At 53.7% G+C, this 57,671-nt stretch carries 51 protein-coding genes and 3 tRNA genes (2 of these 54 only partly in view); 35 read left to right on the forward strand and 19 right to left on the reverse strand.

The window, feature by feature from the left end; all coding sequences use genetic code 11:
• From acnA to IXC47_RS06225, 4 genes are all read right to left on the reverse strand, one after another.
• Window positions 1-1,305, reverse strand: partial view of an aconitate hydratase AcnA gene (gene acnA / locus IXC47_RS06210; protein WP_195875021.1) — the 5' end (the start) only. It extends 1,419 nt beyond the left edge of the window; only the first 1,305 of its 2,724 coding nucleotides appear in the window; the start codon lies at window positions 1,303-1,305; its stop codon lies beyond the left edge, outside the window.
• Window positions 1,306-1,409: 104 nt separating this feature from the next.
• Entirely contained in the window at window positions 1,410-1,913 is a 504-nt protein-coding gene (locus tag IXC47_RS06215) for a hypothetical protein (protein ID WP_175626740.1), read from the reverse strand.
• Between the two features lie 61 nt (window positions 1,914-1,974).
• Window positions 1,975-2,946 carry an HpcH/HpaI aldolase/citrate lyase family protein gene (locus tag IXC47_RS06220; RefSeq protein WP_195875022.1) on the reverse strand — a complete coding sequence of 324 codons (972 nt, stop codon included), beginning with the start codon at window positions 2,944-2,946 and terminating at the stop codon, window positions 1,975-1,977.
• Between the two features lie 79 nt (window positions 2,947-3,025).
• Window positions 3,026-4,015 (reverse strand): malate dehydrogenase, encoded by a 990-nt coding sequence (locus IXC47_RS06225; protein ID WP_012079360.1) that lies wholly within the window; start codon window positions 4,013-4,015, stop codon window positions 3,026-3,028.
• Between the two features lie 301 nt (window positions 4,016-4,316).
• Between IXC47_RS06225 and IXC47_RS06230 the strand changes: the two genes are divergently transcribed.
• From IXC47_RS06230 to IXC47_RS06295, 14 genes are all read left to right on the forward strand, one after another.
• Complete coding sequence (locus IXC47_RS06230; RefSeq protein ID WP_175626742.1) at window positions 4,317-5,099, forward strand: GntR family transcriptional regulator; 783 nt, start codon at window positions 4,317-4,319, stop codon at window positions 5,097-5,099.
• 140 nt (window positions 5,100-5,239) lie between these two features.
• The gene (sdhC, locus tag IXC47_RS06235) at window positions 5,240-5,650 is read left to right on the forward strand and encodes a succinate dehydrogenase, cytochrome b556 subunit (RefSeq protein WP_175626743.1); all 411 of its coding nucleotides are present in this window, start codon (window positions 5,240-5,242) and stop codon (window positions 5,648-5,650) included.
• Window positions 5,650-6,015, forward strand: coding sequence for a succinate dehydrogenase, hydrophobic membrane anchor protein (gene sdhD / locus IXC47_RS06240; protein ID WP_175626744.1), 366 nt, complete (start codon window positions 5,650-5,652; stop codon window positions 6,013-6,015). Before sdhC ends, sdhD begins: the two co-directional genes overlap by 1 nt.
• Window position 6,016: 1 nt before the next feature.
• Entirely contained in the window at window positions 6,017-7,795 is a 1,779-nt protein-coding gene (gene sdhA, locus IXC47_RS06245; protein ID WP_124572518.1) for a succinate dehydrogenase flavoprotein subunit, read from the forward strand.
• Between the two features lie 11 nt (window positions 7,796-7,806).
• Window positions 7,807-8,517, forward strand: a complete 711-nt coding sequence (locus tag IXC47_RS06250; RefSeq protein ID WP_124572517.1) for a succinate dehydrogenase iron-sulfur subunit — start codon at window positions 7,807-7,809, stop codon at window positions 8,515-8,517.
• A gap of 94 nt (window positions 8,518-8,611) precedes the next feature.
• The gene (locus IXC47_RS06255; RefSeq protein WP_175626745.1) at window positions 8,612-8,881 is read left to right on the forward strand and encodes an FAD assembly factor SdhE; all 270 of its coding nucleotides are present in this window, start codon (window positions 8,612-8,614) and stop codon (window positions 8,879-8,881) included.
• Window positions 8,882-8,958: 77 nt separating this feature from the next.
• Window positions 8,959-10,269: a citrate synthase gene (gene gltA / locus IXC47_RS06260; RefSeq protein ID WP_175626746.1), complete on the forward strand. Its 1,311-nt coding sequence runs from the start codon at window positions 8,959-8,961 to the stop codon at window positions 10,267-10,269.
• A gap of 212 nt (window positions 10,270-10,481) precedes the next feature.
• Complete coding sequence (locus IXC47_RS06265; protein ID WP_175626747.1) at window positions 10,482-13,340, forward strand: 2-oxoglutarate dehydrogenase E1 component; 2,859 nt, start codon at window positions 10,482-10,484, stop codon at window positions 13,338-13,340.
• Window positions 13,341-13,400: 60 nt separating this feature from the next.
• The gene (gene odhB, locus IXC47_RS06270; RefSeq protein WP_195875023.1) at window positions 13,401-14,672 is read left to right on the forward strand and encodes a 2-oxoglutarate dehydrogenase complex dihydrolipoyllysine-residue succinyltransferase; all 1,272 of its coding nucleotides are present in this window, start codon (window positions 13,401-13,403) and stop codon (window positions 14,670-14,672) included.
• Between the two features lie 77 nt (window positions 14,673-14,749).
• Complete coding sequence (gene lpdA / locus IXC47_RS06275) at window positions 14,750-16,177, forward strand: dihydrolipoyl dehydrogenase (RefSeq protein ID WP_195875024.1); 1,428 nt, start codon at window positions 14,750-14,752, stop codon at window positions 16,175-16,177.
• Window positions 16,178-16,189: 12 nt separating this feature from the next.
• Window positions 16,190-16,597: a hypothetical protein gene (locus tag IXC47_RS06280; RefSeq protein WP_175626750.1), complete on the forward strand. Its 408-nt coding sequence runs from the start codon at window positions 16,190-16,192 to the stop codon at window positions 16,595-16,597.
• 116 nt (window positions 16,598-16,713) lie between these two features.
• Window positions 16,714-17,811: a cell division protein ZapE gene (zapE, locus tag IXC47_RS06285; RefSeq protein ID WP_195875025.1), complete on the forward strand. Its 1,098-nt coding sequence runs from the start codon at window positions 16,714-16,716 to the stop codon at window positions 17,809-17,811.
• Window positions 17,812-17,857: 46 nt separating this feature from the next.
• Window positions 17,858-18,556, forward strand: a complete 699-nt coding sequence (locus IXC47_RS06290; protein ID WP_195875026.1) for a hypothetical protein — start codon at window positions 17,858-17,860, stop codon at window positions 18,554-18,556.
• Between the two features lie 303 nt (window positions 18,557-18,859).
• A complete protein-coding gene (locus IXC47_RS06295) occupies window positions 18,860-19,063 on the forward strand; it encodes a cold-shock protein (protein ID WP_009665193.1) in 204 nt (67 codons plus the stop codon).
• 90 nt (window positions 19,064-19,153) lie between these two features.
• On the opposite strand, the gene IXC47_RS06300 is transcribed toward IXC47_RS06295, so the two are convergent.
• Window positions 19,154-19,576: a thioredoxin family protein gene (locus IXC47_RS06300; RefSeq protein ID WP_195875027.1), complete on the reverse strand. Its 423-nt coding sequence runs from the start codon at window positions 19,574-19,576 to the stop codon at window positions 19,154-19,156.
• A 117-nt stretch (window positions 19,577-19,693) separates the two neighbouring features.
• Here IXC47_RS06300 and tsaB point away from each other — a divergent pair, with 117 nt between their 5' ends.
• From tsaB to IXC47_RS06320, 4 genes are read left to right on the forward strand one after another with little or no spacing between them, the layout of a single operon-like run.
• Complete coding sequence (gene tsaB, locus IXC47_RS06305; protein ID WP_195875028.1) at window positions 19,694-20,392, forward strand: tRNA (adenosine(37)-N6)-threonylcarbamoyltransferase complex dimerization subunit type 1 TsaB; 699 nt, start codon at window positions 19,694-19,696, stop codon at window positions 20,390-20,392.
• On the forward strand, window positions 20,389-20,892 hold the full coding sequence (gene rimI, locus IXC47_RS06310) for a ribosomal protein S18-alanine N-acetyltransferase (protein WP_175626755.1): 504 nt from the start codon (window positions 20,389-20,391) through the stop codon (window positions 20,890-20,892). Before tsaB ends, rimI begins: the two co-directional genes overlap by 4 nt.
• On the forward strand, window positions 20,889-21,749 hold the full coding sequence (locus IXC47_RS06315; RefSeq protein WP_195875029.1) for a uracil-DNA glycosylase: 861 nt from the start codon (window positions 20,889-20,891) through the stop codon (window positions 21,747-21,749). Before rimI ends, IXC47_RS06315 begins: the two co-directional genes overlap by 4 nt.
• Before the next feature lie 20 nt (window positions 21,750-21,769).
• Window positions 21,770-22,729, forward strand: a complete 960-nt coding sequence (locus IXC47_RS06320) for a DUF1853 family protein (protein ID WP_230089418.1) — start codon at window positions 21,770-21,772, stop codon at window positions 22,727-22,729.
• A 1-nt stretch (window position 22,730) separates the two neighbouring features.
• On the opposite strand, the gene lplT is transcribed toward IXC47_RS06320, so the two are convergent.
• Entirely contained in the window at window positions 22,731-23,993 is a 1,263-nt protein-coding gene (gene lplT, locus IXC47_RS06325) for a lysophospholipid transporter LplT (RefSeq protein WP_175626758.1), read from the reverse strand.
• A 169-nt stretch (window positions 23,994-24,162) separates the two neighbouring features.
• Between lplT and alr the strand changes: the two genes are divergently transcribed.
• Together alr and radA are read left to right on the forward strand one after the other, a co-directional pair.
• Complete coding sequence (gene alr, locus IXC47_RS06330) at window positions 24,163-25,242, forward strand: alanine racemase (protein WP_195875030.1); 1,080 nt, start codon at window positions 24,163-24,165, stop codon at window positions 25,240-25,242.
• Between the two features lie 287 nt (window positions 25,243-25,529).
• Entirely contained in the window at window positions 25,530-26,900 is a 1,371-nt protein-coding gene (gene radA / locus IXC47_RS06335; RefSeq protein ID WP_124572583.1) for a DNA repair protein RadA, read from the forward strand.
• Window positions 26,901-26,913: 13 nt separating this feature from the next.
• Here the strand turns inward: radA and hpnE are convergent, their stop codons facing one another.
• The 3 genes from hpnE to hpnC all read right to left on the reverse strand — a co-directional run bounded on the left by hpnE (window position 26,914) and on the right by hpnC (window position 30,075).
• Window positions 26,914-28,260, reverse strand: a complete 1,347-nt coding sequence (hpnE, locus tag IXC47_RS06340) for a hydroxysqualene dehydroxylase HpnE (protein WP_230089419.1) — start codon at window positions 28,258-28,260, stop codon at window positions 26,914-26,916.
• An 11-nt stretch (window positions 28,261-28,271) separates the two neighbouring features.
• Complete coding sequence (hpnD, locus tag IXC47_RS06345) at window positions 28,272-29,105, reverse strand: presqualene diphosphate synthase HpnD (protein ID WP_195875031.1); 834 nt, start codon at window positions 29,103-29,105, stop codon at window positions 28,272-28,274.
• Between the two features lie 151 nt (window positions 29,106-29,256).
• A complete protein-coding gene (gene hpnC, locus IXC47_RS06350) occupies window positions 29,257-30,075 on the reverse strand; it encodes a squalene synthase HpnC (protein ID WP_195875032.1) in 819 nt (272 codons plus the stop codon).
• A gap of 363 nt (window positions 30,076-30,438) precedes the next feature.
• Here hpnC and IXC47_RS06355 point away from each other — a divergent pair.
• The 9 genes from IXC47_RS06355 to IXC47_RS06395 all read left to right on the forward strand — a co-directional run bounded on the left by IXC47_RS06355 (window position 30,439) and on the right by IXC47_RS06395 (window position 39,508).
• Window positions 30,439-30,525 (forward strand) — tRNA-Leu (locus IXC47_RS06355).
• A 29-nt stretch (window positions 30,526-30,554) separates the two neighbouring features.
• The gene (gene tig, locus IXC47_RS06360) at window positions 30,555-31,904 is read left to right on the forward strand and encodes a trigger factor (protein ID WP_175626762.1); all 1,350 of its coding nucleotides are present in this window, start codon (window positions 30,555-30,557) and stop codon (window positions 31,902-31,904) included.
• A gap of 30 nt (window positions 31,905-31,934) precedes the next feature.
• On the forward strand, window positions 31,935-32,567 hold the full coding sequence (clpP, locus tag IXC47_RS06365) for an ATP-dependent Clp endopeptidase proteolytic subunit ClpP (protein ID WP_012079386.1): 633 nt from the start codon (window positions 31,935-31,937) through the stop codon (window positions 32,565-32,567).
• Between the two features lie 156 nt (window positions 32,568-32,723).
• On the forward strand, window positions 32,724-33,992 hold the full coding sequence (gene clpX / locus IXC47_RS06370; RefSeq protein WP_124572497.1) for an ATP-dependent Clp protease ATP-binding subunit ClpX: 1,269 nt from the start codon (window positions 32,724-32,726) through the stop codon (window positions 33,990-33,992).
• A 261-nt stretch (window positions 33,993-34,253) separates the two neighbouring features.
• Window positions 34,254-36,668, forward strand: a complete 2,415-nt coding sequence (gene lon / locus IXC47_RS06375; RefSeq protein ID WP_124572496.1) for an endopeptidase La — start codon at window positions 34,254-34,256, stop codon at window positions 36,666-36,668.
• Window positions 36,669-36,965: 297 nt separating this feature from the next.
• Window positions 36,966-37,238, forward strand: coding sequence for an HU family DNA-binding protein (locus IXC47_RS06380; RefSeq protein ID WP_012079389.1), 273 nt, complete (start codon window positions 36,966-36,968; stop codon window positions 37,236-37,238).
• 85 nt (window positions 37,239-37,323) lie between these two features.
• A tRNA-Val gene (locus tag IXC47_RS06385) sits at window positions 37,324-37,399 on the forward strand.
• Window positions 37,400-37,434: 35 nt separating this feature from the next.
• Window positions 37,435-37,511, forward strand: a tRNA-Asp gene (locus tag IXC47_RS06390).
• An 80-nt stretch (window positions 37,512-37,591) separates the two neighbouring features.
• Window positions 37,592-39,508 (forward strand): SurA N-terminal domain-containing protein, encoded by a 1,917-nt coding sequence (locus IXC47_RS06395; RefSeq protein WP_195875033.1) that lies wholly within the window; start codon window positions 37,592-37,594, stop codon window positions 39,506-39,508.
• Window positions 39,509-39,570: 62 nt separating this feature from the next.
• Here IXC47_RS06395 and mnmH read toward each other — a convergent pair whose 3' ends face one another.
• Complete coding sequence (gene mnmH / locus IXC47_RS06400) at window positions 39,571-40,641, reverse strand: tRNA 2-selenouridine(34) synthase MnmH (RefSeq protein WP_195875034.1); 1,071 nt, start codon at window positions 40,639-40,641, stop codon at window positions 39,571-39,573.
• 2 nt (window positions 40,642-40,643) lie between these two features.
• A complete protein-coding gene (locus IXC47_RS06405; RefSeq protein ID WP_195875035.1) occupies window positions 40,644-41,300 on the reverse strand; it encodes an arylesterase in 657 nt (218 codons plus the stop codon).
• Here IXC47_RS06405 and IXC47_RS06410 point away from each other — a divergent pair.
• Window positions 41,299-41,988 carry an ABC transporter ATP-binding protein gene (locus IXC47_RS06410; protein WP_175626766.1) on the forward strand — a complete coding sequence of 230 codons (690 nt, stop codon included), beginning with the start codon at window positions 41,299-41,301 and terminating at the stop codon, window positions 41,986-41,988. The genes IXC47_RS06405 and IXC47_RS06410 overlap by 2 nt on opposite strands.
• Window positions 41,989-41,992: 4 nt before the next feature.
• Here IXC47_RS06410 and IXC47_RS06415 read toward each other — a convergent pair whose 3' ends face one another.
• From IXC47_RS06415 to IXC47_RS06425, 3 genes are all read right to left on the reverse strand, one after another.
• The gene (locus tag IXC47_RS06415) at window positions 41,993-43,501 is read right to left on the reverse strand and encodes an NAD(P)H-hydrate dehydratase (protein ID WP_195875036.1); all 1,509 of its coding nucleotides are present in this window, start codon (window positions 43,499-43,501) and stop codon (window positions 41,993-41,995) included.
• Between the two features lie 88 nt (window positions 43,502-43,589).
• Window positions 43,590-44,834 (reverse strand): D-amino acid dehydrogenase, encoded by a 1,245-nt coding sequence (locus IXC47_RS06420; RefSeq protein ID WP_175626768.1) that lies wholly within the window; start codon window positions 44,832-44,834, stop codon window positions 43,590-43,592.
• A 268-nt stretch (window positions 44,835-45,102) separates the two neighbouring features.
• A complete protein-coding gene (locus IXC47_RS06425) occupies window positions 45,103-45,252 on the reverse strand; it encodes a lmo0937 family membrane protein (RefSeq protein ID WP_124572489.1) in 150 nt (49 codons plus the stop codon).
• Window positions 45,253-45,507: 255 nt separating this feature from the next.
• Between IXC47_RS06425 and IXC47_RS06430 the strand changes: the two genes are divergently transcribed.
• The 3 genes from IXC47_RS06430 (at window position 45,508) to purL (ending at window position 51,453) form a co-directional block, all read left to right on the forward strand.
• Window positions 45,508-46,680, forward strand: coding sequence for an AI-2E family transporter (locus tag IXC47_RS06430; RefSeq protein WP_195875037.1), 1,173 nt, complete (start codon window positions 45,508-45,510; stop codon window positions 46,678-46,680).
• Between the two features lie 154 nt (window positions 46,681-46,834).
• The gene (locus tag IXC47_RS06435) at window positions 46,835-47,239 is read left to right on the forward strand and encodes a DoxX family protein (RefSeq protein ID WP_175626770.1); all 405 of its coding nucleotides are present in this window, start codon (window positions 46,835-46,837) and stop codon (window positions 47,237-47,239) included.
• Between the two features lie 209 nt (window positions 47,240-47,448).
• Entirely contained in the window at window positions 47,449-51,453 is a 4,005-nt protein-coding gene (purL, locus tag IXC47_RS06440; RefSeq protein ID WP_195875038.1) for a phosphoribosylformylglycinamidine synthase, read from the forward strand.
• A gap of 732 nt (window positions 51,454-52,185) precedes the next feature.
• Here purL and IXC47_RS06445 read toward each other — a convergent pair.
• The 5 genes from IXC47_RS06445 to IXC47_RS06465 are packed head-to-tail and all read right to left on the reverse strand — an operon-like array spanning window position 52,186 to window position 55,833.
• On the reverse strand, window positions 52,186-52,965 hold the full coding sequence (locus IXC47_RS06445) for a peptidylprolyl isomerase (protein ID WP_175626772.1): 780 nt from the start codon (window positions 52,963-52,965) through the stop codon (window positions 52,186-52,188).
• Window positions 52,966-53,025: 60 nt separating this feature from the next.
• The gene (locus tag IXC47_RS06450; RefSeq protein ID WP_175626773.1) at window positions 53,026-53,295 is read right to left on the reverse strand and encodes a BolA family protein; all 270 of its coding nucleotides are present in this window, start codon (window positions 53,293-53,295) and stop codon (window positions 53,026-53,028) included.
• Entirely contained in the window at window positions 53,292-53,912 is a 621-nt protein-coding gene (locus IXC47_RS06455; protein WP_175626774.1) for a septation protein A, read from the reverse strand. Before IXC47_RS06455 ends, IXC47_RS06450 begins: the two co-directional genes overlap by 4 nt.
• An 11-nt stretch (window positions 53,913-53,923) precedes the next feature.
• On the reverse strand, window positions 53,924-54,331 hold the full coding sequence (msrB, locus tag IXC47_RS06460; protein WP_175626775.1) for a peptide-methionine (R)-S-oxide reductase MsrB: 408 nt from the start codon (window positions 54,329-54,331) through the stop codon (window positions 53,924-53,926).
• A complete protein-coding gene (locus tag IXC47_RS06465) occupies window positions 54,328-55,833 on the reverse strand; it encodes a protein adenylyltransferase SelO (protein ID WP_195875039.1) in 1,506 nt (501 codons plus the stop codon). Before IXC47_RS06465 ends, msrB begins: the two co-directional genes overlap by 4 nt.
• Window positions 55,834-56,091: 258 nt before the next feature.
• On the opposite strand from IXC47_RS06465, the gene IXC47_RS06470 reads away from it, so the two are divergent.
• Together IXC47_RS06470 and IXC47_RS06475 are read left to right on the forward strand one after the other, a co-directional pair.
• Entirely contained in the window at window positions 56,092-57,330 is a 1,239-nt protein-coding gene (locus IXC47_RS06470; RefSeq protein ID WP_195875040.1) for a branched-chain amino acid ABC transporter substrate-binding protein, read from the forward strand.
• Between the two features lie 100 nt (window positions 57,331-57,430).
• Window positions 57,431-57,671, forward strand: the start of a protein-coding gene (locus IXC47_RS06475; protein ID WP_175626778.1) for a branched-chain amino acid ABC transporter permease. Its footprint extends 707 nt past the window's final position; the window shows 241 of its 948 coding nt (coding positions 1-241); it begins with the start codon at window positions 57,431-57,433; its stop codon lies off the right edge, out of view.

The raw sequence follows: 57,671 nt of genomic DNA on the forward strand, positions 1-57,671 counted from the left end.
TGAAGTAATCGCAGCGATCAGCACGTCGCCGTTTTTGACTTTGACGCCGTCGCTGTTGGTGTAGGTCGCATCCAGGTCTTCGATCTTTTTGTTGAAGCCGTTTTCCGAAACAGGTTTGGCAAACAGTTCTGCGAAGTTGTGTTTGACGTTACCGATTTCGATACGGTCTTGCGGACGCTTAGGACCTGCGAGCGAAGGTGCAACCGAACCGAGATCCAGCGCGACGACGTGGGTGTAGTCGATTTCGCCGGACTTAGGAATGCCGTACAGGCCTTGTGCCTTGAAGTAGTTTTCAAAGGCGTCGATTTCTGCCTTGGTACGGCCGGTACCTTTGAAGTAATCGATGGTTGCATCGTCGACCGGGAAGAAGCCCATGGTCGCGCCGTATTCCGGTGCCATGTTGGCGATGGTGGCGCGATCGGTCAGTGACAGCGAGGCGGTGCCTTCACCGAAGAATTCGACAAACTTGCCGACGACTTTTTCCTTGCGCAGCATTTCGGTGATGGTCAGTACCAGATCGGTAGCGGTGACGCCTTCACGCAGTTGGCCGGTCAGGTTCACGCCGACCACATCTGGTGTCAGGAAGTAGACCGGTTGACCCAGCATGCCGGCTTCCGCTTCGATACCGCCTACGCCCCAGCCAACTACGCCGATGCCGTTAATCATGGTGGTGTGCGAATCGGTACCGACCAGGGTGTCAGGGTAGTAGACGCTATCTTTTTGATGTACGCCACGCGCCAGGTATTCCAGGTTGACCTGGTGCACGATACCGAAGCCTGGTGGCACGACGCCAAAGGTGTCGAATGCCTGCATGCCCCATTTCATGAACTGGTAGCGCTCGTTATTGCGCTGGAATTCCAGTTTCATGTTGAGGTCGAGTGCATTTTTTTGACGGAAGTGATCGATCTGGATGGAGTGATCGACGACCAGGTCTACCGGCACCAGTGGTTCGATGTTCTTTGGGTTCTTGCCCATCTTTTCAGCAACGCCACGCATGGCGGCCAGATCAGCCAGCAGCGGTACGCCGGTGAAGTCTTGTAGCACCACGCGTGCCACGACGAAAGGAATTTCATCGGTGCGGCTGGCGTTAGGCGACCAGTTGGCCAGTTGGCGGATGTGTTCTTCAGTTACTTTTTTGCCGTCGCAATTGCGCAGCACCGATTCCAGCACGATACGGATGGAAACCGGCAAACGGGAAACATTCACGCCGAGTTTTTTGCCCAGAGCAGGCAAGGAATAGAATTCGCCTTTCTTGGAGGCTGTGATATTGAATTCCTTAAGCGTATTCAATGTGTTACGCGACATGATTTCTCCTTAATACAAATAACCGAGGCATTATTTACTACCCGATGCCGTCAGATTTCGGCGGCGGCTTGCGGCATCGTTTTACTTCCTTTAATTCCTATCCCTTAGCCTTTGGCAGCGAGTGCTTTGGCTTGTTCAGGGTTGCGGCATTCATTCGCCAGCTGCTGGCCTTTACGGGAGTCGAGCAACATCGCTTTCGATGGGATGTTGATCCAGACCAGGCCTGCTTTACGGTTTTCAAAACGGTTGGCACCGGTGCTGGTACCGATGCGACCGAGGCGATGCACTTTGTTTTGCCAGCGGATCGCCATGTACTTGTCGTCACCGACGTTGTTGTAGGTCGTGATCTTATTGCCCAGTTCACAGTTGTAATGGGTCACGGTCGAGCCTTCGATATTGGCTTCGCCCAGATCTTCCTGTTCGTCTTCACCGGCTGCTGCGGCAGCGGCCGGGGTTGCAGCAGCGGCTGCTTTGGCTGGTGCTTTTTTGGTTACCTTGGCGGCTGGCTTTTTTGCCGCTTCCTTGTTGCCGGCAGCCGATTGTGCAAACGCCGGAGCGATTGCGGAAGACATGCCGATCAGAAGGAATGCGCAGAGCAATTTTTTCATTCGATATTCTCCAAAAATTTTTAACTCACCCACATCAGGTTTGATGCGGGCAAACGGGTATTCATAAAATTGTATGTGCGACTGCAGGCAGCGTTAAACCGCTGGCCTGGGCACGTTGCAGGATGGTCCAGTAATAGCGATAACTGGCGCGATCATGCAGCTTGCCATTATGTTGTATCGGGCCCCATTGAATAGCATGGGCTTGCGCCAGGATTTCTGCCGCTTCATTGACTTCGGACAGACGTGGTGCAAATGATTTCAATATCGGTTTGATCTGGTTCGGATGTATGCTCCACATCCGCGTATAACCAAATTCCGCCGCAGCGCGATGCGCATCACTGGCGACGACTGAGGTGTCATTGATTTCAGTCGTGACGTTATGCGAAGGCACCTTGCCGTGGGCGTGGCAGGCGGCCGCAATTTCCAGCTTGGCGCGTACTAATAAAGGATGCGTGAACTGTCCCGGGGAACGCATGGCATTACCGGGTATCGCGCCGTAATGGTCAGAAACGAAATCCATCACGCCGAACGACAAGCATTCGACCTGGGGCAGGGCAGCGATGGCAAATGCGTCTGCCAATGCGCCATGCGTTTCTATTAATACGTGTACCGGCAATTGTTCGCGCCCATGCTGATGGGCGTGACGATTGATGAGCGCAATTGCGTTCTCCACATCGGCGACGCTTTCAACTTTGGGGACGACCAGGTAAGCCAGTTTTTGTGCGGCGTGTTGCAGGATGATTTCTATATCCTGCGCAAAAAATTCGCTGCTGACATCGTGCACACGGGCGCCGATGCGGGCAAACAGGTTTTCTTCGCCGGCGACGAGTGTGCCGAGCAGATGCGCATGTGCTGTTTCATTGCCATGCGCAGCACCATCTTCACAGTCAAACGTAATATCAAAAACCGGGCCGAGCTCTTGCTGCAGCGCCAGCGATTTACGCATCAATTTCTCGGAACCGGCATAGTGATCGCATGCCGGTATGGAAACCGGTGGGCATTTGCCTTGAAATAGGACTTCTGAAGGATGCATGTATGTTGCGTAATTGTCGATCTTGGTCGGACTTGCTACGAAGGAGATGGGCAGGTCTGCCTGCCCATCGATGCGCGCATTAGCCTAGGAGATGTTTCACACCTTCGCGTTCTTCGAGCAATTCTTTCAGGGTCAGGTTGATGCGCTCTTGCGAGAATGCATCGATTTCCAGGCCTTGAACGATTTTGTATTCGCCGTTTTCAACGGTGACAGGGAAACCGAAAATGGTGTCTTTCGGAATGCCGTACGAACCATCGGAAGGGATACCCATGGTGACCCATTTGCCGTTGGTGCCGAGCACCCAGTCACGGACGTGGTCGATCGCTGCGTTGGCTGCCGAAGCTGCCGACGATACGCCGCGTGCGTCGATGATGGCTGCGCCGCGTTTGCCGACTGTAGGCAGGAATACGTCTTTGTTCCAGACTTCGTCGTTGATCGCTTCTTTAACCGATTTGCCATCAGCTGTTGCGAAACGATAGTCAGGGTACATGGTAGGCGAGTGATTGCCCCAGACCGTCAGTTTTTCGATCGAGGTAACTGGCTTGCTGATCTTCGCTGCGATTTGCGACAGGGCACGGTTGTGATCCAGGCGCAGCATGGCGGTGAAGTTTTTGGCTGGCAGGTTAGGGGCCGATTTCATTGCGATGTACGCATTGGTGTTGGCTGGGTTGCCGACGACCAGTACTTTGACGTTGCGCGATGCAACTGCATCCAGCGCTTTACCTTGTACCGTGAAAATCTGTGCATTGGCTTCCAGCAGGTCTTTACGTTCCATGCCTGGGCCGCGTGGACGTGCGCCAACCAGCAAGGCAACATCTGCGTCTTTGAATGCGGTCATCGGGTCGCTGTGTGCGGTGACACCTGCCAACAGTGGAAACGCGCAATCGTCGATTTCCATGATCACGCCTTTCAGCGCTTTTTGTGCTTTTTCATCAGCGATTTCCAGCAATTGCAAAATAACTGGCTGGTCTTTACCCAGCAAATCGCCGTTAGCGATGCGGAACAGAAGGGAATAGCCGATCTGGCCGGCGGCGCCGGTAACGGCGACACGCATTGGGGCTTTAGCCATGTTGAATCTCCAAGGTAGTGATGAGTGAGGTCAGGTATTGGGAATTTATTCCGCGTGGCGCAATGATACAGTTGAATACCCGATAAGTCAGCGGGGTCAAAGCGCTTATGATCAACATAAGCTCAACTTAAGCTCAATATTTACCGCAACTTTCTGTTGGTAAAATTTGTGCTCAGCTGTATTGCCCACGAGTTTAGGCTTGGCAAGTTTGGCTGTCAATATATATCTTATGTCTTATATAAGACATGTTATTTTCAAGTTTTGCTGGACGGCGGGGCTGCTTTGTGGTGAAATCCGTCCTATGAGTTCAGCGCCAACTACCTTGCCTAACAATAATGCAGCCGCTACTGCTGGCGGTGCGACACCTTCGCCCACTTTCAGTCCGCTGTATCAGCAAATCAAGGCTCTTATTACCCGTAGCCTGCAATCCGGTGAGTGGCGTCCCGGCGAATTGATCCCCAGCGAAGTCGAGCTGGCAAATCGCTTCAAGGTCAGCCAGGGCACCGTACGCAAGGCTATCGACGAACTTTCCGCCGAAAACCTGGTGGTTCGACGTCAGGGGAAGGGTACTTTTGTTGCGACGCACCATGAGGCGCGCGCGCAATTCCGCTTCCTTCGCCTGAAGCCGGATGTCGGCGAGCCGCTTTATCCAGATAACACGATTATTGATGCCAAGCGCCTGCGTGCGCCGGCTGATATCGCACGTCAGCTCGACATCAAAACCGGTGATTCCGTGGTCTTCCTCAAGCGCATGCAGTCTTTTGATAATGCGCCTACCATCCTGGAAGAACTGTGGTTGCCAGGGACTATCTTCAAAGGATTGTCGGTGGAGCGTGTGCTGCAGTACAAAGGTCCGATGTACGCGCTGCTGGAGACTGAATTTGGCACCCAGATGATAAGAGCTGTCGAGAATATCAAGGCGGTGGTGGCGGATCAGGTAACGGCGGATTTATTGCAGTTGCCGTTGAATACACCGTTGCTCAGCGTGACCCGCGTTTCATTTACATATGGTGATAAACCGGTCGAAGTAAGGCGCTCTTACTACGTGACAAACAATCATCATTACCGTAACGATTTGAACTAAAGTTGCAGCTAATTCAATAAACCAGCAAGCCCGTATTATTAAATAAGCAAGCCAGTTGATAATGAAAAATAATTTGTATTGCTGTGGCGCACCAATATCGGTGAAAATTAGTGGTTTATCTCGTTTTGGAAAGTCCTGCCATGTCTGATTCACTCAAAACCGGCAAGAGAGAGTTCCGTAATATCAACGTTACAGATCTGCTCCGATATCGCTTTCCACTTGCTGCGATACAGTCGATATTGCACCGCGCCAGTGGTGCTTTCATCTTCTTGCTGTTGCCATTCATCCTTTTCCTGCTGGACAAGAGCCTGCTGTCCGAAATCTCTTTTGAGCATTTCAGGGGCATTGCTTCGCACTGGTTCGTCAAACTGATTATCCTCGCGCTGGTCTGGGCGTATCTGCACCATTTCTGCGCGGGCATACGCCATTTGCTGATGGATGTGCATGTCGGCGTCGATAAGGTCACCGGCAAGAAATCTGCCCTGATCGTATTCGCTGTCAGCCTGCCTTTGACCGCACTGGTCGCCCTCAAACTGTTTGGAGCATTCTGATGCCTATCGACAATATCGGACGTCACCGCCTGGTCGTTGGTGCGCACTACGGCGTAAGGGACTGGCTGGCGCAACGCATCACGGCCATCGTGATGGTGCTGTACACGGCGGTGCTGCTGATCACCTTTCTGACTGCATCGGATTTTAGCTATGAAGGCTGGGCGGGCTTGTTCGCGCAGCAGTGGGTCAAGATGTTTACGTTTGTTACGTTCCTGGCTTTGTTCTATCACGCCTGGGTCGGCATGCGGAACATCTGGATGGATTACATCAAACCGGTTTCTATACGCCTCACATTGCAGGTCGCCACGATTTTGTGGCTCGTCGCTTGCGCCGGATGGACGGCGCAAATTCTCTGGAGAGCGTAACGTGGCAGCAATCAAAACCAGCATTCCGTCACGTCACTTTGACGCCATCATTGTCGGTGCCGGCGGTTCCGGCATGCGCGCATCGTTGCAACTTGCAGAAGCAGGTCTGAACGTCGCAGTCTTGTCCAAGGTATTCCCGACCCGTTCGCATACGGTTGCTGCCCAGGGCGGTATCGGTGCTTCACTCGGCAATATGGCGGAAGACAATTGGTACTGGCATATGTTCGATACCGTCAAAGGTTCGGACTACCTGGGCGACCAGGATGCTATCGAATTCATGTGCCGCGAAGCGCCGAAAGTCGTCTACGAGCTGGAACACTTCGGCATGCCTTTTGATCGCAACTCCGACGGTACGATTTACCAGCGTCCGTTTGGCGGTCATACCGCAAATTTCGGTGAAAAGCCGGTGCAACGTGCATGCGCGGCGGCGGATCGTACCGGTCACGCCTTGCTGCATACGCTGTACCAGCGCAATGTGCGCGCCCGTACCCATTTCTTTGTTGAATGGATGGCGATCGACCTGATGCGTGATGCGGATGGTGATGTGATCGGTGTCGTCGCACTGGAAATGGAAACCGGCGACGTCATGATGCTGGAAGCCAAAACTACTTTGTTTGCGACCGGCGGTGCAGGGCGCATCTGGGCTGCTTCGACCAATGCCTTCATCAACACCGGCGACGGCATGGGCATGGCAGCACGCGCTGGCCTGCCACTGGAAGATATGGAATTTTGGCAGTTCCACCCGACCGGCGTGGCTGGTGCAGGTGTGCTGATTACCGAAGGCGTGCGCGGTGAGGGCGGTATTCTGGTGAATAGCCAGGGCGAACGCTTCATGGAACGTTATGCGCCTACACTGAAAGATCTGGCGCCACGCGACTTCGTATCGCGCTCGATGGATCAGGAGATCAAGGAAGGCCGTGGCTGCGGTCCGCTCAAGGATCACGTGATGCTGGACCTGCGTCACATCGGTGCTGAAACCATCCAGAAGCGCTTGCCATCGATCCTGGAAATCGCGCACAAGTTTGCGAACGTTGACGCGACGCGTGAGCCGATTCCCGTCGTGCCTACTATCCATTACCAAATGGGCGGCATTCCAACCAATATCCATGGCCAGGTCGTGGTGCCGAAAGATGGCAACCCTAATCACGTGGTCAATGGCCTGTACGCGATCGGTGAGTGCGCTTGCGTCTCGGTACACGGTGCGAACCGTCTGGGTACCAACTCCTTGCTCGATCTGGTGGTATTCGGTCGCGCTGCGGGTAACCACATCGTGCAGAGCAATTTGAAGAGCCGTTCGCACAAGCCTTTGCCAGCTGATGCAGCTGATCAGGCACTGTCGCGTTTGTCACGCCTGGAGAACAACACCGGTGGCGAACGTGTACAAGACGTGGCGAACGATATTCGCTCGACCATGCAACAGTATTGCGGCGTGTTCCGTACGGATGAATTGCTGCAAACCGGCTACAAGAAAATCATGGAACTGGATGAGCGTCGCAAGCACGTCTCGTTCAAGGACAAATCACGTGTCTTCAATACGGCACGTATCGAAGCACTGGAGCTGGATAACCTGATTGAAACTGCCAAGGCGACCATCACCTCGGCAGCTGCACGCAAGGAATCACGTGGTGCGCATGCGCATCGTGATTTCGAGAAGCGTGACGATGAAAACTGGATGAAGCACTCGCTGTTTTATTCCGAAGGCAATCGACTGGACTACAAGCCGGTGGTGACCAAGCCGCTGACGGTAGACACCTTCAAGCCTAAACCACGTACTTTCTAAAAGGTCAGAACATGGCACGGACTCTCAGATTACAGATTTACCGCTATGATCCTGACAAGGATGCAAAGCCGTACATGCAGGATGTGACGGTAGAATTGCATGATCATGACAAGATGCTGCTGGATGCCTTGCAGCGCATCAAGGCGACCGTCGATGACTCGCTGGCCCTGCGTCGTTCCTGCCGTGAAGGCGTGTGCGGCTCGGACGCGATGAACATCAACGGCAAGAACGGCCTGGCTTGTACCACCAATTTGAATGAGTTGACCGAGCCTATCGTATTGCGTCCTTTGCCAGGTTTGCCGGTGATCCGCGACCTGATCGTGGACATGACGCAATTCTTTAAACAATACGATTCCATCAAACCGTTCCTGATTAACGATACAATCCCGCCTGAGAAGGAACGTTTGCAGACTCCTGCCGAACGCGAAGAGCTCGATGGCCTGTATGAGTGTATCCTGTGCGCCTGCTGCTCGACTTCGTGCCCGTCATTCTGGTGGAATCCTGATAAATTCGTCGGTCCGGCCGGTTTGTTGCAGGCCTACCGTTTCATAGCGGATAGCCGCGATGAAGCCACTGGTGCACGTCTGGATAATCTGGAAGATCCATACAGATTGTTCAGATGTCATACAATTATGAATTGCGTGGATGTTTGTCCCAAGGGTTTGAACCCGACCCGCGCAATCGGCAAAATCAAGGAACTGATGGTGCGCAGGGCTGTATAGTGCGCAATTCGACGAAACGCAGCGCGTTAGTCGCTGTGTTTCTTACGCCAGCAGATGACGTGGAAGTAGTATTGAACAGGTTAAGTGAGTATCCATGTCGATAACCCACCAAGCTGATCCGGTAAAACGAGCGCGCCTGCGCTGGCGCGGTCGTCGTGGTTTGCTGGAAAATGATTTATTGCTGACGCGTTTCCTCGATCAACACGAAGAAACGCTGACGGATGAAGAAGTCGAGGCTTTTTCCATATTGCTGGAATTGCCCGACAATGAATTGCTGAATTTGCTATTGGCACGCAATGAACCGGAAGGTGAGGCTGATGTGCCCCATGTCCATGCGTTGCTGATTAGATTGCGCGCGATTTAAAGCGTGCTGTATGACCGGTTTTTTAATTTTGCGATTTATTCTTAAATCGACTCACCTCGTTATTAGAAGGAAGAGCCATGCCCCACTCCCAATCTGACACCAAAGCCACACTGTCGTTTTCTGACGGTTCGCCATCAGTGGAGTTGCCGATTTATAAGGGTTCCATAGGCCCTGACGTAATCGACATCCGTAAACTCTACGGTGCCAGTGGTAAATTCACCTACGATCCAGGCTTTATGTCTACCGCAGCGTGTGATTCGACCATCACTTACATCGATGGCGATAAAGGCGAACTGCTGTATCGCGGTTACCCGATTGAGCAGTTGGCGGTAAAGTGCGACTTCCTTGAAACTTGCTACCTCTTGCTCAAAGGCGAATTGCCGAATGCAGAGCAAAAGAAAACCTTCGTCAGCACCGTGACCAAGCACACGATGTTGCATGAACAAATGCAATTCTTCTTCCGTGGCTTCCGTCGCGACGCGCACCCGATGTCGGTACTGGTTGGTACCGTCGGCGCGCTGGCTTCGTTCTACCATGACTCGCTGGACATCACTGACGCGCACCATCGTGAAGTATCGGCTATCCGCCTGATCGCGAAGATGCCTACGCTGGTCGCCATGTCGTACAAATACTCGGTAGGCCAGCCTTTCGTCTACCCGCGCAATGACCTGTCGTACAGCGCGAACTTCATGCACATGATGTTCTCGACACCTAGCGAAGAATACAAAATCAGCGACGTCCTGGTACGCGCGTTGGATCGTATCCTGATCCTGCACGCAGACCATGAGCAAAACGCGTCGACTTCGACCGTGCGTCTGTCGGGTTCCAGTGGTGCCAATCCGTTCGCCTGTATCGCTGCCGGTATCGCCTGTTTGTGGGGCCCTGCCCACGGTGGTGCGAATGAAGCTGCATTGAACATGCTGAAAGAAATCGGTACCGTCGACAAGATTCCTGAATTCATCGCTAAGGTGAAAGACAAGAATTCCGGCGTCAAACTGATGGGCTTCGGTCACCGTGTTTACAAAAACTTCGACCCACGCGCCAAACTGATGCGTGAAACCTGCCATGAAGTGCTGGAAGAACTGGGCTTGCATGACGACCCATTGTTCAAACTGGCGATGGCCCTGGAAAAAGTGGCGCTGGAAGACGAATACTTCGTATCGCGCAAACTGTACCCGAACGTCGATTTCTACTCGGGCATCGTGCAATCCGCACTGGGTATCCCGGTCTCGCTGTTCACCGGTATCTTCGCGATGGCGCGTACCGTTGGCTGGGTTGCCCAGTGGAACGAAATGATCTCGGATCCGGAACAAAAAATCGGCCGTCCACGTCAATTGTTCATCGGTGAAAAGCAACGCGACGTGCCAGACTTGGCAAAGCGTCCATAATCATCGCTAAAGGCAAAAAGTGAGTCAGGAGATTCACTTTTTGCCAAATTGTTTTATGTTATTCTGATGTCACAAAATTGAGTTAAGTTACAGCTATAGATTAAAGAGTCCTTCCCCACAACTTGATGTGCAATCCGCTAACCGGTCAGGCCGTGTCGCGGAAGGTTAAATTAACCCGCTAATCTCGCGAAACGCGAAGAAAGGTGAGCAAGATGATGCAACAGTCCCAATCCAATTCTTATCTGTTTGGAGGGAACGCACCGTACGTTGAAGAACTGTACGAGGCTTACCTCGACAACCCAGGCTCCGTACCAGACAACTGGCGCGCGTATTTCGACGCCATGCAGCATGTGCCTGCCGTCGATGGTTCAGCCAAACCTGACGTCGCTCACGCGTCCGTCATCGCTTCTTTTGCCGAACGTGCCAAACATGGCCCGATCCGCACCGTTACCGCTTCCGAAGATGTCGAAATGGGACGCAAACGCGTCGCCGTTACGCAGCTGATTGCCGCCTATCGCGTGCTCGGTAATAACTGGGCCAACCTCGATCCGCTGCAACGCCAGGAACGTCCGCCTATCCCGCAACTGGAGCCTAGCTTCTATGGTTTTACCGATGCGGATATGGATATCGTTTTCAATATCAGCAATACCCATTTCGGTAGTGAAACATCGTCGCTGCGCGATTTGCTCAACGCCTTGCGTGACACCTATTGCCGTTCCATCGGTCCTGAGTTCATGTACATCAGTGACCCGGTGCAAAAGCTGTGGTTGCAGGAACGTTTTGAATCGGTACGCTCGACCCCGACTTTTTCCAGCGAAAAGAAAAAACACATCCTTGAGCGCCTGACTGCAGCTGAAGGCCTGGAGCGCTATCTGCACACCAAATACGTGGGCCAGAAACGCTTCTCGCTGGAAGGCAGCGAAAGCTTTATCGCGGCACTGGATGAAGTCATCCAGCGCGGTGGCGAAAAAGGTGTGCAGGAAATCGTGATCGGTATGGCGCATCGCGGCCGTCTGAACGTCTTGGTTAACACCCTGGGCAAAATGCCGCAGGAATTGTTTGCCGAATTCGAAGGTCGTCATGGCGACGACTTGCCATCCGGCGACGTCAAATACCACCAAGGCTTCTCATCCGACATCAGCACACCAGGCGGTCCTATCCACCTGTCGCTGGCGTTTAACCCGTCACATCTGGAAATCGTTAATCCGGTGGTCGAAGGTTCGGTGCGCGCACGTATCGAACGTCGCGGCCAGAACGATCCGTCGCAACAAGTACTGCCTATCCTGATTCACGGCGATGCCGCGTTTGCCGGGCAGGGCGTCATCATGGAAACGCTGAACCTGGCGCAGACCCGTGGGTATGGCACCGGTGGTACCGTGCACATCATCATCAATAACCAGATCGGTTTCACCACTTCGGATCCGCGTGATTCACGCTCCACGCTGTATTGCACCGACGTGTCGAAGATGATTGAAGCGCCGGTGATCCACGTCAATGGCGACGATCCGGAAGCCGTTGTTTTTGCTGCGCAACTGGCACTCGACTACCGCCTCGAATTCCGCAAGGACATCGTGGTTGATATTGTTTGCTACCGCAAACTGGGCCACAACGAGCAAGACACCCCGGCCTTGACGCAACCCTTGATGTACAAAAAGATTGCCGCCCATCCAGGCACACGCAAACTCTACGCCGACAAATTGCTGACACAAGGCACCATAGCTGCTGATGATGGCGATGCGATGGTCAAGGAATATCGCGATGCGATGGATGCTGGTAAGCACACAGTCGATCCTGTTATTTCCAACTTCAAGAGCAAGTATGCGGTTGACTGGATGCCTTTCCTCAACCGCAAATGGACCGATGCTGCCGATACAGCAGTGCCGATTACTGAGCTGAAGCGCCTGGCGGAACGTATCACGACCTTGCCGGAGAATTTCAAGGTTCATCCGCTGGTAGAGAAAGTACTGAACGACCGTGCAGCGATGGGGCGTGGCGAAATGAATCTGGATTGGGGCATGGGCGAGCATCTGGCTTATGCGTCGCTGGTCAGCTCCGGTTACGCAGTGCGCCTGACTGGTCAGGATTCTGGTCGCGGTACCTTTGTGCATCGTCACGCAGTCCTGCATGATCAAAACCGTGAACGTTGGGATGCAGGTACCTATGTGCCGCTGCAAAACGTCTCCGACCAGCAGGCCTGGTTCCGTGTCATCGATTCCGTACTGTCGGAAGAAGCAGTACTGGCCTATGAATACGGTTACTCGACTGCAGAACCCAATACCCTGGTGATCTGGGAAGCGCAGTTCGGTGACTTCGTCAACGGCGCGCAAGTCGTGATCGACCAATTTATCAGTTCCGGCGAAGTGAAGTGGGGGCGTGCTTCTGGCCTGGTCATGATGCTGCCGCACGGATACGAAGGACAGGGACCGGAGCACTCATCTGCTCGTCCTGAACGCTTCCTGCAACTGTGCGCGGACAACAATATGCAAGTGGTGCAACCAACTACTGCGGCGCAGATCTTCCATCTGCTGCGTCGTCAGATGATACGTTTGTTCCGCAAGCCATTGGTTATCCTGACACCGAAGTCGCTGTTGCGTAACAAGGATGCCGGATCGCCACTGAGCGAATTGGCTAAAGGTTCGTTCCAGACCGTGATCGGTGAAGTGGATGACAAGATCGATGCGAAAAAAGTGAAGCGCGTAATTGCCTGCTCAGGTCGTGTCTACTACGACCTGATCGCAGCACGTAAAGAGCGTGGTCAGAATGACGTCGCGATTATCCGTATCGAACAACTGTATCCATTCCCGCACAAGGCCTTTGCGGCTGAACTCAAGAAATTCCCGAATTTCGCCGAGTTGGTATGGGCGCAGGATGAGCCGCAGAACCAGGGCGCATGGTTCCAGATTCAACACAATATTCTGGAAAACATGGCGGATGGACAGAAGCTGGCATATGCCGGTCGTCCAGCCAGCGCATCGCCTGCGGTCGGTTATTACGACAAGCATTACGCGCAGCAAAAAGCATTGATAGATGCGGCTTTTGCCAAATTAAAAGGTTTCGTACAAACGAAATAAAGACCCTGCGGCACCCCAAAGACTGGGGTGTCGTACGAACAACCCGAAACGGAGAGTTAAATGGCAATTCTTGAGGTGAAAGTTCCGCAATTGTCGGAATCAGTTGCAGAGGCTACCCTGCTGCAATGGCATAAAAAGGTGGGTGACACTGTTGCCCGTGACGAAAACCTGATCGACATCGAAACCGATAAAGTCGTGCTGGAACTGCCGGCACCTGACGCGGGCGTGATTACGCAAATCGTGCGTGCTGACAACAGCACCGTGGTTGCCGGCGAAGTCATCGCACTGATCGATACCGATTTGTCGGCGGTCGCAATTCCGGCAGCAGTCGCGCCACTGGCCGCGGCCACGCCTGCAAGCGCACCGGCGCCAGCGGCGAGTGCGCCTGCTGCGGCGTCCAACAGCGCTGCGGGTATTGCGATGCCGGCGGCTGCAAAAATGCTGGCAGAAAACAATTTGTCCGCCAGCGATGTTGCAGGCAGCGGCAAGGATGGTCGTGTCACCAAGGGTGATGTGATCAACCAGCTCGCCCAGCCAGCAACTGCTCCGGCACCGGCAGCTCCAGCCGTAGCCGCGAAACCGGCTCTGCAGCAAGTCGCCGCACCGGCTGCACCGTCTGCCGCACTGGCGAATCGTCCGGAAGAGCGCGTGCCTATGAGCCGCCTGCGCGCACGTATCGCCGAGCGTCTGCTGCAATCGCAATCGAGCAATGCCATCTTGACGACCTTCAATGAAGTCAACATGCAGCCAGTGATCGATCTGCGTACCAAGTACAAAGATAAGTTCGAAAAAGAACATGGCGTCAAACTCGGCTTCATGTCTTTCTTCGTCAAGGCTGCAGTAGCGGCATTGAAAAAATATCCGATCATCAACGCGTCGGTCGATGGCAATGACATCGTCTATCACGGTTACTTCGATATCGGTATCGCAGTCGGTTCACCACGCGGTCTGGTGGTGCCTATCCTGCGCGATGCAGATCAAATGTCGATCGCCGAGATCGAAAAGAAAATCGGTGAATTCGGTAACAAGGCGAAGGACGGCAAGCTGACACTGGACGATCTGACCGGTGGTACTTTCTCGATTTCGAACGGCGGTATCTTCGGCTCCATGCTGTCGACTCCTATCATCAACCCACCGCAATCTGCGATCCTCGGCATCCACGCAACGAAAGAACGTGCAGTGGTTGAAAACGGCCAGATCGTGATACGCCCGATGAACTATCTGGCGATGTCCTATGACCATCGCATCATCGATGGCCGTGAAGCGGTGCTGGGCCTGGTAGCGATGAAGGAAGCATTGGAAGATCCTGCGCGTCTGCTGCTGGACCTCTGATATTTGACCAAATGAAAAGACACAAAGGCCCAGGTATATGGATGCCTTTGTGTCTTTTTCTTTAATGGGGTAAAGATATGTCGAAGAATTTTGATGTGGTAGTAATCGGCGCCGGTCCTGGCGGTTATGTCGCAGCGATACGTGCAGCGCAGCTAGGTTTCACGGTCGCTTGTATCGACGAATGGAAAAACGAAAAGGGCGGCCCTGCGCCTGGTGGCACATGTACCAATGTAGGTTGCATACCATCGAAAGCGATGCTGCAATCGTCGGAAAATTATGATCATGCAGGTCATGCGTTTGCCGATCACGGGATCGAAGTCAAAGGTTTGTCGCTCAACGTCAAGAAGATGGTGGCGCGTAAGGATAGCGTTGTTAAACAAAACAATGACGGCATCCTGTACCTGTTTAAAAAGAACAAGGTTACCTTCTTCCATGGTCGTGGTTCTTTCGTGAAAGCCGCAGACGGCGGACATGAAATCAAGATCGCAGGTGCGACGGAAGAAAATATTTTTGCCAAGCATGTGGTGGTGGCAACCGGTTCCAATCCACGTGCCTTGCCAGGTGCGGCATTCGATGAAAAACTGATTCTGTCGAATACCGGTGCGTTGGCAATCACTGATGTGCCTAAGCGTCTGGGCGTGATCGGTGCCGGTGTCATCGGACTGGAAATGGGCAGCGTCTGGCGTCGCCTGGGTTCCGAAGTGACGGTACTGGAAGCATTGCCAGCTTTCCTCGGTGCAGTCGATGACGCAGTTGCCAAAGAAGCGTTCAAACAATTCACCAAGCAAGGCCTGGCCATCAGTCTCGGTGTGCAGATCGGTGCGATCACTGCGGGCAAGAACGACGTCACGGTTAATTACGTTGACGACAAAGGTGCGGCGCAGAAGGCTGTGTTTGACAAGCTGATCGTCTCGATCGGTCGTGTGCCTAACACCATCGGTCTGAATGCAGAAGCAGTCGGCCTGAAGCTGGATGAACGCGGCTTCATCGCGGTTGATGCTGATTGCAAAACCAGCTTGCCGAATGTGTGGGCAGTCGGTGACGTGGTGCGTGGTCCTATGCTGGCGCACAAATCGGAAGAAGAGGGCGTCGCGGTCGCTGAACGCATCGCTGGTCAGCACGGCCATGTCAATTTCAACACCATTCCATGGGTGATTTATACTTCTCCTGAGATTGCGTGGGTAGGCAAGACTGAGCAGCAACTGAAAGCAGAAAAAATTGCTTACAAATCCGGCTCTTTCCCTTTCCTCGCTAACGGTCGTGCCCGCGCCCTCGGTGATACCACTGGTTTCGTGAAATTCCTGGCTGATGCCAAGACCGATGAAATCCTCGGTGTACACATCATCGGCGCGATGGCTTCGGAACTGATTTCAGAAGCTGTGGTCGCAATGGAGTTCCGTGCATCTTCTGAAGACATCGCGCGGATCTGTCATGCACACCCATCGTTGTCGGAAGCTGTCAAAGAGGCAGCGCTGGCGGTCGATGGCCGGGCCCTGAACTTTTAGGAGTATTTTTTAATGCGATATGCCGCCTTGCTTTTGCCTTTGCTACTGACCGCGTGTGCCACCAGCGGTAATGGAGATGGTCGCGTGTCAGTTGCGACCGCCTCCAACGGGCAAGAGTTTGGCGGTGCCAATTGTTCGGTGACCACCAATTCCGGGAGCTGGAGTGTGTTGACGCCTGCTACTGTGCAATTGGGCAGTGCCAACGGTGAGTTGCGGATTATTTGCAATAAGCCGGGCTATCGCACCACGGAATTGCGCTTGCCGCCCTATGCGCCAACTTCATCCGGTTCCCGTGTAGGTCTGGGTCTCGGTGGTGGTAGCGGTGCAGTTGGTATGGGTCTGGGCTTTAGTGTGCCGATCAGCTCCGGTGGCGGCGGTTATTATCCGCCTCGTGTCGTGGTTAATATGGCGCCGCAGTAAAGATCATTCTGCCGCCAGTATGGTGCAGAGACAGATGGGCGAGCAATGACTCGCCCATTTTTTTCTGCAAGTATCAGCCCGCTGGATAGCGAAAATACAGACTGGATTTTAGCCGCATGAATGTACGTGAATTTTATGAGCATGCATTATCGCAACGAGGATTCGTTGCTGATGAGTCGCAGCTCAATGCCGTTAATCGTTTGCAGCAAGCCTATGATGAATGGGTAGAGTACAAGGCACAGCGCGCGAATGCCTTCATGCGCTTCTTGCGGCCGCCTGAAATCCCGCGTGGGATTTATATGTGGGGTGGGGTAGGTCGCGGTAAATCCTTCCTGATGGATAGTTTTTATTCAGTCGTGCCTTTGGTGCGCAAGACGCGCGTGCACTTCCATGAATTCATGCGCAGCGTACATCGCGAGCTGGACGAACTGAAGATGGTGGTGAATCCGCTGGATGAAGTGGCCAAGCGTATCGCGAAGAGGTATCGCCTGATTTGCTTCGATGAATTCCACGTCATCGATATCGCCGATGCGATGATTCTCTACAACTTGTTCAAGGCCTTGTTTGAGAATGGTGTGTCTTTCATCATTACCTCGAACTTCCATCCTGACACTTTGTATCCGGACGGCTTGCATCGGGATCGTATGTTGCCGACCATCGCTTTGCTGAAGGAAAAGCTGGACATCGTGAATGTCGATAGCGGCAATGATTATCGTAAGCGCGCGCTGGAGCAGGTTGATGCTTATTACTGGCCGCTGAATGAGAAGGCTAGCGAAGCGATGCGGGTGGCATTTGCGCGCATAGCTGAAACTACAGATGAAAACCCGAGTCTGAAAATTGAAGGGCGAGACGTACGTGCCTTGCGTCGGGCTGGTGGCGTAATATGGTTCGACTTTGCCACCTTGTGCGGTGGTCCGCGTTCGCAAAATGACTATCTTGAACTCGCCAGTCGTTTTCACACAGTATTTTTATCAGATGTGCCAGTGATGTCGGCCGGTATGGCTTCCGCGGTTCGACGTTTTATCTGGCTGATAGACGTCCTGTATGATCACAAGATTAAACTGGTCATGTCGGCCGAGGTGACGATGGATGAGTTGTATACTGATGGTGCGCAGATTGCCGAATTCCAACGTACTGTGTCGCGTTTGATCGAGATGCAATCCAGCGAATATATGGAAGCAGAGCGTCGACTCACAGCTAACGCGATTTTATGAGCCATGGCTGCAGAGCCGGACTCGCCTTAATTTGAATTAACGATAGATGAAATACATATTTCCTACCTGCCTTGGCGCTACCTTCTTGTTGGCTGGCAATCTTGTGTTTGCGCAGCCAGCGCCCGTCGCTGCTGAAACGCCTGACCATGTGTATTTGCCTAAAGAACTGATAGAGCGTTATCCGGCTGATTCCATCAAATCCAACGAAGTGGCGGAACGTGCGGTGGAAGAAGTGAACAAGACGCGCGCAGATATTGAAGCGCGTTTTGTGGCCGACCAAAAGGCTTGCTACAAAGTGTTCTTTACCACTTCCTGCCTGGACAAGATCAAGGAGCAGCGACGTCTGGATCTGGTTTCTATTAAGCCGATAGAACTCGAGGCCAATTCGTATATACGCCACGCCAAAGTTGACGAGCGTGATCGTCGTCTGGCCGAAAAAAATGCGCAGAATGCAGCGAAAGCTGCCGCCAATGCTGACAAGCCTGTAGACGAACGCACAGCCAAGGATGGTCCGGGTGCAGCAGAGGAAGCGCAGCGCAAGGCACGCGCCGAAGCCTATGCGAAACGCAATGCTGAGTATGCGGAGAAGCAGCGGCTGTTGAAGGAAAACGAAGCAGCTGATGCGCAGAAGCGGGCCGAGAATGTACAGCGCTACGAAGAAAAAGTGCGTGCCGCTGAAGAAAAACAAAAAGAGATTGCCAGAAAGAAAGCGGAAAAAGCCAATGTGCCGGCCGCCAAGCCTTGATGCATGGTAGCAATTATCAGCTGCAAATTATCTCTGACTAGAGTGACAGACTGATATATAAGTTTCATTTGCTGTTGAATTTGGCAACTTAACCGTACAAGTTGTGCGCTTATTCGATAAAGTGCTGGACTTATCTCTAAACAATATTGAGAGATTATTAAAATTTAACTTTTTTTATTTTAATCCCGGTATAATCAGCCATCGTTGAGATTCGAGTTAGTGGTGCAGTTAGTCTGTCATTCCTGTCTTGGTTGAAACGATCCAACGGGCAAATGCCCAACTTAACTGAAATTAGGAATTGTAATGGCAACTGGTATCGTAAAATGGTTCAATGACTCGAAAGGCTTCGGCTTTATCACCCCTGACGAAGGCGGCGAAGACTTGTTCGCGCACTTCTCGGCTATTCAGTCGAGCGGCTTCAAATCGCTGCAAGAGAACCAACGCGTTTCTTTTGAAGTGACAGCTGGTCCTAAAGGCAAGCAAGCTTCGAACATTCAGCCTATCTAATAGCTGGATCAAACGAAATAGAAAAATCCTCAGCATGCTGAGGATTTTTTTTCGCCTGTCATTTCCTGAAGTGCCGCAGGTGAGGGTGATTCAGTTTTGTGTCAGCGCTTGTCGCAGATTGCGTTCATCCTGCCACTCACGGTATTCCGCGCTGCTTTGCGTATATGCCTTGAGTTCGGCTGCACTTTTTCCTTCGTGTGCAGTGAGCAGGCGATGCGCGATGCGATGATCTGGCATGGTGGTGCCATAGAACATGACATCGTCACCGCGCTGGATCAGCAAGGTAGGGAAATTTTCGACATCGAAGTCGCCGATCAGGTCGGCGCGGTCTTCGATATCTATCCAGACAAACAGCTTGTCCGGATGTTGGGCCGCCAGCTCGTCAAAGCCGGGTCGGTAATTGGTACAGACGTCGCACCAGGCCGCGCACAAGCAGGCCACGACCCAGACGTCGTCTTGCATGCGTTGCGTGAGCTGCTGCTGGTTATGCGGTTCTAGAGTGATACTTGCCATGGCGGTATTCTACCGTTTTCTGTTGCATAGGGAGTGTTCGTCCCGGTGGAAATGCGCAGCAGCGACAAATGCATACCTTCCCAGCACCGATGGCGATACGCACGGTAAAATAGCCCTATGTCTACGATACTCGCTATAGAAACATCTTCTGAACTGGCTTCTGCGGCACTGTTGCACAAGGGCGTCAACAGCAGCCGCCAGACGGCAGGTGTCAGCACGCATTCACAAAGCATACTGCCGATGGTGCAGGCCTTGTTGCAGGACGCTGGCATCGCGCTGCGCGATTGCGACGCGATCGCTTTTGGTGCCGGACCTGGTTCGTTTACCGGTGTGCGTACCGCTTGCGGCATTGCACAAGGTTTGGCCTATGGCGCGGATAAACCCTTGTTACCGACTGTGACCCTGCTGGCGATGGCCCAGGCGTGTCGCGAGCAGACTGGTGCCAGTGACGTGCTGGCGGTGCTGGATGCGCGCATGGGCGAAGTTTATTGGGCGCAGTATCGCTACACCGATGGCTGGCAGATTGTGATTGCCCCGAGCCTGTCATCTGCACGTGAGGTGCAGCCGCAAGGCGAAGTGACCGCATGTGGAAATGGTTTACAGGCGTATGCAACGGATTTCGCTGCGCAGCCGTTTTTTGCGACTGCATTGAAAGATATGCTGCCGCAGGCCGAGCAGATTGCGACGCTGGGTGCGATTGCTTATGCGCAAGGACTGGCGGTGGTCGCGAGTGCGGCGGAACCACTGTACTTGCGTAACAAGGTGGCATTGACAACGGCGGAACGTCTGGAAAAGGCTGCAAAGGAGGCTGCATGAGTTCCGTGCCCAGTCCTATTCCGCAGTTCAAGGCGCCGCCTCCGCCAGCGCGCAAGCTTTATTTCTATCGGATGCAGCCGACCGATATCAGTGATGTGCTTGCGATCGAAAACGATGTTTATCCTTTTCCCTGGACGCGCGGCAATTTCCTCGATTCCATCAATAGCGGTTACGAAACCTGGATACTGCGCGATGGCACCGGTGCCTTGAGCGGTTATTTCCTGCTGATGCTGTCGGTAGACGATGCACATTTGCTGAACATCACCGTACATCGTGATTTGCAGGGGCAGGGCATAGGCATACTGCTGCTGGATAAAGCGAAGGCAATTGCGCAGGAAAAAAAGCTGGAAGCGGTCTTGTTGGAGGTGCGTCCATCGAATACGCGTGCAGAAAAAATCTACCGTCAATATGGCTTTAGTCGCATAGGTGTGCGCAAAGGCTATTATCCGGCACCGAATAATCAGCGTGAAGATGCGCTAGTCATGAAGCTTGCGCTATGAGTAATCCGGATCGTCGTATCGCATTCTTGCAGGAGATGGGCCTGGGGCCAGTCTGGTCGCAACGGGCGGCTGTGCTGCAGGCGCTGGAATCTGAAGCAGCAACTGTAAGTGAAGTTGCTGCGCCGCTTGAGGATAGCGTGGCCGCTGCAACGCCGCTGCGTGTTGTTGAGCCTAGTGCTTCGGCCTGGGGTGACGACGATGTCGCGACTAGTCCCGTTGCTCTTCCTGTCGCAGTGCCTGCAACGCCGACTGCGCTGGTGCAGCCTGCCAGCAGTATCGGCAGCATGAACTGGGATCAGTTGAAGACGGTGGTCAGCAATTGCACCGAATGCGGTTTATGCAAAGGACGCACACAAACTGTATTCGGTGTCGGTGACCAAAAAGCCAAATGGTTGTTCGTCGGTGAAGGTCCTGGACGCAATGAGGATTTCCAGGGTGAGCCTTTCGTCGGACCGGCGGGCAAGCTGCTCGACAATATGTTTGTCGCGATGGGTCTCAAGCGTGGCGAAAATACCTACATCGCCAACATCGTCAAATGTCGTCCTACTGATGAAAACAAGCGTGACCGTGCACCAGTCGCAACCGAAAGCGATGCCTGCATGCCGTACTTGCAAAGGCAGATAGAGTTGCTCAATCCGACCGTGATCGTGGCACTGGGCAAGACCGCCGCGCTGTCCTTGTTGAAGCTGGATCCGGCGACACCTGTTGCCAGATTGCGCGGTAGCGTACATCGCTATGCGGATATCCCTGTGGTGGTTACCTATCATCCGGCGTATTTGCTGCGCACACCGAAAGACAAGAGCAAGGCCTGGGCAGATTTGTGTCTGGCGATGCAAACCTATGCCGACAAAGGCTAACGTCTAGCTTGGCAGCGAATTTGACAAATACCTTCCAAACACAATTCGAGCAGCGTTGGGGCCACCTCAACGATATCCATGTGCGCTCACTGGCATGGCTGCTCGATGCTCCCGATCTGCTGGATCCGCAAGCACCGCAATGGCAGGGAAAAATTGCCAGCCTGCAGGGCAGCCTGCCGCACGATATCAATGACTGGTTGCAAGCATTGGATAAGGATCCGGATGCCTTGCATCGCTACCTCAATGTACAAGTATTCACCCGCCTCGGACGCTATGCAGAAAAACTGCTGGCTTATTATTTCGAGGCACGCGGCATACTCGCCGCACACGGTGTGCAGGTAAGGGCGGGCAAGAACAGCACCGTAGGCGAGTTTGATTTCCTGCTGCGCGATGGCGATGCCTTGTTGCACTGGGAATTTGCCACCAAATTTTATCTGCTGGAATCCAGCGGTGCTGGTGAAGATGCAGACTACTTCGTCGGTCCCAACCTGGCAGATACGCTGGGTGCAAAAATGCACAAGATACTTGAGCGTCAACTGATGTTGTCGCAGCATCCGGCAGCGCAGGTGCATTTGCCAGCACCGGTGAAGCAGGCGCAGGCATTGGTCAAAGGCTGGTTGTTTTATCACCAGGATGATAGGGCAGATGCCGCGATATGCGGTATCTCTGCCGATCATTGCCGTGGTTTCTGGTGTGCGCTGACAGAGACGGAACAGATGACAGCCGAACGTTATGCCGTGGTGCCGCGTTTGCACTGGCTGGCACCAGCCAAACTGGATTTGTCACAGACCATGGACAAGCAGGCATTGCAAGAAATGCTGGCGACGCATTTCGTGCATGACACGATGCCGGTATTGGTAGTCTTGCTGAATGTCCGGGGAGAGCTTGCGCTGGAAAGCAGTCGTGGCTTTATCGTGCCGGATGACTGGCGCACCCGGGCTGGCCAACGGATAAAACTGGTTCATCCGCTGCCGCAATAACTTAGTGTTTCGGTTCGCCTATCAGTGACAGCGAATCATGTTCACGTTGGTTGGCAGCATGCTTGCGCATGATCAGGTACATGATGCCGGAGACCGACAAGCCAAACATGATGATGACGATGTTGATGTTCAAATCCAGTTTCACCATCAATGCATACAGCAGCAACATGGTCAGTACTGACAAATTCTCATTGAAGTTTTGCACCGCGATCGAGTGACCTGCACTCATCAGGACGTGGCCACGATGTTGCAGTAGCGCATTCATAGGCACGACGAAGTAGCCTGACAAGGCGCCGACCAGAACCAGCAACGGATACGCCAGCCATACGGTATGTACCATGGTCATGACGATCACGACCACACCCATGATCACGCCGAGCGGCATTACCGACAGTGACTTCTTAAGAGGTACAAAGCGAGCAGCAGCCACTGCGCCGAGTGCGACACCGACCGCTACGATACCTTGCAGGATGGCGGCCTTGTCGAGCGGCATATTCAGGGATTTCTCAGCCCATTTCAGCACGATGAACTGTAAGGTTGCACCGGCACCCCAGAACAGCGTGGTTACGGCCAGCGAGATTTGCCCGAGGCGGTCGCGCCACAAAGTGGTGAAACAGTTGGCGAAGTCGCCGATGAGCTTGATGGGATTACGTTCCTGATGCGGATAGCGGGCGCCAGTGTCAGGAATGCGGAGGTTGAAGAGTGCGGCGAGCAGGTAAGAGACGGTGATAATGCAGAGTGCTGCTTCGGCTGGTGTGTCTATGCCAAAGTTAATAATGGGGAAATCGAAGGCTAGTAGTTTGGCGGCAACGTTGGGATTGATGAGTGCACCTCCCATCACGGTGCCGAGGATAATGGAGGAAACGGTCAAGCCTTCTATCCAGCCATTGGCGGCGACCAGTTTCTCCGCCGGTAGCAATTCTGTGAGGATGCCGTACTTGGCCGGTGAATAAGCTGCTGCACCAAAACCGACCACGGCATAGGCAATCAGCGGATGGACATCGAAGAACATCATGCCGCAACCGAAAATCTTGATCAGGTTGGTGATGAACATGACGCGACCCTTGGGTAGCGCATCAGCGAAAGCACCGACGAAAGCGGCGAGTAATACATAAGACAGGACAAAGAATAGCTTCAGCAATGGAGTCATCCATTCGGGTGACTTCATTACCGTTAATAAGGCTATGGCCGCTATCAGGAGGGCGTTGTCGGCGAGCGAGGAAAAAAACTGCGCCGCCATGATGGTATAAAAACCGCGATTCATTCGCATTAATCTATTTTTGCTGTGTGTCTCTGGCTGACTTTATACCATGAATCTTGGCGGCTTCCATTGATTTGCGCCTCGTTAACGCAATGCGTCCGGTAAAATAAATAAATTCGTAAAAAAACCATCTTGAACGAATGTCACGATTTAACTTTCTTTACATTGCCGTATGCCCAGACCCCTTATTGCTACCATAGATATCGCCGCATTACGCAGTAATCTTGCGCTGGCCAAAGCGCGTGCCCCTCATTCCCGGGCATGGGCGGTGGTGAAGGCCAATGCCTATGGGCACGGTCTGGAGCGCGGCATGCGTGGTTTTGCTGCGGCAGACGGTTTGGGGCTGATCGAGCTGGATGCGGCGGCCCGCCTGCGCGAGCTGGGGTGGAAGAAGCGCATCCTGTTGCTGGAAGGATTTTTTGATGCTTCCGATCCGCAACTGCTGGCCGAGCATCAACTGGATACGGTTATCCATTGCGAAGAGCAACTGCTCATGCTTGAGCAAGCACGTTTACAGACGAAAATTGACGTTCATCTGAAATTGAATAGCGGTATGAATCGTCTGGGCTTCACGCCAGCGAAATATCGGGCCGCCTACGAGCGCCTGCGCGCTATCCCGGCCGTAGACCATATTTCTTTTGTCACACACTTCGCCAACGCGGAAGATCCGGACAATCCGGTATTGCCGGTGCAGGAGCAGTTGCGCCGCTTCAGGGAAGCAACTCGTGATTTGCCGGGCGAACAAAGCATGGCCAATTCGGCGACTGATTTATTACACCCAGGTTCGGCGGCGGACTGGATACGTCCTGGCATCATGCTGTATGGTGCGACGCCAGGCGGGCAAAGCGCCGAGCAGTTCGGCTTGCGGCCAGCGATGAGTCTGAACAGTGAAATCATCGGTGTGCAGCATATCGTCGCGGGTGATGCGGTCGGCTATGGCAGTGCTTTCGTCGCGACTGGTCCGATGACCATCGGCGTGGTCGCCTGTGGTTACGCTGATGGCTATCCCCGTCATGCACCCAGCGGCACGCCAGTGATCGTCGATGGTGTGAAGACACGTATGGTCGGACGCGTATCAATGGATATGATTACAGTCGACCTGACACCGGTGGCGAAACCGTGTGTAGGCAGCAAAGTCACGCTGTGGGGCGCAGGCTTGCCAATAGACGAAGTGGCAAATGCGGCCGGTACAGTCGGCTATGAGTTGATGTGCGGCCTGGCGTCGCGCGTGAAGGTAGTCGAAGTTAACTAGAACTCATTTCACAAATATCCGTGAGATGCGTTCTTACCAAAAGCGGTGCTGGCAAGGCGTGCGACGCGTCGCATAGCGAGCTATGCGCAAGGAGCGCAACGCGGCCAGCGCCGCTTTTGGTAAGAACCCGAAGAGAACGGGCTATTTGGGCGTATTGCTGCGTTGCGCCGCTTGCCAAGGGGATCACCCTTGGCGGCGCGACACGTCTTGCACTACCTCCCAAATAGCCGCGTTCGCACTCGCGGATATTTGTGAAATGAGTTCTAATCAAAGCGAAATTTACCCAGATGGCAAAAGCCAAAACCAATTACACCTGTAGCGACTGCGGCGGCATTACCAGCAAGTGGGGCGGACAATGCCCCGCTTGCGGCGCGTGGAATACGCTGGTCGAAACCATAGTCGAGTCAGGCTCCAATCGTTTTTCCGTACAACACCAAGGACTGGCGCAAACAGCGCCGGTACTGAGTCTGGCAGATATCGAAGCGATAGATGTGCCGCGCTTTGGTACCGGCATAGAAGAATTTGATCGTGTGCTCGGCGGTGGCCTGGTGGCTGGCGGTGTGGTGCTGATCGGTGGCGATCCTGGCATAGGCAAGTCGACGCTGTTGTTGCAGGCACTGGCCAATCTCTCGCGCATCAAAAAAGTTTTATATGTCAGCGGTGAGGAATCCGGTGCACAAATCGCATTGCGCGCAAAACGCCTCGCGGTCGACGCCAAGGATCTGAAGCTGCAAGCCGAGATCCAGCTGGAAAAAATCCTGACAACTCTGGCTGAGCACAAGCCTGATGTCGCGGTCATCGACTCCATCCAGACCGTGTATTCGGACGCACTGAGTTCGGCTCCGGGTTCGGTTGCACAGGTAAGGGAATGTGCCGCGCAATTGACGCGCATCGCCAAGCAAACCGGCATCACCATCATCATGGTTGGTCATGTCACCAAGGAAGGCGCGCTGGCTGGTCCGCGCGTGCTGGAACACATCGTCGACACCGTGCTGTATTTCGAAGGCGACACACATTCCAGCTTCCGGCTGGTGCGTGCGATCAAGAACCGCTTCGGTGCAGTCAATGAGCTGGGCGTGTTTGCGATGACGGAAAAAGGCTTGAAGGGCGTATCCAATCCCTCGGCGCTATTCCTGTCGCAACACGATAATCCTGTGCCTGGTGCATGCGTGATGGTGACGCAGGAAGGCACACGTCCCTTGCTGGTCGAGATCCAGGCACTGGTGGACACTTCGCATTTGCCGAATGCGCGTCGTCTTTCGGTGGGGTTGGAGCAAAATCGTCTGGCGATGTTGCTGGCTGTGTTGCATAGACACGCTGGCATCGCTGCTTTCGATCAGGATGTATTCATCAATGCCGTAGGTGGTGTGAAGATCACCGAACCGGCGGCCGATCTGGCCGTGCTGCTGGCGATACATTCCTCCATGCGTAGCCGACCTTTGCCGCGAGGTTTGGTGGTATTTGGTGAAGTGGGCCTGGCAGGTGAAATACGTCCTGCGCCGCGCGGTCAGGAACGTTTGCGTGAAGCAGCGAAGCTGGGCTTCTCACTTGCCCTGATTCCAAAATCGAATGCGCCCAAGCAAAAGATAGAAGGGCTGACCATCATAGGCGTAGAGCGTATAGATGAGGCTTTGAATCGTGTACGCGAGCACGAGTAAATACGCGAATGAGCTAGTCGTCGAAATGCTGGTTCAGCAAGTCTGCAGCTTTCACGCCACTGCGCACAGCTGATTCCAGTGTCGCCGGATAATCACTGGCGACGTAATCCCCGGCAATCACCAGATGTGACAATACGGTTTTCTCAGTCGGCCGTTGCAGACCGGGTGCGCAGGAAAAAGTTGCGCGCTTGTCTGTGATGACCTTGCTCCAGAGCGGAGCTGTCAATTGCGGCATTTGCAGTGCTTGCGCCAGTTGCTGCGCGATAGCGGCAGACAATGCTTCCTGTCCGAGTTCTATCGCCGTGGTCGACACACTGACCACCACTGCAAACAAGCCATCCTGCGTGCTATCCAGTTGCCCGCGATCAAACACAAACTGTCCCCAGTGGCCCAAGGCTTCGTCATCAGTCAATGCAAAGAATGGAGCACTTAAGCGTGTGCCTGCCGGGTATTGCAGATAGCAGGTGGTGATCGGTTCGTAGTTGAAGGCAGGGATGTGTGCTTCGGCTGCGGAGCCGGCCAACAAACTGGCCGCTGTGGTCGCAGGCGTAGCGATGACGACGCCATCAAATAATTCTTCTGCTGCTTCCGCATTGCTTAAGCCGAGTGCCCACTTCTGATCGTGTGCAGTAATTGTTTGTACGGTGCAGCCAGTCTGTATCGCGCCGTTGCGCGCAGCGACGAAATTGGCGGCTTGTTGCGGTAGTAATGAGGTGAGGTTGGTACGTGGCAGCAACATATCGGATGCTGCACGCTGCGCCCCCAGGCTGTCACGCAGCACATTCAGGAATATCTGTGCGGATGCGCGCTCTGGTGGTGTGTTGAGGGCGGCGATACACAGCGGTTGCCACATCAGTTTAATCAGGCGTTCAGTCTGGTCGTAACGTTCCAGCAATTCACTGACACTGCAATCAGTGTGCAAGCGCCATTCCATCCAGCGCGCAGTGGTGGAGAAACGCGCCAGCGCCATTTTGTCCGCACCTGTTAATCCGCTGGCACGTAGCAGCGCGATCAACATGTGCAAAGGAGCGGGCAGGCGCGGCGCAACAAAATCCATGCCGTCGCAGCCCGCCGGATAACGCATTTGCAGCGGCAGGCGCAGCAATGCCTGATCTGCCTCGACGCCTATGGTGATTAACAGGCTTAAGGTTGCGCTATATGCACCGAGCAAAATATGCTGGCCGTTATCGAGTACCTGGCCCTGAATCTCGACTGCGCGCGCGCGGCCGCCTAAGGTGCGGGATGATTCGAAGAGAGTGACTGCATGTCCTGCGCTGGCCAGTTCTACTGCCGCTGCGCATCCGGCCCAACCAGCACCGACGACGGCAATTTTCTTTGCGTCTGACATGAGCGGATTCATGCGCAACTGCGTCAGCCGCGCACGTAGGTAATCCACGCCAGCCATAGCTTGCGTATAGGCGTGAGCGAGATGCGCTGGTTCAGTACGTGGAAACCATCGCGTTCCACTTCATTCAGTACGGCACGATAGATGGTTGCCATGATCAGGCCAGGACGTTGTGCACGACGATCTTCTTTCGGCAACAAGGCAAAAGCTTCGTCATACAATTTTTGTGCACGTGCTGCCTGGAACTGCATCAGCTTTTCAAAGTTGTCGCTATGACGTGCATTCAGGATGTCGGCGGCGGTGACGTTGAATTGTTGCAGCTCATTCACCGGCAGATAGATGCGACCTTTACGGGCGTCTTCGCCGACATCGCGAATGATATTCGTGAGCTGGAAAGCGAGTCCCAGTTTTTCTGCGTATTGCAAAGTCTGCGGGCTGCTGGCACCGAAGATTTTGGCAGACAGGATGCCGACCACGCTGGCGACATGCCAGCAGTATTTTTGCAAACCAATAAAGTCGAGATAACGGTTCTGGTCGAGATCCATTTCCATGCCATCGATGATGGCCATCAGGTGTTCACTCTCGAGTGTGTAAATCGCCATATGCGGTTGCAGGGCTTTGGTCACCGGATGCGTCGGTTCGCCGGACATCATCGCGCCGACTTCCTTGCGCCACCACACCAGTTTGGTACGGGCGATCGTGATATCGGTACATTCATCGACGGTGTCATCGACTTCACGGCAAAAGGCGTAGAGCGCGGTAATCGCACGGCGACGATCCGGTGTCAGGAACAGGAAGCTGTAGTAAAAGCTGGAGCCGCTTTGTGCGGCTTTTTGTTGGCAGTATTCGTCGGGGGACATAAAAGTAAGGCGCTGGACGCTGAATTAAGCCGCTATGCTAGCCGACTAAGGCTGTAGGAACAAATAATGTCTGCGTATCTTTATCGATACGCATGAATCTGTCGTATCAAAATACCTTCTGCGGTTCTTGTTGCAGATTACGCTTGACTACTTATTTCGCTTTCATACGGATTGCGCGCAGCAGTAGTAGCAGCCAGTCGCTTTTGCCGAGCTTGGGCCGGTGCCGGAACATATCGTAGCCGGAAGCTTCTATGCACTCGAGTATGCGCAAGCCGCCTTGTACCACCAGGCGCAGCTCCCAGCCTATGCGACCGGGCAGGCGTAGCGCCAGCGGTGCACCGGCCAGTAGCATCGCGCGTGCGCGCTCCACTTCAAACTTCATTAATTCACGCCAGGCAGTATCGACTTCCTGACGGGCGATCTGCTGTTCCGCAATACTGAAAGTCTGCAAATCGGCCAGCGGCAGGTAGATGCGTTCTTTTTGCCAGTCTATCGCCACGTCTTGCCAAAAATTAATCAGTTGTAGTGCTGAACAGATGTCATCGGAGGCGCGCAGATTGTCAGCATTGGCTGCGCCATATAAATGCAGCATCAACGTGCCTACCGGGTTGGCCGAGCGTCTGCAATAGTCGAGCAGATCGGTGAAGCTGGTGTAGCGCTTGGTGACGATATCCTGTTTGAAGGCGGACAGGAGGTCGCGGAAGGGTTGCAGCGGTAACTGGTACGAGCTGATAACAACTGCCAACTTCTGGAATAGCACGCTGTCCGGGTGTTCGCCTGCTGCAATCTGATCCAGTCCGTGCTCATACTCTGCCAGTGCCGCCAGCCGTTCCTCATCGCTGGCATCGCCTTCATCGGCCAGGTCATCCGCACTGCGCGCAAACGCATAGATGACTTCCACCGCAGGACGCAGCCGCGGGGGCAGGAGGACGGATGCTACCGGGAAATTTTCGTAATGATCGACAGGCATGAAGGCTAAGGGTGAGGGTGGGGTAATCGTACAGCGCCGCTACCGGTTGATAATCACTGTTTCCTGCGCGAATATCGGACACAGCACGCATAGTAATTGAAAATCTGGCAAAGACCGCCAAATTGACCGTCGTATCGCTTCGACTTCAGTAGCGCAAACAGCGGAAAATTCCGCTAGTGGCGGGGCGTTTATAGGGTGCAAGTAGGCAAAGTGTCAAAAATCAGCGCAGCTTGCGCAAAATCCAGTAAAATCCCGGGTTGAAGTTGAACAGCCGATACAAAAGGCAGTGCAGGGCGACCCTATATTCACTTCGTGGTCGCCCTTTGCTTTTGCGCTTTTGTATTCGCTAGCGCACTCATTCCCGCGAGGATGGCGAAATTGGTAGACGCACCAGGTTTAGGTCCTGACGCCAGCAATGGTGTGGGGGTTCGAGTCCCCCTCCTCGCACCACAGAATTTTTTATTTTTTGGACGATTCACATGGCAACTGCAGTCGAAACTCTGGACAAACTTGAGCGCCGTATCACGATTACGGTGCCACTCGCCGATGTACAAGCGGAAGTTGAAAAACGCCTGAAAGTCCGTGCTCGTACGGTGAAGGCGCCTGGCTTCCGCACTGGTAAAGTGCCGATGAAGATGGTCGCACAACAATACGGCTATCAAGTCGAAAACGAAGTGCTGAACGACAAAGTCGGTCGCGCATTCAACGATGCCGCTACAGAAAACAACCTGCGCGTTGCCGGTTTCCCGAAAATCGAACCTAAGACTGATGACGCCGCTGCTGAAGGCACCATCGTTTTCAACGCAACGTTTGAAGTTTACCCAGAAGTTAAACTGGGTGATCTGTCGGCCGCCGAAGTGGAAAAAACCACGGTAGACGTCAGCGATGCAGAAATCGATAAAACCATCGACATCCTGCGCAAACAACGTGTGCACTACCACGTCAAAGGCGAGCAAAGCGCGCACGGCGACGGTGGTTCGGACCTGACAGCTAAAAACGGCGATCGCGTCACCATCGACTTCGTCGGTACTATTGACGGCGTTGAATTCCAGGGCGGCAAAGCGGAAGATTACGCTTTCGTACTGGGCGAAGGCCGCATGCTGGCTGAATTCGAAGCCGGTACCATCGGCTTGAAAGTGGGCGAGTCCAAAACTTTCCCATTGGCTTTCCCTGCTGATTACCACGGTAAAGACGTAGCAGGCAAAACCGCTGAATTCACCATCACCCTGAAGCAAATCGAATGGGCGCACCTGCCGGAAGTCGATGCTGAATTTGCAAAATCGCTGGGTATCCCTGACGGCGACCTGCAAAAAATGCGTGAAGACATCAAAGTCAACCTGCAACGTGAAGTCAGCAGCCGCATCAAGGCACGCACCAAAGACAGCGTGATGGATGCACTGATCAAAATCAGCGAACTCGACGTGCCTAAAGCTCTGATCGACCAGGACGTAGAGCGTCTGATGGAAATGACCCGTCAGGACATGACCCAGCGCGGCATGAAAGTCAGCGATCTGCCTTTCCCACCGGAACTGTTCACAGAGCAAGCTGAACGTCGCGTACGCCTCGGCCTGATCCTGGCTGAAGTTGTCAAAGCCAACGATCTGCAAGCCAAACCAGAACAAGTTAAAGCGCAAGTTGAAGAGTTCGCACAGAGCTACGAAGACCCGCAACAAGTTCTGAAGTATTATTTCAGCGACCGTAGCCGTTTGGCGGAAGTTGAAGCCCTTGTATTGGAAGAAAACGTCGTCAATTACGTGTTAGGCAAAGCCAAAGTAACCGAGAAACCGGTTGCGTTCGATGAATTGATGAGCAATAACGCACAAGCGTAATAACTTGTGCGCTCTCCATAAGGAAAGCAGATGATCACCACAAGCATGACTCGTACTTCCGCTCTCGATACCGATATGCTCGGTATGGTCCCGATGGTGATTGAGCAGAGTGGTCGCGGTGAGCGCGCGTATGATATTTATTCGCGCTTGCTGAAAGAGCGCATTATTTTTCTGGTTGGCCCGGTCAATGACCAGATGGCCAACCTGATCGTTGCGCAATTGCTGTTCCTGGAAAGCGAAAACCCGGACAAGGATATCTCCCTCTACATTAACTCGCCTGGCGGTTCGGTTTCGGCCGGTATGGCGATTTATGACACCATGCAGTTCATTAAGCCGAACGTTTCGACTTTGTGTACTGGCCTGGCGGCGTCGATGGGTGCGTTCCTGCTGGCAGCGGGTGAGAAGGGCAAACGTTTTTCCCTGCCTAACTCCCGCATCATGATCCACCAGCCATTGGGTGGTGCTCAGGGCCAGGCTTCGGATATCGAAATCCAGGCACGCGAGATCCTGTATCTGCGCGAAAGACTGAATGCCATTCTTGCTGAAAGAACCGGTAAATCTGTCGAAGAAATCGCTAAAGATACTGATCGTGATAACTTTATGTCAGCAGATGCTGCAGTGACATACGGCATGATCGATAAAGTTTTGGCAACGCGCGCTTAAGCTAGTTCGTATGTAATATTTGACGCCCGGGCGCAACAACGTTCGGGCGTTTTGCTTTATAGGCTCCGTGTGAGCCAGCCGTTTTTTTGAACGGCGTGACGAATTTGTAATTCGCAGGTAATATCAATCCATAGCTAACCATAGATAACGCGCACCATGTCAGAGAAAAAATCCTCAAGCGGCGAAAAACTGCTCTATTGCTCGTTCTGCGGCAAGAGCCAACACGAGGTAAAAAAGCTCATCGCTGGACCATCCGTCTTTATCTGCGATGAGTGTATAGACCTGTGCAATGACATCATTCGCGACGAAGCATCAAGCGTGGAAACCGTAGCCGGTCCACGTACTGATCTGCCTACGCCGCAGGAATTGTGCGAGTTGCTGGATCAATATGTGATCGGACAAAATCCTGCCAAGCGTATTTTGTCGGTTGCGGTCTACAACCACTACAAACGCCTCAAGCATCTCGGCAAGAAAGACGACGTCGAGCTGGCCAAGAGCAATATCCTGCTGGTCGGTCCTACCGGTTCCGGCAAGACTTTGCTGGCACAGACCCTGGCACGTACGCTGGACGTACCGTTTGTGATCGCTGATGCAACCACGCTGACCGAGGCCGGTTACGTTGGTGAAGATGTCGAAAACATCATCCAGAAGCTTTTGCAAAACTGTAACTACGAAGTCGAGCGCGCGCAAAAAGGTATTGTTTACATTGATGAAATCGATAAGATTTCACGCAAGTCGGACAATCCATCGATTACCCGCGACGTATCGGGTGAGGGCGTGCAACAGGCTTTGCTGAAACTGATCGAAGGTACGATGGCATCGGTGCCGCCACAAGGTGGCCGCAAGCATCCGAACCAGGACTTCGTGCAAATCGATACCACCAACATCATGTTCATTTGCGGTGGTGCGTTTGATGGCCTGGCCAAGATCATTTCCGAGCGTTCGGAGAAGAGCGGTATCGGTTTCTCCGCCAGCGTGAAGAGCCGCGAAGAACGTACTGCAAGCCAGGTCATGATGGATACCGAACCTGAAGATTTGATCAAGTTCGGCCTGATTCCTGAGCTGGTTGGTCGTTTGCCGGTAGTGGCTACCCTGCGTGAACTGGATGAAGAAGCGCTGATCCAGATCTTGCTCGAGCCTAAGAATGCGCTGATCAAGCAATATTCGAAACTCTTGCAAATGGAAGGCGCGGAACTGGAAATTCGTCCGGCTGCCTTGCAGGCGATTGCGAAGAAGGCGATTGCGCGCAAAACCGGTGCACGTGGTTTGCGCTCGATTCTGGAGCACGCATTGCTGGACGTCATGTTCGAATTGCCGAATGAGCAAAACGTTGAAAAGGTTGTCATCGATGAAGGCACCATTAACCATGGCGCCAAACCATTGCTGATCTATCACGAGCAACCTAAAGTTTCCGGCGCGAAATAATAAGGATGCCGCCGGAAAACAGTAAAGTTTTGTAAAAATAGGCAGAAATTATCAAAAACGGGCTTTTTTAGCCCGTTTTTCATTTAAAACACAGTACAATTAAAACCAGCAGGGATCATTCAGGCTTCCATAGTAGAGCCACTTCGAAGACAACTTCGCGGGTGGCTTTTTTATTTTTCTGGATGATTTTTGTTGCTGTCCGGGCTTGTGTTTTGGCCGTTAGCGCCAACATCATTAACACGTTTATAGATAAGGCTCGCCATGACGACTACTATTTCCACTGAACAAACCCAACTGCCGCTGTTACCGTTGCGTGATGTTGTTGTCTTCCCGCATATGGTGATCCCTCTGTTCGTCGGTCGTCCTAAATCAATCAAAGCCCTCGAAGCTGCGATGGAGCAAGGCAAGAGCATCATGCTTGCCGCGCAAAAGGCCGCCGCCAAAGACGAACCATCAGCCGACGATATCTACGAAATCGGCTGCGTCGCGAACATCCTGCAAATGTTGAAGCTGCCTGACGGTACGGTCAAAGTACTGGTCGAAGGCGCACAACGTGCACGTATCCATCACATCAGTGAGCTGGATACGCATTTCGTCGCGGATCTGACGCCGATTGAATCCGAAGCGGGCGATGAGTCCGAAGTGGAAGCAATGCGCCGCGCGATCGTGCAACAGTTCGATCAATACGTAAAACTGAACAAAAAAATCCCGCCAGAGATCCTGACTTCGCTGGCAGGTATAGATGATGCCGGCCGCCTGGCTGACACCATCGCTGCGCACTTGCCGCTCAAACTTGAGCAGAAGCAAGTCATCCTCGAAATCTTCAACGTAGCGAAACGCTATGAGCATCTGCTCGGCCAGCTCGAAGGCGAACTCGACATCCTGCAAGTCGAGAAGCGTATCCGTGGTCGCGTCAAACGCCAGATGGAGAAGTCGCAACGCGAATACTATTTGAACGAGCAGGTCAAAGCGATTCAAAAAGAATTGGGCGAAGGTGAAGAGGGCGCAGATCTCGAAGATCTCGAGAAGAAAATTATTGCTGCCAAGATGCCTAAGGAAGCATTGGCCAAGGCTCAGAATGAGTTGAAGAAACTCAAGCTGATGTCGCCGATGTCGGCTGAAGCAACGGTCGTGCGTAACTACATCGACACCTTGCTCGGCTTGCCTTGGAAGAAAAAATCGAAAGTGAACAACGATTTGTCCAATGCTGAAAAAGTATTGGAAGACGATCACTACGGTCTTGAGAAGGTCAAGGAACGCATCCTGGAATATCTTGCCGTGCAACAGCGCGTCGACAAACTGAAAGCACCTATCCTGTGCTTCGTCGGTCCTCCAGGTGTGGGTAAAACCTCGCTCGGTCAATCGATCGCACGCGCCACGAACCGCAAGTTCGTGCGTATGGCTTTGGGTGGCGTACGCGATGAAGCAGAGATCCGCGGTCATCGTCGTACCTACATCGGCTCCATGCCTGGCAAAATTTTGCAAAGCCTGGCCAAAACCGGTGTGCGCAATCCATTGTTCCTGCTCGATGAGATCGACAAACTCGGCATGGACTTCCGTGGCGATCCGTCGTCGGCTTTGCTTGAGGTGCTGGATCCAGAGCAAAACCACACTTTCTCGGATCACTATGTCGAAGTCGATTTCGATTTGTCCGACGTGATGTTTGTTGCGACTTCAAACTCGTACAACATTCCGCCAGCCTTGCTCGATCGTATGGAAGTGATACGTCTGTCGGGTTACACCGAAGATGAAAAAACCAGCATCGCGCAACGTTATCTCTTGCCGAAGCAGATCAAGAACAATGGTCTGAAGGAAGATGAGATCAGCGTCGCTGAATCGGCGATCCGCGACATCATTCGTTACTACACACGTGAAGCGGGTGTGCGTTCGCTGGAACGTGAAATTTCGAAGATCTGCCGCAAGGTCGTGAAAATGTTGCTGCTGAAAAAGCAGGACAGAAAAGTCACGGTCTCGACCAAGAACCTCGACAAATTCCTGGGCGTGCGTCAATTCGATTTCGGTGTCGCCGAAAAAGAAAACCAGGTTGGTCAGGTGGTCGGTCTGGCGTGGACCGAAGTCGGTGGCGATTTGCTCACCATCGAATCGGTTGCAGTGCCAGGCAAGGGCGGGATCATCCGTACCGGTACGCTGGGCGATGTGATGAAGGAATCGATCGAAGCAGCGCGCACGGTAGTGCGTAGCCGCGCGAAGAAACTCGGTATCAAAGCCGACGTCTTCGAGAAGAGCGATATCCATATTCACGTTCCTGAAGGTGCGACACCTAAGGATGGTCCATCGGCTGGTGTAGCGATGACGCTGGCCATGGTCTCGGTGTTCACAGGTATTCCTGTGCGTGCTGATGTGGCGATGACTGGTGAGATTACTTTGCGTGGTGAGGTATTGCCTATCGGTGGCTTGAAAGAGAAACTGCTGGCAGCACATCGCGGTGGTATCAAAACCGTTTTGATACCAGAACAAAACGTGAAGGATCTGGCTGAGATTCCGGACAATGTGAAGAACAAGCTTGAAATCGTACCAGTACGCTGGATCGATAAAGTGCTTGAGATCGCATTGGAACGCGCACCAGTACCATTGACCGATGAAGAGGTCGCAGTGGTTGATACCGCCGTTGCGAAACCTGCTGAGTCGAACGATCCGACTGTCGTCAAGCATTGATGATTTGATGCACTTGCAGATGTAACGCAGAAGTAATTTTGTGTTTTAAAAAAGCGCTCTTCGGAGCGCTTTTTTTTCGCGCTCTCATCAAAAAAAAATATTCTTAGAAGCGCAGAGGATGAATCCTAAACATAAAAAATGTTAATTTTCAGAGGAGAAAAGCTTGCAAAGCGCTTGACACAAGGCTTTGCGGCTTGTTTAATACTTGCTGCAGATTTTTTCTGCGTCCGCATCATCGTTTTAGCAATACTGCGTAAAGCACGAGATGCGGCATTCAACCTTTGTGAGGGGACGTAAGTGAATAAAACTGAATTGATTGACCACATTGCTGGTTCCGCCGATATTTCCAAAGCAGCCGCAGCACGCGCGCTTGATTCAGTGATCGGTGCAGTCAAAACCACATTGAAGAAAAATGGTTCCGTGACCTTGGTTGGTTTCGGTACATTTTCCGTAGGCAAACGTGCAGCCCGCACAGGCAGAAATCCACGTACTGGTGAAGCGATCAAAATCAAAGCAGCTAAAGTGCCTAAATTTAAACCAGGCAAAGCATTGAAAGACGCAGTTAACTAGTAGCAAATTGGTTCAACATGCTGTAAAATATTTTCTTTTGCGGCGTGGTGACAACGCTGTATGTTTGGCTGGTTAAGCAGAATTAGGGTGCTTAGCTCAGTTGGTAGAGCGGCGCCCTTACAAGGCGTAGGTCGGCGGTTCGACCCCGTCAGCACCCACCATCAGTCAAACTCGCAAATAATCATCAAGTAGTTTAGGAGTGGTAGTTCAGCTGGTTAGAATACCGGCCTGTCACGCCGGGGGTCGCGGGTTCGAGTCCCGTCCACTCCGCCAAAAAATAAAAGGCGAACGAGAGTTCGCCTTTTTTCATATATGCGACATATTGATCGCGTTTTGCCTGTGATTGGTTAGCCATGTTTGATTTTATCCGCACACACCAACGTCTGATGCAGTTCCTGCTGCTGCTGGTCATCTTCCCGTCGTTCGCCTTGTTCGGTCTGGAGAGCTACACCAGCATGGGCGATTCATCGACCACCGTGGCCAAGGTAGATGGCCAGGCGATTACGCAACCGGAATGGGATGCGGCACAGCGCGAACAGATGGAACGCTTCCGTCAAATGTTCGGCGGCCAGTTCGATCCGAAAATGTTCGATACACCGCAAGCCAAGCAAGACGTGCTGGATGGCCTGATCGCTGAGCGCGTACTGGCAGCGGAAGCAAAACGCAATAAATTGTCGGTCTCCGACCAGACTCTGCAACAAACCATCATGGGCATCGCTGGCCTCACCACTGCTGATGGCAAGTTTGATGTGGAGCGTTATAAATCCCTGTTGGCAGCGCAAGGCATGACGCCTGCGATGTATGAAGCCAGCCTGCGTCAGGACCTGATCGTGCAGCAAGTGAATGCCGCGATCCAGTCGACCGCATTTGCTCCTGATTCGCTGGCCAAGCGTTTGTCCGAACTGGGCGAGCAGGAACGCGAAGTGCAATACCTGACTTTCAAGGCTGCGGATTACGCGTCGCAAGTCAAGGTAACGGATGACATGCTCAAGGCTTACTACGACAAGAGCAATGAATTCTCGGTGCCGGAACAGGTAAAAGCGGAATATGTCGTCCTGACCGCTGATGCGCTGGCCGCACAAATCAATGTCAGCGATGCTGATGTCAAATCCTATTACGAGCAAAACGCCAAGCAATATGGCGTCGAAGAGCAACGTCGTGCCAGCCACATCCTGATCGCTGCAAACAAGGATGCGCCAGCAGCGGAAAAAGCTGCAGCCAAGGCCAAGGCTGAAAAGCTGCTGGAAACCTTGCGTAAATCGCCGCAGGATTTTGCCAAGCTGGCGAAAGAAAATTCGAATGACCCGGGTTCAGCAGAACGTGGTGGTGATCTCGATTTCTTCAGCAAAGGCATGATGGTCAAACCTTTCGAAGATGCTGCATTCAAACTGAAGCAGGGTGAATTGAGTGATCTGGTTGAGTCGGACTACGGCTTCCACATCATCAAAGTAACTGCGATCAAACCAGCGACACAGAAGCCATTGGAACAAGTCAAAGGTGAGATCGCGAATGACATCCGTAAGCAACTGGTAACCAAGAAGTATGCGGAAACAGCAGACGTCTTCAGCAACACGGTTTACGAGCAATCGGACAGCCTGAAGTCGGTTGCTGACAAGCTGAAACTGAAAATTGAAACAGTCAACAATCTGTCGCGTCAGCCTAATCCGGCGGTGGCAGCGACGGCTCCTTACAATAGCCCTAAATTCCTGAGCGCTTTGTTCTCGGATGACTCGTTGAAAAACAAACGTAATACGGAAGCAGTAGAAGTTGCGCCGAATACGCTGATCGCAGGTCGTGTCGTCGATTACAAACCAGCGAGCAAACGTCCTTACGAAGATGTCAAAACGCAAGTACGTGATCGCGTGGTACAGGTAGAAGCGCTGGCGCTGGCGAAAAAAGCGGGTGAAGAAAAACTGGCCGCATTGAAAGCCAAAGACGATGCAACTGGTTTCTCGGCAACCCAAACCGTTTCGCGTGCGAAGAGCCAGGGCGTGAATCCAGCCTTGTTCCTCGCAGTAATGAAAGCGGATACCAGCAAGCTGCCATCGTATGTTGGGGTTGAAGTGCCGGGTCAGGGTTACGGTGTATTGCGCGTGATACGCGTGGTGCAGCCAGCCAATGTGGACCAAGCCAAGCGCCAGGCTGAGCAACAGCAAATTACTGCTGCTTTGGCACAGGAAGAAATGCAGGCTTATCTGGATGTCCTGAAAGAAAAAGCCAAGGTCAAGATCCTGAAACCAGCGACCGCCAAGGTTGACGGCGCTGAGTAAAAGTCAGATGAATTTACCGGTTTAAAAAAAGCGCTCCTCGGAGCGCTTTTTTATTTGCCTGGCTAGATCTGTGTAAGCCGTATCACATCCGCTGCCGCAACCTGAAATGCCGACTCGGACAAATCAGTCAAACGAATGATTGCGGCGTCTTTGATCCGACTGAAATTGCGCTCTATCGAACGGCTATAAGCCGGATCGTAGTGGTCAGCCAGTAATTCACCCACCAGCACGTCCATTTCTCCATTGGCCGCCAGCTGGTGCCAGCGTGCGATCTTTTCCCGCCCATGTAGCTGCAGCAGGCAACTAAGCTGTTTGTTCAATAGCCCAGGGTCATTCAGGAAGTGCTGGTAATCCTGCATCAAGAGTTGGATGCGCTTGTCGTGTGGTAATTCCAACGAGAAGCACGCTGCTTGGCGCATATGCGTCATCAATGCGTCGGGTACGCGCAAGTCACCGATTTTTTTGCTTTCTGATTCTATGTAGATGACTTTTTGCGCATCGAACTGACGCAGCGTTTGCCAGATGTCAGTTTCAAATTTCTTTTGTGAGGGTTGTTGTTCTGTCGGCAGGTTGCCGAGCACCGAGCCTCTGTGCGCAGCCAGTTTTTCCAGGTCGAGTACTTGCTCTCCTGCATTTGCCAGGGTCTGCAACAAGCGGCTTTTACCGCTGCCGGTCGGTCCGCATATGACATTGAACTGGAAGCGCAATGGTAGTTCGGCCAGCTCTGCATTCACATGACGACGGTATTCCTTGTAGCCACCGTCCAGTTGTACGGCGGGCCAGCCTACGCGTGCCAGTATCAATGCCATTGCACCGCTGCGGTTGCCACCGCGCCAGCAGTAGATGAGTGGCTTCCAGTCTTGCGGCTTGTCGATGAACGCAGTGTCGATATGGTGCGCAATATTGCGCGCGATGAGTGCTGCGCCCAGCTTCTTCGCTTCAAACGCACCGGTTTGTTTGTAGAGAGTGCCGACGCGATGACGTTCGTCGTCGTCCAGCACCGGGCAATTGATGGCGCCTGGTATGTGGTCAAGCGCAAACTCTGCAGGGCTGCGCGCATCGATGATGGCATCGAACTGCTCCAGCGCAGGCAGGAGATCGGCGAAGCGGAGCAGGGCGGGATACTTCTTCATATTTACTTGGGCAGCAGAGGCTTGAGTTGTGGCCAGATGTTGTTGAGTATGATCGGATGCGCTACTGCTGCCGGATGGATGCGGTCAGCCTGGAACAGGCTGGGGTCAGCTTGGTCGGCAACCCCTTTCAACATGAACGGAACAAGTACTGATTTGGTTTCCTTGGCAATCTTGGGAAACAGATCGGCGAATTGACGCGTGTAATCGGTGCCATAGTTGGGCGGGATTTGCATGCCTATCAGTAAGACTTTGGCTTTAGCCTTTTTTGCCGCTGCAACCATGCCGCGTAAATTCTGTTGGGTAGCGGCCAGTGACAAGCCGCGCAACGCATCGTTCGCGCCCAGCTCTATCACCACTACTGCTGGCTGGTGCTTGTCCAGCAGTGCTTGCAGGCGTGCTGCGCCGCCACTAGTGGTTTCACCACTGATGCTGGCATTGACAATAGGTACGCTGATTTTTTCTGCTTCCAGCTTCTTCTGTAACAGGTTGACCCAGCCTTCGCCACGCGCCAGACCATATTCGGCCGACAGGCTGTCACCAAGCACGAGTATGGTTTTTGATGCAGAATAAGCACTCATCGTGAACGAGGCGAGCATGACCAATGCCAGTGCCCTCAGTACATTCCCTACTTGATACGAAAACTTGAAATTAATCGGCATGCCTGAATCCTCTACTTTGTATCCTGCAATTGAAGCTATCAATCTGACTAAACGTGTGGCAGATGCGACCGGTGAGCTGACCATCCTGCAATCGGTTGATTTTACCGTGCAAGCAGGCGACACGCTTGCCATCATAGGTGCGTCGGGTTCCGGCAAGTCTACCTTGCTCGGTTTGCTAGCGGGTCTGGATACACCGTCGGAAGGTACGGTCAAGCTGGATGGCACCGATATCTTTGCGCTGGATGAAGACGGACGGGCCGGTTTGCGCAAGTCTCGACTGGGCTTTGTGTTCCAATCATTTCAATTGCTCGGGCATTTGAATGCGCTGGAAAATGTCATGTTGCCACTGGAACTGCGCGGTGATGCCAAAGCGAAAGAAAAAGCTGAAGCCATGCTGGCGCGGGTCGGCTTGAGCACGCGCCTGAAGCACTATCCGAAGTATTTGTCGGGTGGCGAGCAGCAACGGGTAGCGCTGGCACGTGCCTTCGTCAGTGAGCCGCCATTGCTGTTTGCCGATGAACCGACCGGCAGCCTGGATGCGGCAACGGGTGCTGCAGTGATACAACTCATGTTTGAATTAAATCGCGAACGTGGTTCTACGCTGGTGCTGGTGACGCATGATTCTTCTATCGCAGCCTTGTGCAAACGCACAATCACGATTTCAGCTGGTCGCCTGGTTCAGGCTTAAAAGATCAGCCGCTAACCAATTGGTTTAGTACCGAGCGGATTTCCGGTATCAGTTCACCTGCCGTCAGACCTATCGGGCCGATACCGCGTTTGACCAATTCATCCGCTGCCAGGCCGTGCAAATAAACGGCGGCCAGGGCTGCCTCCCACTCCGGGCAACCTTGCGCCAGCAAGGCGCCGGACAATCCCGCCAACACATCGCCGGAACCCGCAGTCGCCAATGCCGGGTTGCCGGTGGTATTCAGTACCACGGTGCCGTCCGGTGCCGCGATCACGGTACCCGAACCTTTTAAGATTGTCGTTGCCCGGAAGGTGCCTGCCAGTGCGCGCGCCGCAGCGATCCGGTTGCCCTGGATTTGTTGTGTGGTCGTTGCCAGCAAGCGCGCCGCTTCCAGCGGGTGCGGCGTGATGATGGTGGCGGCGCTGCGTGCCAATAATTTTTCCTGCAACGCGGGTTCATGGCCGATCAGGTTGAGTGCATCGGCGTCTATGACCAGCGGGGTATTCGCAATAATGGCTTTGCCCAGGATGTCGCGCGCCAGCCGTGAAGTACCGAGGCCGGGACCGGCAACGGTAGTCGTGGTGCTGTAATCGATATTGCTGGCCAGGCGGCTCATTAGTTCCGCCTGCATGCTGTCGTACAGCAGTGAATCGGCAAGACATGCGATGAAGACGCGTCCCGCACCGCATTTGGCAGCAGCGCGTGCAGCGAGGACGGCCGCGCCTACCATGCCATGCGCACCACCGAGTACGCTGACATCACCGTAGCTGCCTTTATGCGTATTGTGGCGACGTGGCCGCAGGCATTTGGCGAATAGCGCAGGGTGATTCAAATGCATGGATGCAGGAGGGAAGCGTTCGCCTCCAATGTCGAGTGTCGCTACCGTAACAGCTCCGGCAAAGTCACGGCCTTCGCAGGTATGCAATCCTGCTTTATCGGCGATGAAGGTAATCGTGTGCGTCGCCTGTATCGCGATGCCTGCGTCGTCACCGACGATGGCACCCGTGTCGGCATTTAATCCGCTCGGTACGTCGAGCGCTAGTATCGGGCAGCCCAGTTGATTGATGGTGGCGATCAGCTCATGCAACGGACCGTCGATGGCACGGCTCAGGCCGATGCCAAACAAGCCGTCGATGACCATCGCCCAGTCGGTGCTGCTGATTGCTGGGTCATCGCTGGCGATGAAAGTCGCTTTGCTGGCTTTTGCTCTTTGCAGCGCTTGTTGTGCGTCAGCAGGCAGAGTATCGGTAGGGAAGGGTAGCGTGATGAATACTTTGAGTCCGGCATTCATTAACTGGCTGGCCGCTTCCAGTGCATCGCCGCCATTGTTGCCCGGACCTGCCAGGACCAGTACGCGTCTTTCCTTTTCAGTGCTTTGCAGCAGTTCATAGGCGAGCTCACCGGCAGCGGTACCGGCGCGTTGCATCAGTGCATAGGATGGGGAGTTGGCCAGTGCTGCCTGTTCGACCTGGCGTATTTCGTTAACGGTGTAGAGCGCGTGGGTATCGGTCATATCGGCGACTTAATCAAATGAATGCGGGCACAGCGTGCTGATGCATTTGATTTTAGTCCAATTAGACCGGTACTAAAGCGCAGAGGTATCAGGAATAACGCGTAGGGGTCAAACCATCGAGGTCGATATCTGGCGTGCGACCGGAAATGACATCGGCTACTACCTTGCCTGAACCCGCTGCCATCGCCCAGCCCGTGCTGCCATGACCGATGTTGATGTAGACATTCCGTACCCGGCACGCGCCCAGCAATGGCGGGCCATCCGGCAAGGCCAGGCTGCTGCCGGACCAGAATGCGGCTGTGTTGTAGTTGCATGCATCAGGGAACCAGTCATAGCCAACCTTGAGCAGTGTGTTCAAGGCTTTCTGACGCAATTCAGGTGTATGCGATCCGAGCTCTGCCGTGCCAGCTACGCGTATGCGTTTGCCCATGCGTGTGATGGCAACCTTGTAGGCTTCATCCACGACTGCGGCAACTGGTGCTGATTCGAAGTTGCGGATGGTGGCAGTGGCGCAGTAGCTTTTCACCGCACGCAGCGGTAAATGCAGCCCCAATGGTGTCAGCAGCTTGGCGCTGTCTGCGCCGCCAGCAACGACTACGCATTCGGCGGAGAAGCTGTGATCGTCGATTTGCAGGTGTACTCCGCGCTTCGACTCTTCAATCGATTTGACTTCACTACCAAAAAGGAACTCTACGCCCATCGCTTGTGCTTGCGCGCGGATCTGACGTGTGAATAAAGGGCAGTTGCCCGCTTCATCTTCAGGGAAGTAGAGGGCACCAGCCAGTGGTGTATTCGGATTCAGTGCGCAGTCGATGGTGTGCGCCTGGCCAGCATCCAGTTTTTTATGCGGGATATTGTGTTCGCTGAGGTAATCGAAAGCGGTTTGCGCCAGCTGCAGGTCACGTTCGGTGCGGAACAGTTGCAGGTAACCCGGTGTTTGTTCGTAATCCAGCTGGTGGCGTTCGCGCAGCATTTGCATGATGTCACGACTGTAAAACGCGATGCGTTGCATGCGTTCGCGATTGATGCGGTAGCGTTCTACGTCCGCTTCCTTCATCCAGCGCCGCATCCAGCCCAGCATCGAAGGTCGCCACGGCTGGTTCAGCATGAGCGGTGCTTCGGATTTCAACAGATGGGAAAGAAAGGAACGCGGGACGCCTGGTGCGGCCCATGGTGCAATGCTGCTGGCGGCGAGGATGCCGGAGTCGCCGTAGCTGGCTTCTTCTGCCACATTGTTATGGCGTTCGATGACGACTACTTCGTGTCCTGCTTCGGCCAGAAAATAGGCGGTACTTACCCCAATGACACCTGCACCGATAACCGCTACTTGCATTACTTCTATCCTTCCCAGAATTAGCCCGTCATGTTACCAAGCGGATACATTGCTGTGCCAGCAGTAGTGGTGCAAATTTTTGAAAATTAGCAAAAAAGCGTGGCAAAGCGGCTCATATTGGGCCCGGCCAGTACATAGTCGCGAAAAACAAGTCGTTTATTCGTCGTTTACCGATCTCCGGAAAATTGGCTTAAAGCATAAAAAAACCGCACCAACAGGTGCGGTTTTTGTCGCGGCCATGACGCGCCGCCTGGCTAGTCCTGATACGTCAGAACGGTTTGCGCCCACTGATGATGCGCAAGAGAATCAACACAACGGCTATCACCAACAGGATGTGGATGAAACCGCCGATAGTATAGGAACTGACCAAGCCAACCAGCCAAAGAATGACGAGTACTACTGCAATGGTATAGAGCATAGGGTCTCCTTGTGAATTCGAACGATAGATGCGGAGTGATTGCCGCATGTGCTTATGCACCTTCAACCATAGTGTGCGCCGGGTCCGGTAATGTTGTCCGTACGTTATCGTACATAAGGGAAATTTGTTGTTTGCAGGTGTAGGCACGACTGAAATCAACATGCTTTCTTGTTATGCATATGGGACAATCCTTGTCCCTTAAGCCATCGTCTGCTGTGAGTTTGTTGCTCACAGGATTTATTTCCGAGTATCCATATGACTGATAAAAATACAGAAACGGCCGCGCCTGAACACGCCGTCAGTCCGGTCAGGATGCCACTGGAGCCGGTGCCTCCGGCCGGAGTTATCCATTTGCCTGTCAATGCGCGCGGTGTGGCGTTGACGATTATCGCCACCGTGGCCTTTGTCTTTGCCTTGTCGGTGGCGCACGCTTTCTTCATTCCGCTGCTGTTCGGTATCTTTATTGCCTACACGCTGAATCCCCTGGTGGTATGGCTGGAGCGCATCCGCGTGCCGCGTCTGCTGGGTACATCGGTCGTGATTATTGCGATTGTTTTCAGCGCTGCGCTGACAGCCAACAATCTGCGCGACGAATTCAATTCCATTCTGGTCAGCTTGCCGACCGCCACGCAAAAACTGGCGCGCGCGGTCAAGAATCTGCAAAGAGGTCAGGGCAGCACCATCCAGCAAATGCAGGCGGCGGCGACCGAAATTGAAAAGGCGACCAACCAGGCTGCGGGCGGCCGTCCGGTGGTGAAAAGCCCGGTTGAGCAATCCGTATTCAACCTGAGTCAATGGCTATGGGCCAGCTCGATAGGGGTGGTGGGCTTCCTGGGGCAGGCTACGATGGTGATTTTCCTGGTCTTCTTTTTCCTGCAGTCGGGCGATATGTTCCGGCGCAAGCTGGTCAAGATCAGTGGGCGCACCCTGCATACGCGCAAAATTACGGTGCACATACTGGACGCGATTAATACCTCGATCCAGAACTATATGTTCATGCTGCTGGTTACGAATGTCCTGTTCGGCCTGCTGATGTGGGCCGCCTTGCACTGGATAGGGCTGGAAAATGCCGGAGCCTGGGCGCTGGCGGCGGGTGTCCTGCATATCATCCCTTACTTCGGCCCGCTGCTGATCATGGCGGCAACCGGTGTCACCGCCTTTATGCAATTCGGGACTTTTTCGTCTGTACTGGCAGTGAGCGGAGCGACGCTCTTTATCGCCACCGTCGTCGGCACCTTCGTCACTACCTGGATGACGGGGCGCATCGCCAAGATGAATGCGGTCGCGGTCTTTGTCTCGCTGCTGTTCTGGGCCTGGCTGTGGGGTGTATGCGGTTTGCTGCTGGGGATCCCGATTATCGTCATCATCAAGGTCATTTGCGAACATGTGGACGGTTTGCAGGTGATAGCAGAGTTGTTGGGCGAATAATTAAACCTGATAAGCGCCATCTATTCCCGGCACCACATTTCCTGTTTATCGGGAGTATTATTGCTATGGCAATATGACTTCGTATCGGTTGCACTTCGGCCTGTGAGACGGGCCTGGAGCGCTGGGACATCAACCTCAAACAAGGATGGACGATATGCAAAATACTGACGATCTTGGCAAACTGATTTTGCGGGTGGTACTGGGCGGCCTGATCCTGCTGCACGGGATGGCAAAAATCATTGCTGGACCGGCTTTCGTAATCAGTGCAACGACCAGCGCCGGATTGCCGGCAGCAGTGGGCTATCTGGTGTATCTGGGTGAGGTCATCGCTCCCATCCTGCTGATCGTCGGCATCTGGTCGCGGCTGGCGGCATTGATTATTGCCGGTAATATGGTTTTTGCCATTGTGCTGGTGCATACCAAACAGCTGTTTACGCTCAATGAGACAGGTGGCTGGTCGCTGGAATTACAGGGTATGTTCCTGGTGGCGGCACTGGCGCTGGTCTTGCTGGGAGCGGGGCGCTTCAGCATAGGCGGGCGCGGCGGCAGGTGGAATTGACGCTGCAATAAGCCGGGATAGACCGTTATAGATGAAGGGGCGCATGAAAATGTGCCCCTTTATTGCATTTATGGCTAAACCCGCCTTGCTGCTTTAGCCATGAATTCGGAGGTAAAGACGCCCGGTCGCGGTATAATCACGGTTTCTGATCTAACTCGCGGAGCGACGGCCGAATTTGACCGTTTTTTCGCCTCAACTACCTTCTCGCCATGCTGATTTTGCCAGGTTCCAACGCCCTGTCTGCTTTTCGTACTGAACGCCTCTTAAACCAACTGCAACAAGTCGACCATGCCATCGTCGGTGTCACCGGCCGTTACCTGCATTTTGTCGACTCGGCTGCGCCCATCGCAGAAGTCGACGTCCGGCGCCTGGATGCGCTGTTGACATATGGCGAACCGTTCAGCGCGAAGCTGGAAGGCGACGAGTTTGTTGTTATCCCGCGTTTCGGCACGATTTCCCCGTGGGCCAGCAAGGCGACCGACATTGCGCACAACTGCGGCATGGCTGGTATCCGTCGCATCGAGCGCGGCATCGTCTATGTCGTCCATGTGAAATCCGGTTTGCTCGGCGGTGCGCGTCATCTGTCGGAAGAGAGCACCTTAGCGGTTCAAGCGCTGCTGCACGATCGCATGACTGAAATGGTATTGCGTAGCGCCGATGAAGCGGCAGGCTTATTCGGTGAGCTGGAAGCCAAACCGCTGGCCTTCATCGATCTGCTGCAAGGTGGCAAAGCTGCGCTGATCAATGCCAACACAGAACTCGGCCTGGCCTTGTCCGACGATGAAATCGATTACCTGCTGGCGGCGTTCACAACTGCCAAGCGTAATCCGACCGACGTCGAACTGATGATGTTCGCGCAAGCCAATAGCGAACACTGCCGCCACAAAATCTTTAACGCTGACTGGACCATAGACGGCGTCAAACAGGATAAATCGCTGTTTGCCATGATCAAGAATACGCACCAACTGGCGCCGCGCGGCACCGTGGTTGCGTACAGCGATAACTCGTCGGTCATCGAAGGTGCAACCGTCACCCGTTTCTACCCACGCGGCGCAGCTGCAGGTAATGTGTATGAAGCGTCGCAAGAGTTGACACACATCCTGATGAAGGTGGAAACGCACAACCATCCGACAGCTATCTCGCCATTCCCGGGCGCATCGACTGGCGCCGGTGGTGAAATCCGTGACGAAGGCGCAACCGGTCGCGGTGCCAAGCCGAAAGCGGGCCTGAGTGGTTTTACCGTTTCCAACCTGATGTTGCCGGATGGCGTACAGGCATGGGAAAACAGCCATGACGTCACCAAGCCAGTCGCCGATACTGCGCCGGTCTACGGCAAACCGGACCGTATTGCTTCGCCGTTGGAAATCATGGTCGATGGTCCTATTGGTGCTGCAGCTTTCAACAATGAATTCGGTCGTCCTAACCTGGGTGGCTACTTCCGTACCTACGAACAAAACGTCGCTGGCACCGTCAACGGCTATCACAAACCGATCATGATCGCCGGTGGTATCGGCAGCATCTCGGCCAAGCACACCAAGAAACACGATCTGCCAGTCGGCAGCCTGCTGATCCAGCTCGGTGGCCCAGGCATGCGTATCGGCATGGGCGGTAGCGCCGCATCGTCGATGGCTACCGGCACCAATACAGCAGATCTGGATTTCGATTCGGTACAACGCGGCAATCCGGAAATGGAACGTCGTGCACAGGAAGTCATCAATGCGTGCTGGGCGATGCAGGATGCCAATCCTATCCTCTCCATCCATGACGTCGGTGCAGGCGGCTTGTCGAATGCTTTCCCGGAAATCACCAACGATGCTAAACGTGGTGCGATCTTTGATCTGCGCAAAGTGCCGCTGGAAGAGAGCGGTATGGCACCGAAGGAAATCTGGAGCAATGAATCGCAGGAGCGTTACGTGCTGGCGATTGCACCGGAAAGCCTGCCGCAATTTACTTATCTGTGTGAACGTGAGCGCTGCCTGTTTGCAGTTGTCGGCACTGCGACCGAAGAGCGTCAATTGAAAGTCATCGATCCGGAACACGACAACAATCCGGTCGATATGCCTATGGATGTATTGCTCGGCAAACCGCCAAAAATGCATCGCGATGTCACACACGTACAGCAAGACTTGCCAGCGATAGACGTCACCGGCATCGACTTGCTGGAAGCGTCGGTACGCGTACTGCGCCTGCCTACGGTTGCTGACAAATCCTTCCTGATCACCATCGGTGATCGTACTGTGGGCGGTACCACCGTGCGCGACCAGATGGTTGGTCCGTGGCAGGTACCGGTCGCCGATTGCGCCGTCACCACAATGAGCTTTGAAGGTTATCTGGGTGAAGCGATGGCCATGGGTGAACGTACCCCGCTGGCAGTCATCAATGCAGCAGCATCCGGTCGTATGGCCGTCGGTGAAGCGCTGACCAATATTGCTGCTGCTCCTATCGCTGATATCTCCGATATCAAACTGTCCGCCAACTGGATGGCCGCTTGCGGTCAGCCGGGTCAGGACGCAGCCTTGTTCGACACCGTCAAGGCAGTCGGCATGGAACTGTGCCCGGCACTTGGTATCAGCATCCCGGTCGGCAAGGATTCCTTGTCCATGCGTACCACCTGGAAGGATGAAGGGACAGACAAGGCGGTTGTATCTCCAGTGTCGCTGATCGTCTCCGCCTTCTCGCCGGTATATGACGTGCGTAAATCATTGACGCCGCAACTGCGCACCGATGCCGGTGACACCGTGCTGATCGCCATCGATCTGGGCCGTGGCAAGAACCGCATGGGTGCATCGGCTTTTGCACAAGTCATGCAGCAAATCGGTAATGAAACACCGGACGTGGATAGCGCAGAAGACCTGAAAGGTTTCTTCAACGCGATCCAGCGCCTGAACAAGGAAGACAAACTGTTGGCCTACCATGATCGTTCCGACGGTGGCCTGTTCACGACCTTGTGTGAAATGGCATTTGCCGGTCATAGCGGCTTGTCGGTGAACCTCGACATCCTGACACTCGAAGGCGAGCACGCCAGCGATGGCGGCGATGCGAAAAACTGGACAACGCAAGTTGCCGAGCGTCGCAATGACCTGACCCTGCGCGCCTTGTTCAATGAAGAACTGGGTGCCGTGATCCAGGTCCGCGCCGAGCAAAAATCGGAAGTCATGAATGTACTGCGTGAATACAATCTGGGTGCATGCAGCCACATCATCGGCAAACCGAACGACAACGACATGATCGAATTCACGCGCGATGCCAAGGCTATCTACAGCCAGTCGCGCATAGACCTGCACCGTTTCTGGAGCGAAACCAGCTGGCGCATCGCCCGTCTGCGTGACAATCCGGATTGTGCCGATGCTGAATACGATCGCATCCTCGACAAGCTGGATCCGGGCATCACACCTAAGCTGAGCTTCGATCCGCAGGAAGACATCGCTGCACCATACATCGCAACCGGTGTACGTCCGCACGTGGCGATCCTGCGTGAACAAGGCGTCAATTCGCATATCGAAACCGCCTATGTCATGCACAAGGCTGGCTTCACCGCAGTCGACGTCCACATGAGTGATCTGATCAGCGGCCGTGCACATCTGAGCGACTTCAAGGGCGTTATCGCGGTCGGTGGTTTCTCCTATGGTGACGTACTGGGTGCAGGCGAGGGTTGGGCTAAAACCATACTGTTCAACAATCAGTTGGCAGAACAGTTTGCGACCTTCTTCAGCCGTCAGGACACCTTTGCACTGGGTATCTGTAACGGTTGCCAGATGATGAGTAACCTGAAATCCATCATCCCGGGTGCGCAGGCATGGCCGAAATTCACTCGCAACAAGGCTGAACAATTCCAGGCGCGTTTCACCATGGTTGAAGTGGCGGATTCGCCGTCCATCTTCTTCAATGACATGGCGGGTACGCAAACTGCGATTGCTGTGGCACACGGTGAAGGCTTTGCCGACTTCTCGCTGACCGGTGATATCAATGAAGCGCTGGTAGCGATGCGCTTTATCAATAACAAGGGTCGTGCGACAGAGGGCTATCCATACAACCCTAACGGTTCGCCGCAAGGTATTACGTCGGTGACGACGCCTGATGGCCGCTTTACGGTGATGATGCCGCATGCGGAGCGTGTGTTCCGTAGCGTGCAGCAGAGCTGGCATCCTGAGGCTTGGGGTGAGGATTCGCCTTGGATGCGTATGTTCCGTAATGCGCGGAAGTGGGTGGGGTAATACAGGTGTAGTTGGGTTTGTGCTTCTGGCGCAGGTCTGCGTTGAAAATGCCGCTTGGTCTTTACTAAGCGGCATTTTTTATTGGTGGAATGGTTTGCGTGTTGATGTTGCTGACTTGGTGCTCACTCCGTGGAGAAGTGCGTTGTCGGGGTAGCCCGACAGCTACTCACTTTCTTTGCTTCGCCAAAGAAAGTAAGCAAAGAAAGGCGACCGCAAGAGCCGTTGCACACTAAAGTGTGTCACCCAAGTCCAGCGAGCGTCAGCCGGGGTCGCAAACAAACTCGCTACGCTCAGACAAGTTTGCGCCCTTAATCCGTCTGACACTCACTGGCCTTGGCAACGTCAGATGCGGAACGTCAAAAGCAGCAGCCTTGTTGAAGAGAGGTATATGCGTTGCTGGCAAAGAGGCTGTGGTTGGTAGTCCACTGTGACGATGCCGTTTGTGCGGGGCAGAAAATGGAAAAAGAAGTGGGTGTGTCTGAGCGCAGCGAGTTTCGCCCACTTCCCATTTTTTGTCCCGCACAAACGGGGACCCCGCAGGGGCAGCGGAGCCGTGGTCGCCTTCTTTTGCTTACTTTTCTTGGCGAGACAAGAAAAGTGAGTGGCTGCCGGGCCACCCCCGGCAACCCCGCTCTCTACGGAGAGAGAAAATAATCAGCACCAGCAAACCGCAAACCAAACAAACAATAAAAAAGCCCGCATAAGCGGGCTTTTTCTTAAACTAATCAAAGATTATTGAATCTTCGCTTTGCTACGCAGTTGTTGCTGGAACGCCTGCAGTTTTTTCTGTTGCAGCGATTCCGCGATTTGCGGTTTCACTTCTTCCAGGGTAGGGATTTTCGCTGTACGTACGTCGTCCAGTTTGATGACGTGGTAACCGAATTGTGTCTTCACCGGTGTTTCCGACAGTTCGCCTTTTTTCAGGGCGACCATCGCATCGGAGAATGGCTTCACGAACGAAGCTGGGGATGCCCAGTCCAGGTCGCCGCCGTTTGCTGCCGAACCAGGATCTTTGGAAGATGCTTTGGCCAGGTCTTCAAACTTCGCGCCGCCTTTCAGCTTGGCGATGATTGCTTTTGCTTCGTCTTCTTTTTCAACCAGGATGTGGCGAGCGTGGTATTCCTTGTCGCTGGCTTGTGCCTTGAAGCGGTCGTATTCAGCCTTGATGTCGGCATCCTTGACCGGATTCTTTTTCAGGTAGTCAGCAACCAGGGCACGGATCAGGATCGATTGGCGTGCGATTTCGATCTGGTTTTTGACGTCAGCGTTTGTACCCAGGCCCAGTTTGTCTGCTTCCTGGATCAGGATTTCACGGTTGATCAGTTCATCTTTGACCATCGCGCGCAGTTCTGGTGTGTCTTGCTGACCTTGGGAGGTCATTTGCTTGATCATGACATCAGCGCGGGAAGATGGAATGGGCTTGCCATTCACTACGGCCAGGTTTTGTGCCATCGCAGGCAGTGATGCAGATACGATTAAGGCGGCCAGCAAATGAGCAGGTTTTAAAGTCATATATATTCCTAATGGAAGTTATTTTATTTGAGAGTGACAGCTATTAATTCCCGGCGCGCGTCAGACTTCGGATGGCGCTAAGGCAGTAATGGCTAATGCATGTATTTCTTTGTGCATCATGTCATCGAGACAATCATACACCAGCCGATGGCGATTTATGCGGCTCTGCTTTTCAAATTGCGCCGAAATGATGCGCAACCGGAAATGTCCGCCACCGGAGGCTGCACCGGCATGGCCAGCATGCAGGGCAGATTCGTCCTCCAGTTGACATTCGAGCGGTGCAAAAGTTTCGTTCAGCCTGGCCTGGATGCGATCCATACGTGCGCTCATTGCGGTTCTTTCATGTATTTGGAGAGGAAAAGGCTTTGCGCCACGATGAAAGCCACCATCAGTCCCATGCCACCGAATAACTTGAAGTTGACCCAGGTTGCAGTGGAAAAACTATAGGCAACGTACAGATTAATCAGTCCCATCGTCATGAAAAAGGCGACCCAGGACAGGTTGAGGCGATGCCAGATGCCTTCCGGCAGCGACATTTGCTTCTCCATCATGGTGCGGATCAGGTTCTTGCGCAGGAAGATTTGGCTGAAGAGCAGGGCTGCGGCAAAGCACCAGTACAGCACGGTCGGCTTCCATTTGATGAAGGTTTCATTGTGGAAGTAGATGGTCGCACCGCCGAAGACGACGATGATGGCAAGTGACAGCCACAAGGTTTTGTCGATCTTTTTGCCTTTGACCAGCAGGTAGGCGATCTGGCAGATGGTCGCCACGATGGCAATCGCGGTCGCCAGCAGGATAGGTGCTTGCGCTGCCGTCACCAGGCCGTCGGATACCACGCCGGACAGATATTGCTGGCCGAACGCTTGCGCTGCTTCGGTATTGCCTTCGCCCCATTTGAAGACGCCGAAGAAGAGGATGACCGGGAACAGGTCGAACAAGAATTTCATGTGAGCTTGCCTTATTTCAGTTCTGGAGCCGGGTCAAAACGCAGCGACGCGGAGTTGATGCAGTAACGCAGGCCGGTAGGCGGGGGACCGTCATTGAAGACGTGACCCAGATGCGCATCGCAGACGTTGCAGATGACTTCCGTACGTATCATGCCGTAGGCACGGTCCATCTTTTCCTTGATGTTCGCCGGGTTCAACGGTTTGAAGTAGCTCGGCCAGCCGCAGCCGGAATCGAATTTGGTGTCAGATGCAAACAGCGGGGTGTTGCAGCACACACAGGTATAGATGCCGAACTCGTGATGATCCCAGTAACGGCCGGTGTATGGTGCTTCGGTCGCGGCATGACGGGTCACGTCGTATTCCATGTCATCCAGCATGGCACGCCATTCGGCGTCGGTTTTGATTACTTTGTCTATCATGATGAACAACTCACTTCCAGATCGTTGGCCCAGTCGGGCGGTAGTGCAGCATATTTCTCATTCTCGGGCTGCTCGTCAAACGGTTTTTCCAGCACCTGCAGTAATTTGCTGACTTCGGAGTAGTCCTTATTCTGCGCTTTTTCGATGGCGATTTGCGCAAGATAATTGCGCAGGATGTATTTGGGGTTGACCGCATCCATTGCAAGCTTGCGTTCGCCGTCTATGCTGTTTTCCTGCTGCAGGCGCGCGCCGTATTGTAGCGCCCAGGCATCGAATGCGGCACGGTCTATGAATAGATCGCGCAAGTCTTCATGGCTGTCGCTGTTGCCCGGCTGCAGATTGCCGAGCTGGCGGAAGAAAGTCGTGAAGTCGACATGGCTGTCCTGCAGGATGCCGAACAGGCCGTCGATGAGCTGGCGATCGTCGGACTGGCGGGTTTTCAGGCCCAGCTTGGCATGCATCAATTCTTCGAATTTTTCGGAATACGCCGGTTTGTAGATACGCAACGCAGCCTGGGTTTCTTCCACATCGCCTATCAGCGGCAGCAGTGCCTGGCCCAGTGCATAGCAATTCCATTCACCAATCTGTGGCTGGCGCGCATAGGAGTAGCGACCCTGCTGGTCGGTATGGTTGCAAATATGGGTGGTGTTGAAGGCTTCCATGAAGCCAAACGGGCCGTAGTCCAGTGTCAGGCCGAGTATCGACATATTGTCGGTATTCATCACGCCGTGCATAAAGCCGACTGCCTGCCAGTGCGCGATCATGTGCGCAGTACGTAGCGTGACTTCCGTCAACAAATCCTTGTACGGATTGGCGCTGGCGCGGAACCAGGGATAAAAGCGGTCAATGACGTAATCAGCCAGCACTTTCAGCTCTTCATGCTTCTCGTTATAGAACCAGTGTTCAAAGGAACCGAAGCGGACGAAGCTTTGCGCGACGCGGGTAGTGACGGCTGCGGTTTCCGCCTGCTCGCGCATGACGAGTTGGTCGGAGCCGGTGACGCACAGTGCGCGCGTGGTCGGTATGCCGAGTGCCGCCATCGCTTCCGAACACAGGAATTCACGTATCGATGAGCGCAGCACGGCGCGACCGTCACCCATACGCGAGTAAGGCGTCAGGCCTGCACCCTTGAGTTGCAGCTCAAGTCGGCCGGAAGGTTCGACTTCCGGTGCCGGTACATCGCCGAGCAGGATGGCGCGGCCATCGCCGAGCTGGCCAGCCCAGACGCCGAACTGATGGCCTGAATAAACCGCCGATAAGGGTTTGGACTCAGGCAGCAGGCGATTGCCGGTGAATGCCTCGATAAAAGATTCTGTGCTGGTTTCTGCAAAGTCCAGACCTATCAATGCTGCGGTCGAGGCGCTGGCACAGACCAGGTAGGGATCAGGCAAAGGCGTAGGCATCAATGCCGTGTAATGCGCAGGCGGCAGTGCAGCGAAGGAATTTTCCAGCGGCAGGGTGTCGGTGCGATAGAGCGGGTACGGCGGCTTGGGTGCATTCATATTACATTCCTGTGTTTCTATCGCGGCTATCTGACAAGTACTACAGTAGTGCTACGGTATTGACGTGTATGTGGCGACGTCGATATAAAGTTAAGTACGAGTTAAGAGCGTATTTTGACAGAGAAGCGAAAATTGGTTGTGCGCATCTGCGCAAGCACGGGTTTTAAAGCCTTAGGGTCAGAGTCGTTTTTAGTCACAAATATCCCATATATATGGTATAAAAATGACCATTATTTCCGAGAAGAAAATTACCGACTAATGCTCATGCGTATTCCATCCCTCGTACTTGCTGCCGCTTTTACTGTCTCTGCTTCCACTTCCTTTGCTGAAAATGTCCGGATCGCCTTTATTGATCCGCTGTCCGGCCCGTTCGCGCCGGTAGGACAAAACCTGTTCAACAGTTTCAAGACGATTGCTGAACTGTCGAATCAGAAACAATGGGGTGGCCAGAATACAGTGGAGATCGTCGGCTTCGATAACAAGGGGAGTCCGCAGGAATCACTGATCCAGCTGAAATCGGCGATCGACCAGGGCTACCGTTACATTACGCAGGGCAATGGTTCCGGCGTGGCGTTGGCGCTGATCGATGCCATCAATAAACACAATGAGCGCAATCCGGGCAAGGAAGTGCTGTTCCTGAATCACTCGGCCGGTGATCCGGCGCTGACGAATAGCAAGTGCAGCTTCTGGCATTTCCGTTTCGACGCCAATTCGGAAATGAAGATGGAATCGCTGACCACCTTCATGGCCAAGGATCCGAAGATCAAGAAGATTTACATCATCGGTCAGAACTATGCGCTGGGTCAGGAGATATCACGCTCCACCCGCGCCTACATGGGCCGCAAGCGTCCGGACGTACAGATCGTCGGTGACGATTTGCATCCTATCGGCCAGGTGAAAGATTTCTCGCCTTACGTCGCCAAGATGAAGGCATCCGGCGCGGATACCATTATTACTGCGAACTGGGGCGCGGATTTGGCCTTGCTGGTGAGAGCTGCACGTGACGCCGACCTGAAAGCCAATTTCTATACCTTGTATGCGGCAACCACCGGCGTGCCGACCGCGATGGGCGCGGCAGGCCTGGATCGCGTCAAGTATGTGGCCTACTGGAACCTGAATAATGAAACCTACGCGGGCAAGGAAATCATCGAAGGCTTTAAAAAGAAATACAACGATGATTACTACGCGATGGCGTCATACACAGTGCTCTCCATGCTGGGCAAGGCCTTCAAGGAAAGCGGTTCGACCGATCCTGTGAAAGTCGCGCTGGCGATGGAAGGCATGAAAGTAAAAAGCCTGAATGGTGAGGTGGAAATGCGTAAATCCGATCACCAGGCGCAACAACCCTTGTATATTGCTACCTGGGTCAAGCAGAACAATACCGATGTGAAGTTCGATCAGGAAAACACCGGTTACGGCTGGCGCACCGATCAAAAGATCGATGCCTATGTAGCTGCGCAGCCCACATCGTGCCAGATGAAACGGCCGTCACACTAATACCGTGATGCCGCCCATCCGGCGCGGCATGATCCCCCTAGTATGAAATGAAGAAGAACCAGGTGTGCCGCAGCATGCCTGGACAGGAGAGAACGGGCACGTGGAATTTACGCTGATCTCATTGCTGAATGGTTTGAGCTACGGCTTGCTGCTGTTTATGCTGTCGTCCGGACTGACGCTGATTTTCAGCATGATGGGCGTTTTGAATTTCGCGCATGCCAGTTTTTACATGATAGGGGCTTACTTCGCCTATAGCATCAGCACCGCTATCGGTTTCTGGCCCGCGCTGGTGCTGGCGCCGCTGGCAGTAGGTTTGCTCGGTGCGCTGGTCGAACGTTATG

Source organism: Herminiimonas contaminans (genome assembly GCF_015645465.1).
GTDB classification, from domain to species: domain Bacteria; phylum Pseudomonadota; class Gammaproteobacteria; order Burkholderiales; family Burkholderiaceae_D; genus Oxalicibacterium; species Oxalicibacterium contaminans.

Coding starts and splice junctions, on each gene's coding strand:
- IXC47_RS06215 (WP_175626740.1), bottom strand. CDS start 1,913: ATGAAAAAATTGCTCTGCGCATTCCTTCTGATCGGCATGTCTTCCGCA.
- IXC47_RS06220 (WP_195875022.1), bottom strand. CDS start 2,946: ATGCATCCTTCAGAAGTCCTATTTCAAGGCAAATGCCCACCGGTTTCC.
- IXC47_RS06225 (WP_012079360.1), bottom strand. CDS start 4,015: ATGGCTAAAGCCCCAATGCGTGTCGCCGTTACCGGCGCCGCCGGCCAG.
- IXC47_RS06230 (WP_175626742.1), top strand. CDS start 4,317: ATGAGTTCAGCGCCAACTACCTTGCCTAACAATAATGCAGCCGCTACT.
- sdhC (WP_175626743.1), top strand. CDS start 5,240: ATGTCTGATTCACTCAAAACCGGCAAGAGAGAGTTCCGTAATATCAAC.
- sdhD (WP_175626744.1), top strand. CDS start 5,650: ATGCCTATCGACAATATCGGACGTCACCGCCTGGTCGTTGGTGCGCAC.
- IXC47_RS06250 (WP_124572517.1), top strand. CDS start 7,807: ATGGCACGGACTCTCAGATTACAGATTTACCGCTATGATCCTGACAAG.
- IXC47_RS06255 (WP_175626745.1), top strand. CDS start 8,612: ATGTCGATAACCCACCAAGCTGATCCGGTAAAACGAGCGCGCCTGCGC.
- gltA (WP_175626746.1), top strand. CDS start 8,959: ATGCCCCACTCCCAATCTGACACCAAAGCCACACTGTCGTTTTCTGAC.
- IXC47_RS06265 (WP_175626747.1), top strand. CDS start 10,482: ATGATGCAACAGTCCCAATCCAATTCTTATCTGTTTGGAGGGAACGCA.
- odhB (WP_195875023.1), top strand. CDS start 13,401: ATGGCAATTCTTGAGGTGAAAGTTCCGCAATTGTCGGAATCAGTTGCA.
- lpdA (WP_195875024.1), top strand. CDS start 14,750: ATGTCGAAGAATTTTGATGTGGTAGTAATCGGCGCCGGTCCTGGCGGT.
- IXC47_RS06280 (WP_175626750.1), top strand. CDS start 16,190: ATGCGATATGCCGCCTTGCTTTTGCCTTTGCTACTGACCGCGTGTGCC.
- zapE (WP_195875025.1), top strand. CDS start 16,714: ATGAATGTACGTGAATTTTATGAGCATGCATTATCGCAACGAGGATTC.
- IXC47_RS06290 (WP_195875026.1), top strand. CDS start 17,858: ATGAAATACATATTTCCTACCTGCCTTGGCGCTACCTTCTTGTTGGCT.
- IXC47_RS06295 (WP_009665193.1), top strand. CDS start 18,860: ATGGCAACTGGTATCGTAAAATGGTTCAATGACTCGAAAGGCTTCGGC.
- IXC47_RS06300 (WP_195875027.1), bottom strand. CDS start 19,576: ATGGCAAGTATCACTCTAGAACCGCATAACCAGCAGCAGCTCACGCAA.
- tsaB (WP_195875028.1), top strand. CDS start 19,694: ATGTCTACGATACTCGCTATAGAAACATCTTCTGAACTGGCTTCTGCG.
- rimI (WP_175626755.1), top strand. CDS start 20,389: ATGAGTTCCGTGCCCAGTCCTATTCCGCAGTTCAAGGCGCCGCCTCCG.
- IXC47_RS06315 (WP_195875029.1), top strand. CDS start 20,889: ATGAGTAATCCGGATCGTCGTATCGCATTCTTGCAGGAGATGGGCCTG.
- lplT (WP_175626758.1), bottom strand. CDS start 23,993: ATGAATCGCGGTTTTTATACCATCATGGCGGCGCAGTTTTTTTCCTCG.
- alr (WP_195875030.1), top strand. CDS start 24,163: ATGCCCAGACCCCTTATTGCTACCATAGATATCGCCGCATTACGCAGT.
- radA (WP_124572583.1), top strand. CDS start 25,530: ATGGCAAAAGCCAAAACCAATTACACCTGTAGCGACTGCGGCGGCATT.
- hpnE (WP_230089419.1), bottom strand. CDS start 28,260: ATGAATCCGCTCATGTCAGACGCAAAGAAAATTGCCGTCGTCGGTGCT.
- hpnD (WP_195875031.1), bottom strand. CDS start 29,105: ATGTCCCCCGACGAATACTGCCAACAAAAAGCCGCACAAAGCGGCTCC.
- hpnC (WP_195875032.1), bottom strand. CDS start 30,075: ATGCCTGTCGATCATTACGAAAATTTCCCGGTAGCATCCGTCCTCCTG.
- tig (WP_175626762.1), top strand. CDS start 30,555: ATGGCAACTGCAGTCGAAACTCTGGACAAACTTGAGCGCCGTATCACG.
- clpP (WP_012079386.1), top strand. CDS start 31,935: ATGATCACCACAAGCATGACTCGTACTTCCGCTCTCGATACCGATATG.
- clpX (WP_124572497.1), top strand. CDS start 32,724: ATGTCAGAGAAAAAATCCTCAAGCGGCGAAAAACTGCTCTATTGCTCG.
- lon (WP_124572496.1), top strand. CDS start 34,254: ATGACGACTACTATTTCCACTGAACAAACCCAACTGCCGCTGTTACCG.
- IXC47_RS06395 (WP_195875033.1), top strand. CDS start 37,592: ATGTTTGATTTTATCCGCACACACCAACGTCTGATGCAGTTCCTGCTG.
- mnmH (WP_195875034.1), bottom strand. CDS start 40,641: ATGAAGAAGTATCCCGCCCTGCTCCGCTTCGCCGATCTCCTGCCTGCG.
- IXC47_RS06410 (WP_175626766.1), top strand. CDS start 41,299: ATGCCTGAATCCTCTACTTTGTATCCTGCAATTGAAGCTATCAATCTG.
- IXC47_RS06405 (WP_195875035.1), bottom strand. CDS start 41,300: ATGCCGATTAATTTCAAGTTTTCGTATCAAGTAGGGAATGTACTGAGG.
- IXC47_RS06415 (WP_195875036.1), bottom strand. CDS start 43,501: ATGACCGATACCCACGCGCTCTACACCGTTAACGAAATACGCCAGGTC.
- IXC47_RS06420 (WP_175626768.1), bottom strand. CDS start 44,834: ATGCAAGTAGCGGTTATCGGTGCAGGTGTCATTGGGGTAAGTACCGCC.
- IXC47_RS06425 (WP_124572489.1), bottom strand. CDS start 45,252: ATGCTCTATACCATTGCAGTAGTACTCGTCATTCTTTGGCTGGTTGGC.
- IXC47_RS06430 (WP_195875037.1), top strand. CDS start 45,508: ATGACTGATAAAAATACAGAAACGGCCGCGCCTGAACACGCCGTCAGT.
- IXC47_RS06435 (WP_175626770.1), top strand. CDS start 46,835: ATGCAAAATACTGACGATCTTGGCAAACTGATTTTGCGGGTGGTACTG.
- purL (WP_195875038.1), top strand. CDS start 47,449: ATGCTGATTTTGCCAGGTTCCAACGCCCTGTCTGCTTTTCGTACTGAA.
- IXC47_RS06445 (WP_175626772.1), bottom strand. CDS start 52,965: ATGACTTTAAAACCTGCTCATTTGCTGGCCGCCTTAATCGTATCTGCA.
- IXC47_RS06450 (WP_175626773.1), bottom strand. CDS start 53,295: ATGAGCGCACGTATGGATCGCATCCAGGCCAGGCTGAACGAAACTTTT.
- IXC47_RS06455 (WP_175626774.1), bottom strand. CDS start 53,912: ATGAAATTCTTGTTCGACCTGTTCCCGGTCATCCTCTTCTTCGGCGTC.
- msrB (WP_175626775.1), bottom strand. CDS start 54,331: ATGATAGACAAAGTAATCAAAACCGACGCCGAATGGCGTGCCATGCTG.
- IXC47_RS06465 (WP_195875039.1), bottom strand. CDS start 55,833: ATGAATGCACCCAAGCCGCCGTACCCGCTCTATCGCACCGACACCCTG.
- IXC47_RS06470 (WP_195875040.1), top strand. CDS start 56,092: ATGCTCATGCGTATTCCATCCCTCGTACTTGCTGCCGCTTTTACTGTC.